49 protein-coding genes and 1 pseudogene (1 of these 50 running past the window's edge) are annotated in these 57671 nt (G+C 68.3%); 17 read left to right on the forward strand and 33 right to left on the reverse strand.

From position 1 onward, the window contains the following. Window positions 1-28 precede the first annotated feature (28 nt). The 3 genes from NL1_RS11000 (at window position 29) to NL1_RS11010 (ending at window position 8718) form a co-directional block, all read left to right on the forward strand. Window positions 29-6760 carry a non-ribosomal peptide synthetase gene (locus tag NL1_RS11000; RefSeq protein ID WP_084510482.1) on the forward strand — a complete coding sequence of 2244 codons (6732 nt, stop codon included), beginning with the start codon at window positions 29-31 and terminating at the stop codon, window positions 6758-6760. Between the two features lie 16 nt (window positions 6761-6776). Continuing rightward, window positions 6777-7769 carry an ATP-binding cassette domain-containing protein gene (locus tag NL1_RS11005; protein WP_067837429.1) on the forward strand — a complete coding sequence of 331 codons (993 nt, stop codon included), beginning with the start codon at window positions 6777-6779 and terminating at the stop codon, window positions 7767-7769. A 160-nt stretch (window positions 7770-7929) separates the two neighbouring features. After that, window positions 7930-8718: an ABC transporter permease gene (locus NL1_RS11010; RefSeq protein WP_067837668.1), complete on the forward strand. Its 789-nt coding sequence runs from the start codon at window positions 7930-7932 to the stop codon at window positions 8716-8718. Between the two features lie 71 nt (window positions 8719-8789). On the opposite strand, the gene NL1_RS11015 is transcribed toward NL1_RS11010, so the two are convergent. After that, window positions 8790-9125 carry an RNA polymerase-binding protein RbpA gene (locus tag NL1_RS11015; protein WP_067837442.1) on the reverse strand — a complete coding sequence of 112 codons (336 nt, stop codon included), beginning with the start codon at window positions 9123-9125 and terminating at the stop codon, window positions 8790-8792. A gap of 263 nt (window positions 9126-9388) precedes the next feature. Here NL1_RS11015 and NL1_RS11020 point away from each other — a divergent pair, with 263 nt between their 5' ends. Beyond that, window positions 9389-9712 carry a hypothetical protein gene (locus NL1_RS11020; protein ID WP_067837454.1) on the forward strand — a complete coding sequence of 108 codons (324 nt, stop codon included), beginning with the start codon at window positions 9389-9391 and terminating at the stop codon, window positions 9710-9712. Window positions 9713-9749: 37 nt separating this feature from the next. Here the strand turns inward: NL1_RS11020 and NL1_RS11025 are convergent, their stop codons facing one another. Together NL1_RS11025 and NL1_RS11030 are read right to left on the reverse strand one after the other, a co-directional pair. Further along, entirely contained in the window at window positions 9750-10799 is a 1050-nt protein-coding gene (locus NL1_RS11025) for a hypothetical protein (RefSeq protein ID WP_067837456.1), read from the reverse strand. Window positions 10800-11023: 224 nt separating this feature from the next. Next, on the reverse strand, window positions 11024-11629 hold the full coding sequence (locus tag NL1_RS11030) for a M23 family metallopeptidase (RefSeq protein ID WP_245673185.1): 606 nt from the start codon (window positions 11627-11629) through the stop codon (window positions 11024-11026). Between the two features lie 261 nt (window positions 11630-11890). On the opposite strand from NL1_RS11030, the gene NL1_RS11035 reads away from it, so the two are divergent. Next, window positions 11891-12208, forward strand: a complete 318-nt coding sequence (locus NL1_RS11035; protein WP_067837459.1) for an ArsR/SmtB family transcription factor — start codon at window positions 11891-11893, stop codon at window positions 12206-12208. A gap of 4 nt (window positions 12209-12212) precedes the next feature. On the opposite strand, the gene NL1_RS11040 is transcribed toward NL1_RS11035, so the two are convergent. After that, window positions 12213-13187 carry a glycosyltransferase family 9 protein gene (locus tag NL1_RS11040; RefSeq protein ID WP_067837463.1) on the reverse strand — a complete coding sequence of 325 codons (975 nt, stop codon included), beginning with the start codon at window positions 13185-13187 and terminating at the stop codon, window positions 12213-12215. A 196-nt stretch (window positions 13188-13383) separates the two neighbouring features. Between NL1_RS11040 and NL1_RS11045 the strand changes: the two genes are divergently transcribed. The 3 genes from NL1_RS11045 (at window position 13384) to NL1_RS11055 (ending at window position 16613) form a co-directional block, all read left to right on the forward strand. Beyond that, complete coding sequence (locus NL1_RS11045; protein WP_067837464.1) at window positions 13384-13797, forward strand: VOC family protein; 414 nt, start codon at window positions 13384-13386, stop codon at window positions 13795-13797. A gap of 85 nt (window positions 13798-13882) precedes the next feature. After that, window positions 13883-14467 (forward strand): HdeD family acid-resistance protein, encoded by a 585-nt coding sequence (locus NL1_RS11050; protein WP_067837467.1) that lies wholly within the window; start codon window positions 13883-13885, stop codon window positions 14465-14467. A 370-nt stretch (window positions 14468-14837) separates the two neighbouring features. After that, window positions 14838-16613 (forward strand): hydroxysqualene dehydroxylase, encoded by a 1776-nt coding sequence (locus NL1_RS11055; RefSeq protein ID WP_067837471.1) that lies wholly within the window; start codon window positions 14838-14840, stop codon window positions 16611-16613. A 48-nt stretch (window positions 16614-16661) separates the two neighbouring features. Here NL1_RS11055 and NL1_RS11060 read toward each other — a convergent pair whose 3' ends face one another. Both NL1_RS11060 and NL1_RS11065 read right to left on the reverse strand, forming a co-directional pair. After that, complete coding sequence (locus NL1_RS11060) at window positions 16662-19991, reverse strand: serine/threonine-protein kinase (RefSeq protein WP_067837473.1); 3330 nt, start codon at window positions 19989-19991, stop codon at window positions 16662-16664. A 262-nt stretch (window positions 19992-20253) separates the two neighbouring features. Further along, window positions 20254-20913, reverse strand: a complete 660-nt coding sequence (locus tag NL1_RS11065) for a class I SAM-dependent methyltransferase (RefSeq protein ID WP_067837475.1) — start codon at window positions 20911-20913, stop codon at window positions 20254-20256. 131 nt (window positions 20914-21044) lie between these two features. Here NL1_RS11065 and NL1_RS11070 point away from each other — a divergent pair, with 131 nt between their 5' ends. Continuing rightward, window positions 21045-21413 (forward strand): helix-turn-helix domain-containing protein, encoded by a 369-nt coding sequence (locus NL1_RS11070; protein WP_084510483.1) that lies wholly within the window; start codon window positions 21045-21047, stop codon window positions 21411-21413. A gap of 9 nt (window positions 21414-21422) precedes the next feature. Here the strand turns inward: NL1_RS11070 and NL1_RS11075 are convergent, their stop codons facing one another. Both NL1_RS11075 and NL1_RS11080 read right to left on the reverse strand, forming a co-directional pair. Further along, window positions 21423-22016, reverse strand: coding sequence for a ClpP family protease (locus NL1_RS11075; RefSeq protein WP_067837477.1), 594 nt, complete (start codon window positions 22014-22016; stop codon window positions 21423-21425). Beyond that, window positions 22013-22618: a ClpP family protease gene (locus NL1_RS11080; RefSeq protein WP_067837481.1), complete on the reverse strand. Its 606-nt coding sequence runs from the start codon at window positions 22616-22618 to the stop codon at window positions 22013-22015. Before NL1_RS11080 ends, NL1_RS11075 begins: the two co-directional genes overlap by 4 nt. A 355-nt stretch (window positions 22619-22973) precedes the next feature. Here NL1_RS11080 and NL1_RS11085 point away from each other — a divergent pair, with 355 nt between their 5' ends. The 3 genes from NL1_RS11085 (at window position 22974) to NL1_RS11095 (ending at window position 26851) form a co-directional block, all read left to right on the forward strand. Then, entirely contained in the window at window positions 22974-24290 is a 1317-nt protein-coding gene (locus NL1_RS11085) for a lipase family protein (protein WP_162272716.1), read from the forward strand. 329 nt (window positions 24291-24619) lie between these two features. Next, complete coding sequence (locus NL1_RS11090; RefSeq protein WP_084510485.1) at window positions 24620-25837, forward strand: alkane 1-monooxygenase; 1218 nt, start codon at window positions 24620-24622, stop codon at window positions 25835-25837. Between the two features lie 447 nt (window positions 25838-26284). Continuing rightward, window positions 26285-26851 (forward strand): DUF6968 family protein, encoded by a 567-nt coding sequence (locus tag NL1_RS11095; RefSeq protein WP_067837487.1) that lies wholly within the window; start codon window positions 26285-26287, stop codon window positions 26849-26851. A gap of 91 nt (window positions 26852-26942) precedes the next feature. Here the strand turns inward: NL1_RS11095 and NL1_RS11100 are convergent, their stop codons facing one another. The 6 genes and pseudogenes from NL1_RS11100 to NL1_RS39365 form a co-directional block, all read right to left on the reverse strand. Then, a complete protein-coding gene (locus NL1_RS11100; protein WP_084510486.1) occupies window positions 26943-27920 on the reverse strand; it encodes a glycine betaine ABC transporter substrate-binding protein in 978 nt (325 codons plus the stop codon). Then, window positions 27917-28687 (reverse strand): ABC transporter permease, encoded by a 771-nt coding sequence (locus NL1_RS11105; RefSeq protein WP_067837489.1) that lies wholly within the window; start codon window positions 28685-28687, stop codon window positions 27917-27919. The genes NL1_RS11100 and NL1_RS11105 overlap by 4 nt, the downstream gene beginning before the upstream one ends. Continuing rightward, window positions 28684-29871, reverse strand: a complete 1188-nt coding sequence (locus NL1_RS11110; protein WP_067837491.1) for an ABC transporter ATP-binding protein — start codon at window positions 29869-29871, stop codon at window positions 28684-28686. The genes NL1_RS11105 and NL1_RS11110 overlap by 4 nt, the downstream gene beginning before the upstream one ends. After that, entirely contained in the window at window positions 29864-30514 is a 651-nt protein-coding gene (locus NL1_RS11115) for an ABC transporter permease (RefSeq protein ID WP_067837494.1), read from the reverse strand. Before NL1_RS11115 ends, NL1_RS11110 begins: the two co-directional genes overlap by 8 nt. A gap of 119 nt (window positions 30515-30633) precedes the next feature. Then, the gene (locus NL1_RS11120) at window positions 30634-31743 is read right to left on the reverse strand and encodes an alpha/beta hydrolase (RefSeq protein WP_067837497.1); all 1110 of its coding nucleotides are present in this window, start codon (window positions 31741-31743) and stop codon (window positions 30634-30636) included. A gap of 127 nt (window positions 31744-31870) precedes the next feature. Further along, a pseudogene (locus NL1_RS39365) lies at window positions 31871-31978 on the reverse strand (alpha/beta hydrolase); the annotation flags it as partial. Between the two features lie 133 nt (window positions 31979-32111). Here NL1_RS39365 and NL1_RS11125 point away from each other — a divergent pair. Continuing rightward, on the forward strand, window positions 32112-36371 hold the full coding sequence (locus NL1_RS11125) for an nSTAND1 domain-containing NTPase (protein ID WP_067837500.1): 4260 nt from the start codon (window positions 32112-32114) through the stop codon (window positions 36369-36371). Then, window positions 36368-37246 carry a DUF4231 domain-containing protein gene (locus tag NL1_RS11130; RefSeq protein ID WP_067837503.1) on the forward strand — a complete coding sequence of 293 codons (879 nt, stop codon included), beginning with the start codon at window positions 36368-36370 and terminating at the stop codon, window positions 37244-37246. The genes NL1_RS11125 and NL1_RS11130 overlap by 4 nt, the downstream gene beginning before the upstream one ends. A gap of 150 nt (window positions 37247-37396) precedes the next feature. Here NL1_RS11130 and NL1_RS11135 read toward each other — a convergent pair whose 3' ends face one another. The 3 genes from NL1_RS11135 to NL1_RS11145 are packed head-to-tail and all read right to left on the reverse strand — an operon-like array spanning window position 37397 to window position 39511. Next, window positions 37397-37963 (reverse strand): GNAT family N-acetyltransferase, encoded by a 567-nt coding sequence (locus tag NL1_RS11135; protein WP_067837506.1) that lies wholly within the window; start codon window positions 37961-37963, stop codon window positions 37397-37399. A gap of 50 nt (window positions 37964-38013) precedes the next feature. Then, window positions 38014-38550: a peptidoglycan DD-metalloendopeptidase family protein gene (locus NL1_RS11140; RefSeq protein WP_084510489.1), complete on the reverse strand. Its 537-nt coding sequence runs from the start codon at window positions 38548-38550 to the stop codon at window positions 38014-38016. A gap of 16 nt (window positions 38551-38566) precedes the next feature. Continuing rightward, complete coding sequence (locus tag NL1_RS11145) at window positions 38567-39511, reverse strand: S1 family serine peptidase (protein WP_067837513.1); 945 nt, start codon at window positions 39509-39511, stop codon at window positions 38567-38569. 229 nt (window positions 39512-39740) lie between these two features. Between NL1_RS11145 and NL1_RS11150 the strand changes: the two genes are divergently transcribed. Continuing rightward, a complete protein-coding gene (locus NL1_RS11150; protein WP_067837518.1) occupies window positions 39741-39962 on the forward strand; it encodes a heavy-metal-associated domain-containing protein in 222 nt (73 codons plus the stop codon). Window positions 39963-40006: 44 nt separating this feature from the next. On the opposite strand, the gene NL1_RS11155 is transcribed toward NL1_RS11150, so the two are convergent. Genes NL1_RS11155 through NL1_RS11180 form a run of 6 tightly spaced genes read right to left on the reverse strand, consistent with a single transcriptional unit; the run spans window position 40007 to window position 47647 of the window. Next, window positions 40007-41470, reverse strand: a complete 1464-nt coding sequence (locus tag NL1_RS11155; RefSeq protein ID WP_067837519.1) for an NCS1 family nucleobase:cation symporter-1 — start codon at window positions 41468-41470, stop codon at window positions 40007-40009. Between the two features lie 27 nt (window positions 41471-41497). After that, window positions 41498-43006, reverse strand: a complete 1509-nt coding sequence (locus NL1_RS11160; protein WP_067837522.1) for a CoA-acylating methylmalonate-semialdehyde dehydrogenase — start codon at window positions 43004-43006, stop codon at window positions 41498-41500. Beyond that, on the reverse strand, window positions 43003-44331 hold the full coding sequence (locus NL1_RS11165; RefSeq protein WP_067837525.1) for an aspartate aminotransferase family protein: 1329 nt from the start codon (window positions 44329-44331) through the stop codon (window positions 43003-43005). Before NL1_RS11165 ends, NL1_RS11160 begins: the two co-directional genes overlap by 4 nt. Then, window positions 44328-45353, reverse strand: a complete 1026-nt coding sequence (locus tag NL1_RS11170; RefSeq protein ID WP_067837528.1) for a TIGR03842 family LLM class F420-dependent oxidoreductase — start codon at window positions 45351-45353, stop codon at window positions 44328-44330. Before NL1_RS11170 ends, NL1_RS11165 begins: the two co-directional genes overlap by 4 nt. 9 nt (window positions 45354-45362) lie before the next feature. Next, window positions 45363-46784, reverse strand: a complete 1422-nt coding sequence (hydA, locus tag NL1_RS11175; protein ID WP_067837533.1) for a dihydropyrimidinase — start codon at window positions 46782-46784, stop codon at window positions 45363-45365. Window positions 46785-46798: 14 nt separating this feature from the next. Then, the gene (locus tag NL1_RS11180) at window positions 46799-47647 is read right to left on the reverse strand and encodes a nitrilase-related carbon-nitrogen hydrolase (RefSeq protein ID WP_067837540.1); all 849 of its coding nucleotides are present in this window, start codon (window positions 47645-47647) and stop codon (window positions 46799-46801) included. A 105-nt stretch (window positions 47648-47752) separates the two neighbouring features. Here NL1_RS11180 and NL1_RS11185 point away from each other — a divergent pair, with 105 nt between their 5' ends. Next, window positions 47753-49126 carry an aminotransferase-like domain-containing protein gene (locus NL1_RS11185; RefSeq protein WP_067837543.1) on the forward strand — a complete coding sequence of 458 codons (1374 nt, stop codon included), beginning with the start codon at window positions 47753-47755 and terminating at the stop codon, window positions 49124-49126. A gap of 152 nt (window positions 49127-49278) precedes the next feature. Here the strand turns inward: NL1_RS11185 and NL1_RS11190 are convergent, their stop codons facing one another. Further along, entirely contained in the window at window positions 49279-49734 is a 456-nt protein-coding gene (locus NL1_RS11190; RefSeq protein WP_067837546.1) for a DUF6463 family protein, read from the reverse strand. Between the two features lie 178 nt (window positions 49735-49912). Between NL1_RS11190 and NL1_RS11195 the strand changes: the two genes are divergently transcribed. Further along, a complete protein-coding gene (locus tag NL1_RS11195; protein WP_067837549.1) occupies window positions 49913-50464 on the forward strand; it encodes a TetR/AcrR family transcriptional regulator in 552 nt (183 codons plus the stop codon). A 26-nt stretch (window positions 50465-50490) separates the two neighbouring features. Here the strand turns inward: NL1_RS11195 and NL1_RS11200 are convergent, their stop codons facing one another. The 9 genes from NL1_RS11200 to NL1_RS11240 form a co-directional block, all read right to left on the reverse strand. Further along, complete coding sequence (locus tag NL1_RS11200; RefSeq protein ID WP_067837554.1) at window positions 50491-51135, reverse strand: hypothetical protein; 645 nt, start codon at window positions 51133-51135, stop codon at window positions 50491-50493. 72 nt (window positions 51136-51207) lie between these two features. After that, window positions 51208-51819, reverse strand: coding sequence for an isochorismatase family protein (locus NL1_RS11205; protein WP_067837557.1), 612 nt, complete (start codon window positions 51817-51819; stop codon window positions 51208-51210). 56 nt (window positions 51820-51875) lie between these two features. Next, on the reverse strand, window positions 51876-52862 hold the full coding sequence (locus NL1_RS11210; RefSeq protein WP_067837560.1) for a GlxA family transcriptional regulator: 987 nt from the start codon (window positions 52860-52862) through the stop codon (window positions 51876-51878). A 77-nt stretch (window positions 52863-52939) separates the two neighbouring features. Further along, window positions 52940-53860: an RNA polymerase sigma-70 factor gene (locus NL1_RS11215; protein ID WP_067837675.1), complete on the reverse strand. Its 921-nt coding sequence runs from the start codon at window positions 53858-53860 to the stop codon at window positions 52940-52942. A gap of 130 nt (window positions 53861-53990) precedes the next feature. Next, window positions 53991-55034, reverse strand: coding sequence for an LLM class flavin-dependent oxidoreductase (locus tag NL1_RS11220; protein WP_067837563.1), 1044 nt, complete (start codon window positions 55032-55034; stop codon window positions 53991-53993). After that, window positions 55034-55549: an SRPBCC family protein gene (locus NL1_RS11225; RefSeq protein WP_067837566.1), complete on the reverse strand. Its 516-nt coding sequence runs from the start codon at window positions 55547-55549 to the stop codon at window positions 55034-55036. Before NL1_RS11225 ends, NL1_RS11220 begins: the two co-directional genes overlap by 1 nt. A gap of 58 nt (window positions 55550-55607) precedes the next feature. Continuing rightward, entirely contained in the window at window positions 55608-56495 is an 888-nt protein-coding gene (locus NL1_RS11230) for an acetoacetate decarboxylase family protein (RefSeq protein WP_067837569.1), read from the reverse strand. After that, the gene (locus tag NL1_RS11235; RefSeq protein ID WP_067837572.1) at window positions 56482-57363 is read right to left on the reverse strand and encodes an alpha/beta fold hydrolase; all 882 of its coding nucleotides are present in this window, start codon (window positions 57361-57363) and stop codon (window positions 56482-56484) included. The genes NL1_RS11230 and NL1_RS11235 overlap by 14 nt, the downstream gene beginning before the upstream one ends. A 37-nt stretch (window positions 57364-57400) precedes the next feature. Then, on the reverse strand, window positions 57401-57671 hold the 3' portion of the coding sequence (locus NL1_RS11240; protein WP_156094802.1) for a hypothetical protein. Its footprint extends 131 nt past the window's final position; the window shows 271 of its 402 coding nt (coding positions 132-402); its start codon lies off the right edge, out of view; its stop codon occupies window positions 57401-57403.

The raw sequence follows: 57671 nt of genomic DNA on the forward strand, positions 1-57671 counted from the left end.
CCGGGCGCCCGGCTGGGCGCCACTTCCGGTGCAGTACGCCGACTTCGGGCTGTGGCAGCGTGCCTGCCTCGGCGACGAGAGCGACCCGGACAGCATCGCGGGCGGGCAGCTGGCCTACTGGCGCAGCGCATTGGCCGACCTGCCCGCCGAGCTGCCGCTGCCGTACGACCGGCCGCGGCCCCTCGATCCCACCCAGCAGGCAGGCGTCGTGCGGTTCACCGTGCCGGAGCCGGTCCAGCGTGCGCTCGGCGAACTCGCGCGCGAGCAGGGTGTCAGCCTGTTCATGGTGCTGCGCTCGGCGCTGGCTGTGATGCTGCGCTTCATCACCGGCGGGCGCGACATCGTCATCGGCACGCCGGTCGCAGGGCGCACCGACACCAAGCTCGACGAGCTGGTCGGCATGTTCGTGAACACCATGATGCTGCGCTCCGATGTGGATCCGGACCGGCCGTTCACCGCCCAGCTGCGCGCCGACCGCGACACCGAACTGACGGCCATGGCCAATGCCGACGTTCCGTTCGAACGCGTCGTCGAGGAGCTGGGGCGCGTCATGGGCGTCGGGACGAACCGTCCGCTGTTCCAGGTGGCGCTGACCGTCCAGGACGGCCCGACGCCGGCCCTGGAGCTGCCCGCGCTGGCGCTGAGCGCCGAGGAACTCGACATCGCGCGCGCCAAGTTCGATCTGGAGCTGCGGGTCGCGACGCGCGACACCGGTGCGCGTTCCTTCGAATTCGTCTACGCGGCGGAACTTTTCGATGCCGCGACGGTCGAGACGCTGGCCGATCGGTTCCTGCGCGTGCTGGCCTCGGTCACCGCCGATCCACGGGCGCGGGTGTTCGATATCGACGCACGCACCGAGATCGAGCGCAGGCTGCTGAGCCCGGCGACCGGCGGGCAGACCACGCCGCAGCTCACCTTGGCGGCCTACTTCACTGCCACGGCGCGGCGGCATGCGTGGCGCGAAGCGATTCGGTCCGACGGTGTTTCGCTGACCTACGCCGAGCTCGACCGGCGCTCGAACCGCCTGGCCCGTGCCCTCATCGGGCGCGGTCTCGGCGCGGGCGCTCGGGTCGCGCTCGGCCTGACCCGCTCGATCGAATCGGTGCTCACCGTGCTCGCGGTGGCCAAGTCCGGCGCGGCCTTCGTGCCGGTGGACCCGAACTACCCGGTCGATCGCGTCCGGCACATGGTGACCGACTCCGGCTGCCGGTTCGGGGTCACCGTGTCCGCGCACGCCTACCGTTTGCACGCGGCGGGCGACGTCGCGTCGATCGACTGGCTGGAGCTCGACGATCCGGTGTTGACGGCGGAGCTGGAAGGGCTGGACGACGGGCCGATCGAGGACGCGGAACTGTCGCGGACCGTGCAGATCGCCGACTTGGCCTACATCATCTACACCTCGGGCTCGACCGGTACGCCGAAGGGCGTCACGGTCACCCACAGCGGACTGTCGAACTTCGCCGACGAGATCCACGACCGGATGCGGGTCGACGCGGACGCGCGGACGCTGCACTTCTCCTCGCCCAGCTTCGACGCCGCCGTGTTCGACCTGCTGCTCGCGGTGGGTTCGGGCGCGGCCATGGTGATCTGCCCGCCGGACATCTACGGCGGCGACGAACTCGCCGAGCTGATGGACCGCGAGCGGGTCAGCCACACGTTCATGACGCCTGCCGCGCTGTCCAGCATCGACCACGGGCGCTGGCCGCTGCCGCACCTGCGTTCGCTCATGATCGGCGGCGAGGCGTGGGGGCCGGAACTCGTGGCCCGGTGGGCGCCGGGACGGCTGATGCTCAACGGGTACGGTCCGACGGAGACCACCGTCGTCGTCACCGCAGGCGAGGTGGCCGTCGGTGCGCCGATCACCATCGGCACGCTGGTGCGCGGCGCGCGTGCCACGGTGCTCGACGACCGGCTGCGGCCGGTGCCCGTCGGCGTGCCCGGCGACCTGTACCTCGGCGGATTCGGTGTGGCGCGTGGCTATTTCGATCGCTCCGGCCTGACCGCGGGCCGGTTCGTCGCCGACCCGTTCGGCCCGGCGGGCGCCCGCATGTACCGCACGGGTGACGTGGTGCGCTGGAACGTCACGAACGACCTGGTGTATCTCGGCCGCAGCGACCACCAGGTGAAGGTGCGCGGGTTCCGCATCGAACTCGGCGAGATCACCGCCGCGCTCTCCAGGCACCCGAGCGTGCGGTTCGCGCACACCTGCGTCCGCCACATCGCGGGCGCCGATCGGATCGTCGCCTACGTGCAGCCGATCGACGTGCACGTCGGTATCGACATCGAGGCCTTGCGCACGCACGCCGCGGAACTGCTTCCCGTGCACATGGTTCCGGCGAGCATCACGGTGCTGGACCGGATCCCGCTCACCCCGGTGGGCAAGCTGGACACCTCGGCGCTTCCCGAGCCGCAATTCGCCGCAGGGGCCGCCGGTCGTGCGCCGGAGACGGAGATGGAGAAGCTGGTCGCTTCGGTGATGGCCGAGCTGGTCGGCGCGGAGCTGGTCGGCGCGGTCGACAGCTTCTTCGACATCGGCGGAAACTCGCTGCTGGCAACCCAGCTCGTCGCGCGGTTGGAAGCGGCGACCAACACCCGCCTCGAGGTGCGCAGCGTCTTCGCCACGCCGACCGTCGCCGAGCTCGCCGCCATGCTCGAATCCGGCCCGTCCGGGGCGGATGCGCGTCCCGAGCCGGTGCGGCGCGAGCGGCCCGACCGGATCCCGCTCTCCGCGGCGCAGCAGCGGTTGTGGTTCCTCAACCGGTTCAACGAAGTCGGCGCGGCCGCCGACGCGGCGGACCGCAGCGCGGGCGCCTACAACATTCCGGTCGTCCTGCGTATGCAGGGCAGGCTCGACGTCGACGCGCTGGTGCAGGCGCTGCACGCGGTGCAGGCCAGGCACGAGTCGCTGCGCACGGTGTTCCCGGAGCTGGACGGCGAGCCGGCCCAGGTCGTGCTGGACCACGCCGACGCCGCGGTGACGCTGTTCGTCGCGACGGTCACCCCCGATGCCGTCGACGACGCGGTGCGCAGCTTCGCCGAACCGGGATTCGATCTCGGCGAGACCGTGCCGCTGCGCGCCGCGCTGATCACGGTGTCGGACGAACCCGACCCGGACGGCACGGCGCTGCCCGCCGCTTCCACCGACAACGTCCTGGTGCTCGTCGTGCACCACATCGCCATGGACGGCTGGTCGCTGGAGCCGCTGGCCGCCGACGTGGCCGTGGCCTACAGCGCCGCCTGCGCCGGGCAGCAGCCGGAGTGGGACGAGCTGACCCTGCAGTACGCGGATTACACACTGTGGCAGCGGGATACGCTCGGCGCCGAGGACGATCCCGGCTCGGTGCTGCGCCAGCAGCTCGACTACTGGCGCGAAACGCTGGCCGGTGTCCCCGAACTGCTGAACGTGCCAGCGGACCGGCCGCGGCCGCCGGTGCCGTCCTATCGCGGCGGCACGGTGGAATGCGCGATCGACGCGGTCACCCACCGGGAACTGCAGACGGTGGCCACCTCCAACAACGTCAGCATGTTCATGGTGCTGCACTCCGCCCTCGCGGTGTTGCTGCACCGGATGACCGCCACCGACGACATCGCGGTGGGCACCGCCATCGCGGGGCGCGGCCACCCGGCGCTGGACCGGATGATCGGCATGTTCGTCAACACGCTCGTGCTGCGCACCCGGATCGATCCGGACGCGCGTTTCACCGATCTGCTGCACAGAGTGCGCGATATCGACCTGGACTCGTTCGCTCACGCCGACCTGCCGTTCGAACGGCTCGTCGAGGTGCTCAACCCGGCCCGCTCGCAGTCGCACCACCCGCTGTTCCAGGTGATGCTCTCGGTGCGGAACCGCCCGATCCAGAACCTGGAACTGCCGGGACTGCACATCGAGGCACAGGACAGCGACACCGGAATCGCCAAGTTCGACCTGCAGTTCACGCTCACCGAAGAGCAGACCGCACAGGGCGAGCCCGGTGGTATCGGCCTCGCGGTGAACTACGCGGGCGATCTGTTCGACGAGCGGACCGCGTACGGGCTCGGCAAGCGCTTGGTGCGACTGCTCTCGGCGATCGCGGCGACGCCGACCGCCGCGGTCGGCGATCTGGAATTGCTGGATCCGGAGGAGTGGACCGGGCTGGCTCCGGTGCGCGGTATCGAGGCCGACCGCCCGATCGTCTTCCCCGAGGTGTTCGAGGCCGCGGCGAACGTCGACCGCACGGCGGTGGCGCTGCGCTCCGACGGCACCCAGGTGACCTACGACGCGCTCGACCGCTGGACCAACCGGCTGGCCCGCGTGCTCATCGGTCGCGGTGTCGGACCGGAAACACTGGTGGCGCTGGGGATTCCGCGGTCGGTGGAGTCGGTCGCCTCGGTGCTCGCGGTGGCCAAGGCGGGCGCGGCGTTCGTGCCGGTGGATCCGCTGTACCCGTCCGGGCGCATCGCCCACATGCTCTCCGATTCCGGTGCGGCACTGGGCATCACGCTCGCCGAGTACCGCGAGGAGCTGCCCGACGGCATCGAGTGGATCGAGCTGGACGAGCCCGACTTCCGCGCGAGCGTGCTCGCGGAATCGGACAACGCGATCGTGGACGAGGAGCGGCTGCGTCCGCTGCGGGTGGACAACCCCGCGTACGTGATCTACACCTCAGGCTCCACCGGCACCCCGAAGGGTGTCGTGGTGACCCACGGCGGCCTGTCCAATTTCGCCGCCGAGACCGCGGAGCGCTTCGACGTCCAACCCGGTTGCCGTGTCCTGCATTTCGCGACGCCGAGCTTCGACGCCGCGATGCTGGACCTGCTGCTCGCCCTCGGCGGCGCGGCGACGCTCGTGATCACCCCGGCCGGGGTGGTCGGCGGCGCGGAGCTGGCGCAGGTGTTCATCGAGGAGGAGATCACCCACGCGTTCATCACGACCTCCGCGCTGGGCACCGTCGACCCGACGGGCGTCACCGATCTGGCGCACGTGCTGGTCGGCGGCGAGGCGCTGCCGCCGGATCTGGTCGCCCGGTGGGCGCCGGGCCGCAATCTGTACAACGTGTACGGCCCGACCGAGACCACCATCGTCACGGTGATCTCCGAGCCCATGGAGCCCGGCGGGCCGATCACCATCGGCGGCCCGATCCGCGGCGTCGCCGCGACCGTGCTGGACGCCAGGCTGCACCCCTCGCCGGTCGGCGTCACGGGAGAGCTGCATCTGGCGGGCACCGCGCTGGCCCGCGGCTACCTGAGCAGGCCGGGACTGACCGCGCAGCGGTTCGTCGCGAACCCGTACGGCAAGCCGGGCGAGCGCATGTACCGCACCGGAGACCTGGTGCGCTGGTGGTCCGGCGCCGCGGAGGGCGAGCACGAGATCGAGTACGTCGGCCGCACCGACCACCAGGTCAAGATCCGCGGCTTCCGCATCGAGCTCGGCGAGATCGACATCGCGATGGGCCGCCACCCCGCCGTCGAGTTCGCCACCACGATCGGCTACCGCACGCCCGCGGGCAGCACGGCGCTGGTGTCGTATGTGAAGCCGCGCAACGGATACGACGTCACGGCGAGCGAGCTGACCGAGCATGTGGCAGGCCTTGTGCCGAATTACATGGTGCCGCAATCGATCATGCTCATCGACGAGGTGCCGCTCAGCCCGGTCGGCAAGCTCGACCGCAAGGCGCTGCCGGACCCGGTGTTCAGCGCGTCCGGCGGCTACCGCGCGCCGAGCAACCCCATCGAGGCGGCGCTGTGCGCGGCTTTCGAATCGGTGCTCGGCGTGGAGACGGTGGGCGTCGACGACGCCTTCTTCGAGCTCGGCGGCAACTCGCTGCTGGCCACGAAGATTGTCGCGCAGGTGCGGGCCGAGGGGATCGACCTGCCGGTGCAGGTGATGTTCGGCGACGCGACGCCCGCCGCCATCGCCGCGCGGCTGGCGGGCTCCGACGGCGCCGCGACCGCCATGGCCGATGCGCTCGGGCCGGTACTGCCGATCCGGCCGGTCGCCGCGGGCCGTCAGGCTCCGCTGTTCTGCGTTCACCCGGCGATCGGGTTGTCCTGGTGCTACTCGGGCCTGCTCGCGCACCTGTCGCCCGACCGTCCGGTGTACGGCCTGCAGTCCCCGCACGTCGCGGGGGAGGACGGCTTCTCCGCCATCGGTGAGGCCGCGGATTACTATGTGGCGCACATCAAGTCGGTGCAGGCCGAGGGGCCGTACCACCTGCTCGGCTGGTCGCTGGGCGGTCTCATCGCGCACGAGATCGCGGTGCGGTTGCAGGAGTCCGGCGACGAGGTGGCGCTGCTGGCGATGATGGACAGCTACCAGCTCTCCGACCAGTGGCTCGAGCACGCCATCCCGGGCGTCGCCGAGATCATCGCGGAGTTCGGCAGCGACCTGGGCGACGACGGCGATCTCGATCCCACGATGAGCCTGCTCGACGCCGCGGAATTGCTGCGCTCGCGGCCCGGCGCGTTCTCGGCGCTCACCCTCGAGCACCTGGAGCGGCTGTACGCGGGCTACACCAACGGCACGGTGCTGGCGCACGGCTTCCGGCCGCGCACCTTCGACGGTGACGTGCTGTTCTTCACCGCCGCGGCCGACGAGGTCAACCAGTCCGACCCGACCCGGTGCGCCGCGGCGTGGGAGCCGTTCGTCACCGGAGCCGTTCACGACCACGAACTGCCCTGTCGTCATTCGGCGATGACCGCACCCGAATCGCTCGCCGTGATCGGACCGGTGCTGAACCGGCATCTCGAGGGTGAAGCGGGCACAACGAAGGAGGATGCCTAGTGAATGAGGTGCGGTCATGACGCTCGCGGTGGAAGTGCGCGGCCTCGTCAAGAGCTACGGCAAGGTCCGGGTGCTCGACGACATCGACCTCGAGATTCCGGCGGGAACGGTGATGGGATTGCTCGGCCCCAACGGCGCGGGCAAGACCACCACCGTCCGGATCGTCACCACCTTGCTGAAGCCGTGCGCGGGTTCGGTGCGGGTGGCCGGGGTCGATGTGCTGCGCGATCCGGCGGGTGCGCGACGGCGCATCGGCCTGTCCGGCCAGTACGCCGCGGTCGACGTGAACCTCTCGGGCTACGAGAACCTGCGCATGGTGGCGCGGCTCTACGGCATGTCACCGCGCCAGGCCGCCAACCGGGCCGCCGAACTGCTCGGCACGCTCGGTCTCGATCACGCCGCACACCGCCGTGCAGGCACCTACTCCGGCGGCATGGCGCGCCGCCTCGACCTGGCGGGCGCACTGGTGGCCCGCCCCACGGTGGTGGTGCTCGACGAGCCGACCACCGGTCTGGATCCGCGCGGCAGACTCGACATGTGGCGGGTCATCGGCGATCTCGTCGACGACGGCACCACCGTGCTGCTCACCACCCAGTACCTGGAAGAGGCCGATCTGCTCGCCGACCGCATCACCGTCATCGATCGCGGGCGGGTCATCGCGCGCGGTTCGGCCGACGAGTTGAAGACCTCGATCGGCGGCGACCGGCTCACCGTCACCCTGGCCCCCGGCCAAGAGGCGAAGCCCGCGATGACGGTGCTCGCCCAGATCGGCGTGGGCGAGCCGAGTCACGAGACCGGCACCGAGGAAGTGACCGTGGTGGTCGGCGACGGCTCGCGCACCATGGTCGAAGCGTTGCGCAGGCTCGACGACGCCGGGGTGTGCGTCGTCGACGCGAGCGTGCACCGGCCGAGTCTCGACGACGTATTCCTATCCCTCACCGGCACCCCGGCGCCCACGCCGAACGCCGAATCGGAAACCGACGACGTACCCGAGGAGATCATGTCGTGAGTCAGCGACGCGAACCGACGATCACCGTGGCCGCGCGCGGCGTGAGCGGGGTGGTCTCGTGACGAGTGCGACCGTGGTACGAGACGAGACCGATCAGTGCGAGGAAGCTTCGGAGCCGAAGCCGAAAGAGCATGTGCCTTACGAGATCAAGCCCCCGAAGATGCGCGTCTTCCGGGACAGCGCGATCGTCGCCTACCGCAATCTGCTGACCATCCTGCGGGTGCCGACGCTGCTGGTGACCGCGACGATCCAGCCGCTGATGTTCGTGTTCCTGTTCGCCTACATCTTCGGCGCCACGCTCGGCGGCAGCCAGTACCGCGAGTTCCTGCTGGCAGGCATCTTCGCCCAGACGGTCGCCTTCAACGCCGCGTTCACCACCGTCGGCCTGGCGGGAGACCTGCACAAGGGCATCATCGACCGGATGCGCACGCTGCCGATGTCGCGGCTCGCGGTGCTCATGGGTCGCACGCTCTCGGATCTGGTGGTGAACATCCTGAGCTTGGCGGTCATGGTGGTTTGCGGCTACATCGTCGGCTGGCGGATCAACGGCGGCATCGCCGACGCCGCCTTGGCCTTCGGGATCATCCTGCTGTTCGCGTTCGCGATGTCGTGGGTGGGCGCGGTCACCGGTCTGTTCTCGCCGACCGTCGAGGTGGCGCAGAGCGCGGGTCTGATCTGGCTGTTCCCGCTCAGCTTCATCTCCTCGGCCTTCATCTCCGCCGAGACGCTGCCGGGACCGCTGCGCACCATCGCGGAATGGAATCCGATCACGGCGGTGTCGGCGGCCGGTCGCAAGCTCTTCGACAACGATTCCCCGCCGTCGTTCGTGCCGCCGTCGGGCTGGGCGGCCGACCACTGCGTGGAGTACGCCATCATCTGCTCGGTCGCGATTCTGGCCGTGGCGATGCCGATGGCGCTGCTGCGCTACCGCAAGGTCGCCAGCCACTGATCGCGCGTGGCCGCCGTCACGACAAAAGGCCGCCCCCCGAACGGGAGGGGCGGCCTTCGTAGTCTGCTGCGTCAGGCGCGGCGGCGGGTCTTGAGCAGGTCGAGGCGCTCCTTCAGCAGCTCCTCGAGCTCTTCCTTGCTGCGGCGCTCCAGCAGCATGTCCCAGTGGGTGCGCGGCGGCTTGACCTTCTTGGTCTCCTGCGTGGTGCCCTCGACCAGGATGCCCTCCTGGCCGTTGCGGCACAGCCAGGTCGGGGGGATCTCGGCGTCGTCGGCGAAGGGCACGTCGAACTCTTCGCCGTTGTCGGTGCGGTACCGGGCGATCCGACGCGGGGCCAGGTCGTGGTCGCGATCGGTCTCGTAGCTCACCGCTCCGAGCCGGCTGCCTCGGAGTACGCGATCTGCCATGGTGTGCCTCTCCCTGTGTGCTCGAGTCTTGTTGCGCTGCGACCGTGCCCGGCGAACGCGTCCTGCGCTCGCTGGACCTCTAGTGCAACGAACGGGCCTGCGTCAATAGTTCCCGATACGGCGCCGGTGAACCGTTCCATTGTAGTCGGTGGCGTTGCAGTCCCTCGCGACGCGGGCGGCGGTGCGGTCTGCTGTGTTGCGGTCCGGCCACGGTGGGGGGTCTGCGGGCGAACCCGGCGGGCGACGCACTAGTGTTCTGCCTCATGTCGCGCCGCTTGCTGTCCTGCCTGTGGTGTGGGCGGGAGATCGTGGAGTCGGAGGCCGGGCGTCGTCGCCGGTACTGCCGCCAGTCCTGCCGTCAACGGGCCTACGAACACCGCAACAGCCTCAAAGGCACCGGTATTCCGGAGGACTCCGTCGTGCTCAGCGCCCAGGAGGCCGCCGACTTGGCGGACCGCTGGTTCGCGGCCCGCTGCGCCGCCGAGGACATCGCCACCGCGATCGGCGAAGGCGCCGACACCGAGGAGCTGGCCTCCCTCAGCGCGACCCTCGTCACCCTGGCCCGCGAAGCCGAACGGCTGCGCTAGCCGACCCGGGGCCCACCCGTGCCGTGTGCCGTGACGCTCACAAGGCTGACCGTTCTGCGGCGACGAGGCGTCGGCCGCGGCGGTGGACGACGAGGGTTGCGGTGAGGGCGAAGGTGGTGAGGCAGGCGTACGCGGTGAGGGTTCGGGCGTCGGGGTGGACGAGGGACTGGGCGCGCATGGCCTGCCAGAACGTGATGGCCAGGAAGCCGGTGTAGGTGAGGGCGAGGACGCCGATGAGAGCCGCGCGGGTGCGTTCGGGGCGCAGCCAAGGGTGGCGTCGAGCCTGGCGGGTGAGCAGGAACGCGGCGAGCAGCAGGACCTGAATGCCGTGCAGGCCGACGAAGTGGGGGACGCGCAGGTCACCGCCGATGGTGCTCCAATGGGTGAGGGGCATGCCTTCGACGGTGTCGCGGACCGCGAGCTCGGCGGCGGGTGCGTCCCGCAGCACGGTGTGCCCGGCAACCAGTTCCACGACTCGTCCGTTGGCGTCGCGGACGAGCTGCCCGCCGGTGAAACCCATCAGGTAGCCCAGGGCCATGCCCGCCACGGCCAGCGCGAGTCCGGCGTGGATGGCGCGGGCGGTGGGGCGATCGACCAACCGCTGCCAGGACAGGATCAGCACGATCAGCAGGTTCGCGAAGAACAGGCCGGGCACACCCGAGGCGAACACCATCTGGCCGATCGAGTTGACGGAGTCGCCGGAGGAGTTGAAGTGGCTGAAGGTGCCGCGGGCGGCCTGGACCACGATGAAGCCGACGTCGAGCGCTCCGGTCACCGCGAACACCGTGCCGAGCCACCAGGTGCCGCGAGATCCTTTGTGCGGCAAGGACAACAGCCACGCCAGCGTGATTTCGTATATCGCGAACGCGAACCCGAACTTGAAGGTCTTCAACCACACCGACTCCCCGAGCAGTGTGCGGTCGTCGACGAGCATGCCACCGAGGGAGAACAGGGCGAGTGCGGTCATCGCGGCCGAAGACCACAGCAGCGGACCGTGCAGGCGCCGCAGATCGCGCGGCAGATCGAGGCCGGGCCGCGGATCGAGGCGGTGGCGTGCGGTGACGGTGGCGAGTTCGGTCGTCGACATGTCACGAAGGTAGGAACCGGAGATGTCGGAACACGTCCCGCCGCAGCGCCATTCGCGCCTCGTACCGGAGTATCAGACGGCGCCGCCGCTCACCCCGGAGCGGGGGAGCGGCGGGTAGAGAAGCGCATGCCCGCGAACGGCGCTGTTCGCGGGCATGGCTGCCGGGAGTGACGACCGGCGGGGTTTCACGAGCCCCTCATCGGTGCTCGCGAAACCCGGCAGTATCAGTCGGAGACGGGGCCTACATCGATGCCACGGGCGGCAAGCCACGGCAGCGGGTCGATCGGGCCGGCGTAGGGATCGTGCACTTCGTAGTGCAGGTGCGGTCCGGTAGATTGGCCGCGGTTGCCGACCGTGGCGATCAGATCGCCGGCACGGACCGGCTGGCCGACCTCGACGAGGATGTCGTTGACGTGTCCGAAGACGCCGACGGTGCCGTCGTCCTGCTGGACTCGGACCCACAGGCCGAAGCCGGAGGCGGGACCGGCCTCGACCACGACGCCGTCGGTGACAGCCGAGATCGGGGCGCCCAGCGGGTCGCCGAAGTCGAGGCCGTTGTGCGCGGCGCCCCAGCGGTGGCCGAAGGTCGAGGTGAGCCGACCGGCGACCGGGCGGACGGTCTTCGGGGCCGGCGGCGGAGGCGGCGGGGCGGCCTCCTGGGCCTGGTGATGCTCTTCCCAGGGCAGGGGCTCGGAGACGGGCAGTTGCCCCTCGGCCGAGGTGAACTGGATGGCGCTCGACTCTGCGGCGGCCGCGGGCGCGGCAGCCTGGTCGGGGTTGGCAGCGGCGAGGACGCCGAGAGTGGCGCCTACGGCGGCGGAGACTGCCACCGCACGGGTGGCGACACGGTGCCGGCGAGAGCGAGTCGCGCCGGGCCGAAGAACAGATAACAGATCGGTCACGGGCATGACTCGAAGCTACGGGACCGTGATAGTCGGATCGTTATCTTGTGGCTACAGTCACAGATCGGTAAAAGACCAGCTCGAGTATTACGAACGGATAACGGCTCGACGCTCATGCGCGAGCGACCTGGGAAAATTGCGTAGTAGGCGATCTTGACCAGCTATTTGCTAGTTGATCACAATGTTTAAGTGGCGACTAACGGAGTCCGGGCCCTGGAGGCGCTGGCCGAGCCGACCAGGCGGGCGATTTTCGAGGCGTTACCGCATGCGCCGAGGTCGGTGGGCGAGCTGGCCGAGTTGGTCGGGGTGAGCAGCTCGGCGGTCTCTCAGCATCTGAAGGTGCTGCGGGCGGCGCGGCTGGTCATGGTGCGTCCCGAGGGCACCCGGCGGGTGTACACGCTCGATCCGCGGGGGCTCGGCGACGCGCGCGACTACCTCGAACAGTTCTGGCCGAGCGCGCTGGCGGCCTATGCGGCCGCGTTGAGCGAGGCCCGCGCGGAGCACTGAGAGGTCAGCCGACCCGGCGGTAGGTGGGGCGACGAGCCGCGGCCGAGTTGCGCTGGCTGAGCTGCTTCTCGACCGCGCCGACGACGTCGGTCACTCCTATACGCAGCAGGCCCGGGTCGGGAGTGTCGGCTTGGGGGTCGCCCGTCTGGCCTGCCCACAACACGATGTGCCTGGCGAGCAGGTGCGGTGGCGGACCGCCCCAGCGCGGCGGCCTCGGTCCGAACAGCAGCACGGTGCGGGTGCCGAAGGCGGTGGCCAGCCGTGCGACGCCGGTGTCGCCGCTGATCACCAGCGCGGCCTCGGCGACGGTGGCGGCAAGGTCGATGAGGTTCTGCTCGCCTGCGAGCACGTTCGCCTGGGAGAGTCCGGCCCGCGCGGCGACGTTCAGTGCGATGTCACGCTCGAACTCGTCACCGGTGAGCACCACCTCGCGACCGAGTACGAGCAGGTGCCGCACCACCGCGGCGAACCGGTCCGGAGGCCAGCGCCGTGCGGGCGCGCCCGCGCCGACGTGCACGACGACGCAGTCGCGGCGGCTGTTGGTCGACACGGGCGGCACCAGGCCCAGATTGCGGCGGTCGGCCACGATGCCGTCGGATTCGAGCAGATGACACCACCGCTCCACGTCGTGCATGTCCTGCTGCCAGTCCGGGCCCTCCAGCTCGGGGAAGGCCGGGTTGCGGTAGGTCAGGATCCGGCCCGGATCGGTTTTGACCAGTTCGACGATGCTCTCGGCGCTCGGCCCGTGCAGGTTCACCGCCAGCTGCGGTGGCGGGCCGTCCCAGCGCAGCACGCTCACGTCGGCGGTCGGCACCATGGTGTCCACCGAGGTGATCAGGTCGATGATCGGCTTGAGCCGGTGCGGGGCGGCGAGGACGATCTGGTCGCTCGGCTTGGCTCGTCGCAGCGCACGAAGCGCTGGGACCGCGGTGAGCAGATCACCGAGTCCGCGTGCCTGCAGCACGAGTACAACCGCCACCCTTTTCTCCCTAGCAACCCGAGCCTCACAAAATGGACCCCCACTCCGCAGGTGCTTACGACGAGAGCCACTGAGGGATGACTTCCCATGCCGCTCGAGCGGTAAACGTGGACCGGGTGGAGCGTTATCCACGCCACTCTCCGCGGCGCGGCAGTACCCTCGCACTTGGCGGCAACGACAGCTAAGGAGCATTCCCATGGTCTCCAAGCTCAACCCGTATCTCGGCTTCGGCGACAACGCGCGCCCGGCCCTCGAGTTCTATCGCGACGTGTTCGGCGGCACCCTGGCGGTGAACACCTTCGGCGAGTTCGGCGACAAGGAATCGCCCGGCGCCGAGCTGGTCATGCACGGACAGCTGGAGACGCCGAGCGGGTTCACGCTGATGGCGGCGGACACCCCGCCCGGCATGGAATACCAGCCGGGCAGCAGTATTTCGATCAGCCTCAGCGGTGACGACGCCGAGGAGCTGCGCGGCTACTGGGGCAAGCTGACCACGAGTGGTGTGGTCACCGTGCCGCTGGAGAAGCAGATGTGGGGCGACGAATTCGGCATGTGCCGTGACAAGTTCGGCATCTCGTGGATGGTGAACATCGTCGCGTCCGGGAACTGACCGGCGCCGTGCCGCGGGATACGCCCGCGGCACGTTCTATAGCAAATGATCAGAAAACCTATGTCACGAGGCATAACATCTGGTCATGACGACAAACAGTGTGGTCGATGGACCTGTTCAGGCGCTCGTGAAGAGCGCCTGGCAAACCGTTCTGGTCACCGGCGTCCTCTCGGTGATCCTCGGTGTCGTGATTCTGGTGTGGCCGGACAAGACCCTGTTGGTCGCCGGCATCCTCTTCGGTATCTATCTGGTCGTCGCCGGTGTGCTGCAGCTGGTGGCCGCGTTCGGCGCGACCAAGAGCACCGGCATGCGGGTGCTGTACTTCATCAGCGGGTTGCTGTCCGTCATCATCGGCGTGTTCTGCTTCCGTGACGAGCTCGCCTCGATCCTGCTGCTCGGACTGTGGATCGGCATCGGCTGGCTGTTCCGCGGCGTGGCCATGGTGGTGGCCGCCGTCTCCGATCCCGAGATGCCGGGGCGCGGCTGGCAGGGCTTCTTCGGCGTGATCACCACGATCGCCGGTATCGTGCTGATCATCTGGCCGGTCAGCTCCGTGGCCACCCTGACCCTCGTCGCGGGCGTGTGGCTGATCGTGCTCGGCATCCTGGAGATCATCACCGCCTTCTTCGTCCGCAAGGATGCGTCGCGGTTCGGTGAGGCGGGCCTCTGATCGCTTCGACCACCTCCTCTCCGCCCGGTGCGTAGTGCGCACCGGGCGGAGTTGTTTCCGGCCGGTCCGCACGACGGCCGACGCGACGCCGCGTGCCACCGGCCTCCTCCACGCGCTCGGGCTGGCGGCATATTCCAGAGGACTTATCGATAACATATCGATCGCCATCGCCATGTCGTCTCGACCCTCATTGACGATGTATCTCTGGGTAATTGCGAGTGCAATGCAGAGATGGAGTCTCCGAAGTTCTCCCGAACTGACTTCTTGTGACAAGAATTATTGTTAACATCGCTGTCGCGAGGCGAAGGTGCCTGGGCGCGGCCTCAGTGTCGAGTCGCGGGCCGATGGTCGGGAGTTCGAGTTGCACAGAATGCAATTGCCGTCGCAGTCACGGCGAACGTTCATCAAGTCCGCGGCATGGGCGGGGGGAGTGGCCGCCGCCTTGACGTTGGCGCCGACCCACCCGGTCCGGGCCGCGGCAGGTCGATCGGTCGCGGTGTTCGGCGCCGGGCCCGCGGGTCTGACCGCGGCGCACGAACTGGCCGAACGGGGCTTCGCGGTCACCGTGTACGAGACGCTGGCCGACTTCGGCGGCAAGACGCGCAGCATCTACACCCCGGACGGACTGCCGGGGGAACACGGTTTCCGCAGCTTCTTCGGCTTCTATCACAACCTGCCGGACACCATGCGGCGCACGCCTTTTCCCGGCAACGCGAACGGCACACTCGACAATCTGGTGCGGCTCAACGCCGAGATGATCGTCGGGACGAATCGCAAGAACCTGACGATCCCCTTGCCGTTCCCGCTGCCCTTCTCACAACTGCCGCTGACGCCCCAGGCGTTCATCGACTCGGTCGCCGCGGTCTTCGAGACGCTGTTTCGCCTGCCACTGCACGAGGCGATCTTCGCGGCCGAGCGGCTCGCGGTGTACGTATCCAGTTGCGGTGAACGCAAACTCGGTCAGTGGGAGCGCATGACCTGGGCGGATTTCGCGAAGCTGGACAACTCCTCGCCCGAGTACGGCCGCTTCCTCGGCGATGGTTTCATCCGTTCGCTGGTGGCCACCAAATCGGCCAACTGCAGCGCCCATTCCATCGGGCTGGTCGGCGAGGAATACGTGTGGTCGGTGCTCAACCTCAACAACAACAACGACGGACGTGGTAACGATCGGGTGCTCAACGGGCCGACGACGGAGGCGTGGATCACCCCCTGGATCGATTATCTGCGCTCGATCGGAGTGACCTTTCATGCGGGACAGCGGCTTTCGGGGTTCCAGCTGGATGGTTCGCACATCGTCTCGGCGACGGTCACCGACGCAGGCGGCGGGCGGCACGAGGTGCAAGCCGATCACTACATCTCGGCCATACCCCTGGACAAGATCCCCGATGTGCTGTCCGAGGAGATGGTCGCCGCGGACCCGTCGCTCGACTCGATTCGTCGCCTGCAGGCGGCGTGGATGGTTGGGCTGCAGTTCTTCCTGACCGAGCGCGTCGATCTGGTCAACGGCCACACCTCCTTCGTGGACGCGCCGTGGAGCATGACATCGATCAACGAAGCCCAGTTCTGGCGTCGCCCCCTGTCGACCTACGGTGACGGGGCAGTGCGGGACGTGTGTTCGGTGATCATCTCGGAGTGGGACGCACTCGGGACGTTCACTCGCAAGACCGCCAAGCAATGCACGCCGGAGGAGATCGCGGCGGAAGCCTGGGCGCAGATCAAGGCGGGCGTCAACGACGACGGCGTCACACAGCTGACCGACGACATGCTGCACTCGTGGTTCCTGGATCCCGCCCTCACCGGCGCCGGAACCCCGGACGTCGCCTACGACGACCCGATCTTCATCCAGAACCCCGGCTCCTGGTACGACCGCCCCGACGCGCACACCGCCATCGATAATCTGTTCCTGGCGGGCGATTGGATCAAGACCCAGATGAACGTCGCCTGCATGGAAGCGGCCAACGAGGGCGGCCGATTGGCGGCGAACGCCGTACTACACGCCTCCGGGGTCCCCGGCTCTCCGGCGAAGATCTTCCCGCGATACACCATGCCGCTGTGGGAGCCGCTCAAGCTGATCGACCGCGAACTGTACAAAGCGGGCCAGCCGAACATGTTCGACGTGATCGACCGGCGATATCCGATCCGCTGACCGGCGAGCGCGGTGTGACGCGTGGCGGCCGCTCTGGCGACGGAGGGGTCAGCGCGAATCGGCGTCGGGCAGCCGCACGGTGTCGAGCGGAAGACGCGTCAGTCCGGCCTCGGTGCATCGTGCCACCGCGGGAGCCAGCTCCCGCTCCGCCTCCTCCGCCCGGCCCGCTCGGCGCAGTGCGGCGCCGAGCAGCAAGCGGGCTCGCACCGCGGCGAGCGGGCGGAGGTCGGGCTCGATGGTCGCGACCAGGGCGCCCGCCCGCCGGCATGCCTCGTCGTATCGCTGCGGCGCGCGCGTCGCGAGCAACAGCCGAACCGCGGAGTCTTCGTCCCATTCGGCGATGAGCCTGGTGATTCCGTTGTCGTGGCGGAGTTCGCGCGGCCGCAGCACACGCTCGGCCTCGCCGGGAGCGACACTCAGTCCCAACCGGATTCGCTCGTTGCGCAACCGCGCCGTGAGCCGCGGCAGCGCCGATCGCTCGGCTTTCTGCATCCCCTCGGTCAACCGCTTCGCGGCGGCCGGGAGATCGCCCCGCGCGGCCTCGACCCGCGCTCCCGCCGCGTAGGTGGCGATCATGAAGTCGACGCCGCCGCCACCTTCGTCCGCCAGCTCCAGGCTCTCCAAGAGCAGATCCGCCGCGGCTTCCAGATCTCCTGTCTCGTAACGAAGTTCGCCGAGCACGGCGCCCGCGAGCCGCGCCGCGTGCGAGTGCGGCCCCATGGTGGTGGTCGCGACGTGCATGGCGTCCTGGAACGCCTCGTGGGCGGCCGGGATGTCGAGTTGCTCCCTGGCGGCGATGCCCGCGAAGCAGCGGCCGTACACCCACAGGAAGGGGCCCGTCGCCTCGTGATACGGGTCGGCCCACTGCTGCCACCGGCGCGCGGCGTCGAAATCGAAGCGGTGGATCGCGGAGAACGAGGCGATGTTGGCCGCCACCCCGGCCACCCGCGGGGAGAAGTCGCCGGGGCGGGACAACGCATCGCGGATGAGCCGGTCGCCCTCCGCGACTCGATCGGCGAACATCTCCCTGACGCTCGCGAGCACGTCGGCCTCGGCGCGCAGATCCGCCCGTTCGGCGTCCGTCAGCTCGGCCTCGCCCAGCGCCGCCGTGAACCGGGCCAGTGCCGCGCTGGTCGGTTCCGGGCGGCGCAGCACCAGATTCACCCACGCGAGGAAGAGCTGGATGCGGGGCCGGGACAGGAACGACCCCGCGGGCAGCTTGGCCAGAATGCCCAGCAGCGTGGTCATCTTGGACCGCTCCAGCAGGAATCCGCCACCGCGCTCGACGAGATCGACCGCGCGCTCCAGATTTTCAGCGGCCAACGCGTGATCGACTGCCTCGTTGAGCATTTCGTGGCGGGCGAACCATTCCGAGGCGCGGTAGTGCAGCGCGTCGATCTCCCCTGGCCGGTCCCGCTCCAGGCGACGGCGCAGGTATCCCGCGAAAAGCTGGTGGTAGCGGAACCATTCGCGATGCGGATCGATGCGTTGCAGGAACAGTCCGCGGTCCTCGATGTCCTCCAGCATGGCACGCCCGTGCTCTTTCCCGGTGACGGCGGACGCCAGATCACCGCAGAGGCGTTCACAGATCGACGTCTTGGTGAGGAAGTCGAGGATGTCCGGCTCCAGCGCGTCGAGCACGTTCTCGGCGAGGAATTCACCGATGTCGGCGTGTTCGGACAGGCTGTCGACGAGGTGCGCGGGATCGTCGCCCGCGCGCAGCGACAACACCGCCAGCTGCAATGCCGCCGCCCAGCCGTCCGTGGTCTGCGTCAACGCGTCGACGTCGCCGCCCGCCAGCCGCAGTCCGCCCGCCTCGTTCAGGAAGGACCGCACCTCGTCGCTATCGAAACGCAGTGTGCTCGAGTCGATTTCTTCCAGCTCGCCGTCGATGCGCAGCCGGCTCAGCGGAAGTCCGGATCGGGACGTGCTCGTCACGATGATCGGCAGGTGGTGGCAGCCGTGCTCGAGCAGGAACCGGACGGCCGCCACGGAGGCGTCGTCGGTCACCCGCTGCCAATCGTCCAGCACGACCGTGAGCCGGTCGTCGCGGGAGTGCAGGTCGTCGATCAGTGCGGTGAGCACGTGGCGCTCGGCATCGTCGGGATGCGCCTCCAGGACGCGATCGAGTTCGTTGGCGAGGTGAGGGCGCGGCCCGCGCATCGCTTCCACGAGATGGGCGAGGAACCACGCGACGTTGTTGTCGTCCTCGTCCACCGTCAGCCAGGCGACCGGCGCGCCCGCGCCCGCGAGCTCGTCGCGCCACTGGGCCGCGAGCGTGGTCTTGCCGAAGCCGCTCGGCGCGTGCATGAACGTCAACCGCTTGCGCGAACCCGAGCGGAGCAGATCCAGGAGCCGCTTCCTGGTGATCGGCGTCCGCGCCGGGGTCGGGGGACGATACTTGGTCGCCGGGGTCGGGGGAGCGGTGGGGCGTTCGCGGTGGCGAACCGTCGTGGCGGGCGGGGGCGTCCGCGGTCCCTGGCCGATCGGCAGCACCATGACGTCGACCGGCACGCCGTGCTCGCGCTGCACCGCGCGCAACTCCTCGCCGAGAGCGGCGGCCGACTGCGGTCGTTCGCCCGGATCGCCCGCCATCGCGTGCTCGATGACGGTGCAGACGTCGTCGGGCACGCCCGCCGTCCGCAGATCGGGGACGGGCTGCGCGGAGACGCGGAGAAAGTGGGCGACCACCTGCTCGCCGCTGCGACGCTCATACGCCACATGCCCCGTGAGCGCGCAGAACAGCGTCGCGCCGAGGCCGTACACATCCGACGCCGGCGTGGACGGATCGCCTCGCAGCACCTCCGGCGCGGTGAATGCCGGTGAGCCCGTGATGATTCCGGTCGTGGTGCGGAAGCCGCTCGCGGTCCGCGCGATGCCGAAGTCGGTCAGCTGCGGCTCGCCGTAGTCGGTCATCAGGATATTGCCCGGCTTGATGTCGCGATGCAGGGTGCCGACCCGGTGGGCGGCCTCCAGCGCACCCGCCATCTTGACGCCGAGCCGCAGTGTCGCGGTCCAGTCGAGCGGTCCGTCGTGCCTGATTCGCTGGTCCAGCGAGCCGCGGGCGTGGTACGGCATGACGAGATAGGGGTGTCCGGAGCCGGTGGTGCCGACCTGGAAGACGTCCACGATGTGCGGGTGGCCGGACAACCGCCCCATGGCCTGCTGCTCGCGAATGAACCGCTGCATGCCCTCCGGATCGAGATCCGAGGTCAGCACCTTCACGGCAATGATCCGGTCCAGGTCCGGTTGCCTGCACCGATAGACGACGCCGAAGCCGCCACGCCCGATCTCTTCGGCCTGCTCGAACCCTTCTGCGGTCAGGTCTGCGTCGATGCCGGAGGACGGGCTGCGCTGTGTCGGCAGTATGTCGGCCATCGTCGGCCTCGATTCTGGACGAGCTCTCGGGGTGACCCTGCGGTCGGATCCTGCCTCCCGAGGATAACCCCGATCGGCGGCTCGGCAATGATTCCGCAACTCGCGGTGGCCGCCGTGAGCGACGTGGGATTCGTTCCGGCCGACAACCCGAGGGTGGCCGAGCAATTCGAGCACGCGCGCGGAATCTCGCCCACCGCAAGGGTATTCGTCTACATACTGCCGATCGACCGCCGGTCCATCGAGTGCAGGACTGGCGGCCCGCTCAGACGCGCCGGATGCGCGCCAGCCAGGCGACCACGTCGACCGGTCCCTCGGTGGGCAAGTTGTGGCGCGCCGCTTCGTCGGCCACCACCTCGGTGACCCGGCCGCGATAGGTGGAGGGGACGAGTTCCTCGAGGTCCCAGCCGTCAGCCGCGAACGACTCGCGGATGAGCGAATCGCTGATCCGCGGGCCGAAACCCTCCTCGGTGTCGGAGAGCGCGAGAACGTGCACGTAGCCGCCAGGCTTCGTGATCCGGTGCAGTCCGCGGACGTAGGCGGCTCGTGCGTCGGGTTCGGTGCCGAAGACGTGGAACAGGGCGCTGTCGACGACGGTGTCGAAGACGCCGAGCCGATCGTCGTCCGCATCGGCGAGCGTGAGCACATCGACCACCTCGAACCGAGCGCCGGGGACACCCTTGTCCGCGGCGTTGCGCCGGGCGTAGGCGACCGCGCTCGGCGACAGATCCACACCGAGCACGTCGTAGCCCAGCTTCGTCAACGCGATGGTGTGCTCACCCGCGCCGGTACCGGGGTCGAGCACCCGGCCGCGGATCCACCCGTCCCGTTCCAAGGCGAGGATCGCCGGTTGCGGTTCCCCGATCACCCAGGGAGCGGTGTCGTTGTCGTAGACGGTATTCCAGAATTCCGGAGCCTGAGTCATGCTCCCAGCGTGCACCCTGAACCCGGGTTCAGGTCAAGCGTCGCGACTCGGCGGCGGCGGCAACACCGAGCGCGTACGCCCACAGCGTAATGACTAGGCGTGCACCGCGGGGCGAAACGTACGCTTCGTCCATGACCGAGCATCCGCGACTGCACTCGATCCCCGGTGGACGTGACGACCGCCCCCGCCACAAGCAGCCCACCGCTCCGGAACCGCTGTGGCGCGAGGTGCTCGGCGACCGGCTGCGCGCGCTGCGGCAGGAACAGCGCGAGACGCTGGTGGAGACGGCCGGACGCGCGGGTATCTCGCCGCAGTACCTGTCGGAGGTGGAACGCGGACGCAAGGAACCGTCGAGCGAGATGATCGCGGCGTTGGCCGGCGCGCTCGGCACCACCCTCGGCGGGCTGACCGAGCAGGTCGCCGAGGACCTGCTCGGGCGGCGGCGTGCCCCGGTGCGGCACCCCCAGGCCGCGCCGACCCTCCTGCTCCGCGCGGCCTGAACCGGTCGCTCAGCTCCGCGGCTGCAGCACAGTGTCGACGAGTCCGTAGTCGATGGCCGCCTGTGCGGTGAAGACGCGATCCCGATCGGTGTCGTGACGCAGCCGCTCCACCGGCTGCCCGGTGTGCCGGGACAGGATCGACTCGATCTCCGCCCGCATCCGGACCAGCTCGTCGGCCTGCAGGATCAGATCCGGAATCGCGCCTTGCCCGCGGGCGGCGGGCTGGTGCAACACCACCCTGGCGTGCGGAAGCATCGCGCGGCGACCCGGCGCGCCGCCCGCGAGCAGCACCGCGCCCACGGCGATGGCCTGGCCGACGCAGGTGGTGTGCACGGGGGCGCCGATGTGCTGGATGGTGTCGTAGATCGCCAGCATGGAGGACAGGTCACCCCCCTCGCAGTTGATGTAGAACTGGATCTCCTGCTCGGGGCTCTCCGATTCCAGGTGCAGCAGCTGCGCGATCAACGCGTTCGCGACGCCGGAATCGATGGGCGTGCCCAGGTAGACGATGCGTTCGGCGAGCAGGTGCGAGTAGATGTCGGTGATGCGCTCGCCGCCGCGCGGATGCTGGGCGATGACATTGGGAATGGTGTACGTACTCATGCCGAGATCCCGATTCGCTGGCGTTGGGGGACGACCTGTCCGAAGCTGTCGACGATGTGGTCGATGAATCCGTACTCCTTGGCCTGTGTCGCGGTGAACCAGCGGTCGTGCAGGGAGTCCTCGTAGATTCGGTCGAAGGGCTGGCCGGTGTCGGCGGCGATCAGGCCGAGTACCGTTTCCACGGTATGGCGCAGGTCGTCGGCCTGGACCTCCACATCGACGGCCGTGCCGCCGATACCCGCCGAGCCCTGGTGCATCAGGATCCTCGCGTGCGGCAGTGCGAAGCGCTTGCCGGGGCTGCCCGAGGAAAGCAGGAATTGTCCTGCGCTGCACGCCAATCCGAGCGCCAACGTAGACACCCCGCACGGTACGAGGCGCATGACGTCGCGGATCGCGAGCATCGCGGGCACCGAGCCGCCCGGCGAATGGATCCACAGCGAGATACCCGCTGCGTCGTCCTCGGCGGCGAGGGTCAGCAACTGTGTAGCCAACAGCGTCCCGTTGTCGTCGTCGAGCGGTCCGTCGAGCACCAGGATGCGGCGGCCGAGTAGTTGCTCTCTGGCGCGCCAGCTGAACAGGGGAGTCTTGTCGTCGTGAGCCATGCCTCCACCGTGCCCCGGCGAGACGGTGGAATCGGTCCGATGCTGCTCTGGGCAGATCTGCTCAGGGCAGCATCGGACCAGGGCAGCGCGCGATGTGCGGACTCTGTGCTTCGATGATCGGTGGACGGGCCGGACGTTTAAGGCCGCGGAGCAAGGGAATTCGAGTGGCCCGATGAAACGGGTGGTCGCGGCGGACTTGTCGAAACCGTAACCCGTATTTCGGCGTTTCGAACTGCCTTTCGACAGTTGCGTGGAAATAGGATGCGCGTTGTTCCTATCTGTCGGCCGCGATACCGATAATCTCGGTATCCGATTCTAGATGTCGTGGCTCTTCCCCATCGAAGGAGGACGGATCGTGAGGAGTCGAATACTCAGCTTGGCCGCAGTTTTGACGGGAACCCTCACCGTGGTCGGTGGCGGGGCGATTTCCGCACCGCACGCGTGGACGAATCCGGTGGTGGAAGCCGCCGCCGATTTCTACATTCCGCCCGCTCCGCTCCCGGGTGGCGCACCGGGCAACATCCTTCGTGCCGAACCGACGCAAGTGGCGCTGTCGGCGCCCGGACAGCCCGGAGTGGTTCCGGCGCGCGCGACGCGTCTGATGTACCTCAGCAGCAACGCCCAGGACGCGGCGACCGCGGTGGTGGGAACGTATCTGGATCCCATCGTGCCGTGGACCGGTCCTGGCGAGCGGCCGCTGATCGCGTACGCGGGCGGCACCAAGGGGCAGGGCGATCAGTGCGCGCCTTCCAAGCTGCTCTCGCAGATCGTCCATCTCGACCCGCCAGGTGATGTGATCTTCGAATACGACCTGGTGGCGATCTTCTCGTTGCTGGCGCGCGGCATGTCGGTGATGGTGACCGACTACCACGGCCTCGGCACGCCCGCGATGCACGACTACCTCAACCGCAAGGCACAAGCCCACGCGGTGCTGGACTCCGCGCGCGCCGCGCTGCAGTTGCCCGGCAGCGGCCTCGGCCCGAACGCCCCGGTCATCCTCTACGGATACTCCCAGGGCGGTATGGCCTCCAGTGGTGCGGCGGAGCTCCACCCGAGCTACGCCCCCGATCTGAACGTCCGCGGCGCCTATGTCGGTGGACCGGTGGTCGACGACCAGTACTTCATCGGATACAACGACGGCCGGGCAGACATCGCCCCCACCTACGCCTGGATTCTCAACGGTATGGTGGCGAACTACCCGAACATCGGCCCGGTGCTCGACGCCGAGCTCAACGACACCGGCAAGGCGATCCTGAACGAAGCGGCTTCCAAATGCGCGGTACCGCTCGGGCTGGCGCAGCAGCACCAGTTCACGTCGCAGTGGACCGCCAGCGGACTGCCTCTCACCGCGGTGATCGATCAGTCCCCTGCACTGAAGGCGGTGTTCGACGAGCAGCGTGTCGGTGGGCTCACCCCGGATATGCCCGTGCTGATCTCCTCGGCACCGAACGACGAGGGCGCGCCGTTCGCGCCGATTCACGCCGTGGCGGCCAGCTGGTGCAGTCGTGGCGTCCCGGTTCAGCTGGATGCGAACGCCCAGATTCCCAGCATGTCCGGACTCGTCGGCACCCATGTGATGGCGTTCTTCCCGGGGCTGGCCGCTTCGCAGCAGTGGGTGACGGATCGGCTCGCCGGCCTTCCGGCCCCGACCAACTGCGGGGCGCTGCCGTAGCCGCGGATCCGCGGCGCGTTCGGATGCCTGCTGGATTCTCGGTGAACGGCGTCCTGTCTCCGGCTGTGCGGCGCGGTTGTTCGTGACTGTGATGCGGTGATCTTCTGTGTACGGTGCCCGGCGGCGGGTCGGTCCTGAGGGGCCGACCCGCCGCCGACGTTCACCCGGCCGCGGGGTCCGTGCGCGGCGAAAGCCTCCCGGTCAGGGGACGATTTTGTCGGTTCTCTGGATTGCGGCGAGGAAACAGCTATCCTGGAGCTACACATTTAGCGCAACCGTTTTCGGCCACACTTCTTCATCGGGTGTTCTGTTGGATCAGCGGGACGGCTATGACGGTATTCAAAAATACGCAAGCGCGCGATCCCAAGCGATACCTCTGGATATTCGGTTTGATTGCACCGGGTTGCGCGCTCCTCCCCTCACAACTAGTGGCTCATACTGGGCTGGAACTGTTTTGGTGGATCGGTCCGATCATCGTGTTCGTGGCCATTCCGCTGCTGGACTGGGCGGTAGGCGACGACGGGAGCAATCCCCGTGACGAGGACTACGAGGTATTGTCCAACGATCGCTATTATCGGTGGTGCACATACCTTTTCCTGCCGATGCAGTTCATCGGCCTGCTGATCGCAGGCTATCTCTGGTCCAGAACCGAATTGAGCATGGCTGACAAACTCGGGCTCGCCGTGACGCTCGGTGTCGTGTCCGGCATCGGCATCAACGCCGCGCACGAACTCGGCCACCGCGTCGAGCGCATGGAACGGTGGCTGGCGAAAATCGCCCTGGCACAATCCGGCTACGGGCACTTCTTCGTCGAGCACAACCGCGGCCACCACGTGCGCGTCGCCACGCCGGAGGACCCGGCCAGCGCGCGATTCGGCGAGTCGCTGTGGGAGTTCCTGCCGCGCACCGTCTTCGGCGGGTTCCGATCGGCGCTCGGGTTGGAACGAGAACGCCTGTCCCGCAAGGGAAAGGGCTGGTTCAGCCTGGAAAACCATCTGCTGCAGGCGTGGGCGATGAGCATCGCGCTGTTCGGGACGATGATCCTGGTCTTCGGGCCGAAGGTGATCCCGTTCCTGGCGCTGCAAGCGGTGATCGGCGCCGGACTGCTCGAGACGGTGAACTACGTCGAGCACTACGGTCTGCTGCGCAGGCGCCGCCCCAACGGCAACTACGAGCGCTGCTCGCCGCGTGACAGCTGGAACAGCGACCGTCTGGTTACCAACATCTTCCTCTTCCACCTCCAGCGGCACAGCGACCATCACGCGAATCCGGGCCGCCGCTACCAGACCCTGCGCAGCTCGGAACAGGCGCCGCAGCTGCCCGCGGGCTATGCCAGCATGGTCGTGCTGGCCGCCGTGCCGCCGCTGTGGCGCAAGGTCATGGACCACCGAGTGCTCGCCCACTACGGCGGCGACCTCACCCTCGTCAACCCCAAACGGCCCACCAATCGCGGCCTCTCCCCGAACCAGCGGACTATGGCACCTGCTGACCGAGCGGCCGCTCGATTGCCGGACCCCGCCGAGTCGAGCGAGGCGGGATCGGGCTGAGCTGGGCAAAGGTTGTGCGGTCGAATCCTTCGACGGCGATCGCGGCGGTCCCGAGCCCGAGATCATTGGCGTAGCGCATTCTGGTGACGACCCACAGTGCTGGTGGTCGTCGCCGGGTCAGCGCAGGCAGCCACGGCTCGAAGTACTCGGTTGCCACCCCGGTCAGTCGTTGCCCTGGCGCAGTGTCGGTCGTGTTCGGTCGGATCCGCGCGGCTGACCACAGCGGAGTCGTCGAATGGCGGTCGGTGGCTGGGGATTTCGTGTGGCGACTTCGATCGGGGCATCAGCGGTTGTATCCCGGTACGTGACTGGCACATCCGCGTTCGGCGTCGAACGGGGCGCGCACTGTTAGGCGCGCTGGTGGGCGGGTATCGCGAGGGCACGTCGCTACGGAAGTGACGGGCGAGACCGGTCCGGCGGTTCGGCCGGAAGGCGGGAGGTGTACCGGTGATCGATCGCCTGGGTGAGGTGATTGCGAAACGTATGGTTGCGGACGGGAATCGGTCGGTCCTGATCGAAGTCGGCAGACCGCGGCCCGCGGCGGGCGCCGGTGGTGATGTGTGCGGCTTCCGCATTCAGGGCTGGGGTGAGTCGAAGGCGACCGGGGTGGATGCGTTGGCGGCGTTGTACTGCGCGTTGGTGGAGATCGGTGCGCACTTGACCAGAGCGAACGAGTCGGGCGCGCAGTTCACCGTCGCCGGACCCGCCGAACTCGGGTTCCCGGCGCCACCGACCCGCGACGACATCGCCCACGATCCCGGAATCGAGTACCAGCTGGGCGATCTGCTCGCGATCCGGACACTGATCGCCGCCGACGGCCCGCACACCATCACGATCGGCCGCCCCGTCTGCTCGTCCGACGCCCAGTTCTACGTGTGCCCCTTCCGTATCGACGGCAGCCGCCACGCCGTAGCCTCCGGCCTCGACGAGATCCAGGCGCTGCTCACCGCGATCCGCATGATCGGCGCCTGGCTCGAGCTGCCCGGAGACTGGCCGATCAGCCGTCTGTCCTAGAGCGCACCGGTCGGCATCGGATGGGCCCGCGCACGCTCGCGGACGACACATCCCGTGCGACGCGTGCGGAAAGTCTGCGAAGCACTGGTTTTCACTCCGCGGTGACGAATCCCTGGGCGACGAGCCAGTCGCGGGCGACCTCGGCCGGCTCGCGGCCGTCCACGTCGACCTGGCTGTTCAGGCCGGTGATCACCTCGTTGGTGAGCAGCGCGGAGATCGGCGTCATGATCTCGGCGATCCGCGGGTGCGCTTCGTGGAAATCGGCGCGCAGCACGAGGGACGCGTTGTATTTCGGGAAGAACGCCAGATCGTCCTGGAGCAGAACAAGATTCAGCGCCGGTATGCGTCCGTCCGTGGCGGCGACCGAGCCGAAGCGGCACTGGCGCGCATCGGCGGTGGCTTGGTAGACGAGTGGGTCCTGCATGATCTGCTTGCGCACCTCGCCGACGTCGATGCCGTATTTGCGTGCCATCCCCGGGTAACCGTCCTGCCGGACATTGAATTCGGTGCCGACGCACGTCGCGGCCGCGGCGGGGTCCGCATCGATCAGCCTGGCGTAGTCCGAGAGCGTGCGGACGCCGGTCTCTTCGGCGACGCGGCTGCTGGTCACCAGGGCGTAGGTGTTGTTCATCGGCGCCAACGCCGTCCACACCATGCCGTGCGCGGCGCGGTCGGCATCGCGCACCGCCTCGAATTGGCCGAGCTCGCTCGGCACCGGGGTCTCGTTGCCGAGGTAGTTGATCCAGCCGGTGCCGGTGTAGTCGTAGGCGACATCGATCTGGCCGTGCAGCTGCGCGTCGCGCAGGCTGTTGGAGCCCTGGATGTTGGTGAGGTCGCGCACGTTCGCGCCCGCCGCGGTCGTGGCGAATTCGATGAGGTAGCCGAGGATGTTCTGTTCGGTGAAATCCTTGGAGCCCACCGTGATCGTCACACCGTGCAGTTCGGGCACAGGCTGGATGCTGCCCGGCCCGACCCGCAGCGGCACGGCGCTGCCCGACTCCAGACCACAGCCGCCGAGCACCAGCAGCGCCGCCGCCACGAGCACGCGCAGCCGCCCGCCCCGCCTCACGTCAACCCCCTCGGTCCGAGAAAGCGTTCGGCCAGCGCGCCGAGCCAGTCGACGAGCAGGGCCAACGCCACCGCCAGCACGGCGCCGACCACCAGGGTGACGTTGTCGCGCAGCTTGTATCCGGTGTCGATGAGAATCCCCAGCCCGCCCGCGCTCACCAGGAACGACAGCGTCACGGTGCCGACGGCCAGCACGAGCGAGGTCCGCAGTCCCGCCAGGATGAAGGGCACCGCCAGCGGAAACTCGATGCGCCGCAACACCGTCGCCGCCGACATGCCCTGGCCGCGTCCCGCGTCGACGAGCGTCCGGTCCACCTGCTGATACCCGAGAATGGTGTTGCGCAGCACCGGAAGCAGTGTGTAGAACGCGATCGGTGCGACGCCGATCCAGAACCCGGTGGTGCGGGTCACCAGGTAGCACAGCACGATCAGCCCGATGGCGGGCGCGGCCGCGCCGACATTGGCGATGCCGACGAAAACCGGTGCGAGACGGCGGTATCCGGGTCTGGTGAGCAGTGTTCCGAGCGGCACCGCCACGACGACGACGATCAGCACGACCGTCGCGGTGAGCAGGACGTGCTGCCAGGTGACGGTGGCGATGTTGCTCGCGTTGATGCTCGCGCGCTGGGTGGCGGTGAGGTCGCGGCGGAACGCCCACACCAGGACGCCGACGGTCAGCGCCAGGACCAGCGCGGGCTGAACGAGCAACCGCAGCCGCTCGGCGGCCGGTGTGGATGCGGCGGTGGGTGTGGCGACGGTGGCGGTCACGGCGTCGCCTCGGCAGCGGGCCGCTCGCCGCTGTGGCGAGCCCGCGTTGCGGACAGGTGCCCGACCAGCGTGTCGATGGTGATCAGCCCGGCGAATTCGCCGCGCGCGTCGGTGACGACCGCGGTCGCGGTCTGCTCGGCGAGCAGGGCTTCCAGCGCGTCCTGGAGGGTCGATCGCAGCGACAGCGCCTGACCGATCGGGCTGCCCACCTCGCCCAGCGTCCGCGCGTCCGTCAGCTGTTCGGCCGACACCCAGCGCAGCGGCCGCCGCCGCCCGTCGAGGATCAGCGCCCACGGCCACTCCAGGCCCGCCAGTGCCGCGCGCAACGTCTCGACCGGTTCGTCCTGCCCGGCGCTCGGGCAGTCGCCGAGTTCCACGTCGCCGACCCTGGTCAACGTCAACTGCTTGAGCGAGGCGTCGGCGCCGACGAATCCCGCCACGGTGTCGTCCGCCGGGTCGGCGAGGATCGCGGCCGGGGTGTCGTACTGCAGGATCCGGGACCGGTCGCCGAGCACGGCGATCCGGTCACCCAGTTTCACCGCCTCGGTGAAGTCGTGGGTGACGAACACGATGGTCTTGCCGAGTTCCGCCTGCAACCGCAGCAGTTCGTCCTGCAGCAGGCCGCGGGTGATCGGGTCCACCGCGCCGAACGGTTCGTCCATCAGCAGCACCGGTGGATCGGCGGCCAGTGCGCGGGCGACCCCGACGCGCTGCTGCTGCCCGCCCGAGAGCTGCCGGGGGTGGCGGTGGCGGAAGGTGTCCGGGTCGAGACCGACGAGGTCCAGCATCGCGTCGACCCGCGCGGCGATGCGCGCGGGGTCCCAGCCGAGCAACCCTGGCACGGTCGCGATGTTCTTGGCCACCGTCATATGCGGGAAGAGCCCGGCCTGCTGGATCGAGTACCCGATGCCGCGGCGCAGCTGATCGGGATTCATCGCCGCGGCGTCCCGGCCGCCGATGGTGACGGTGCCCGAGGTCGGCTCGATCAGCCGGTTGATCATGCGCATGGTCGTGGTCTTGCCGCAGCCAGACGGCCCGACGAGAACCACGATCTCGCCGGCCGGAATGGTCAGCGACACCGCGTCCACGGCCGGATCACGTTGTCCCGGATACCGTTTGGTGACGGCATCGAGCACGATCTCGACGCCGGACACCGCCGCGGCGCCGGTCTCGGTGTCAGTCACTAATCCCCCTCGAGGTGGTCAGTCGTCCCACGAGGACGAAGAGGCCGTCCAGCAGCAGCGCGAGCACGATGATCAGCACCGTGCCGGTCAATGCCTGCGGCACGGCGTTGGGACTGCCGAGCCGGGACAGTCCGGAGAAGATCAGATTGCCCAGCCCGGGGCCCTTGGCGTAGGCGGCGAGCGCGAGTATGCCCATGATCATCTGAGTGCTGACCCGCATACCGGTCAGGATCGCGGGCCAGGCGAGCGGCAGTTCGATGGCGGCGAGCACCCGTATCCGGTTCATGCCGACACCGCGGGCCGCGTCGACTACCGACGGATCCACCGCGGCGAGCCCGACGATGGTGTTGCGCAGGATGGGCAGCAGGGCGTACAGCACGAGCGCCGTAATGGTGGGCCCGACGCCCAGTCCGAGGATCGGTATCAGCAGACCGAGCAGCGCGAACGACGGCACCGTGAGAATCGCGCTCGCCGCGGCAGTGGCCGCCGCCGATCCGAACGGGCTGCGATAGACGAGCACGCCGACGGCCACCGCGATGAGCGAGGCGACCATCAGCGACTGGATCACCGCCGAGACATGCAAATACGAGTCGACGAGCAGCTGATGCCGCCGGTCGACGACGAATGTCCACAGTGTGTCCAGGGCCGAACCTCCCGTGCCACGATGTGCCGGACTCTCTCTCGCACCCTAACGCGTCGCAGTGGGTCGGTGGGACCGAAACGCTTTGGCGGCCCGGCTGTTCCGCTCGGCCTGCGGCGAGTTCAGGAACCGGATGGGTGCGTGGCGGGCCGGTCTCGTTCGCCGTCGGGCCCGGGATCGGTGGCGGAGCTAGCCACTGCGTCGGCGAGCATGGTGGCGATCTCGGCGATCGCGGGGGCGAAGGCGAGCGCGTTGTTGATGAAACCGTGCATGTAGCCGTCGAATCGGCGCGCGGTCACGGGCACGCCGTCGGTGCGCAGGCGGGCGGCGTAGGCTTCGCCTTCGTCGCGGAGGGGGTCGAAACCCGCGGTGATCACGACGGCGCGGGGGAGTCCGGCGGTGGTGTCGGCGTGCAGCGGTGACACGTCCGGTTGGCTGCGGTCGATGTCGGGCGCGAGGAAGCAGCGGTCGAAGAAGTCGATGTCGGTGCGGGTGAGGGCGAAACCTTCGGCGAACGTCGTGCGGGACTCGGCTTTCCCGGTCAGATCGGTGGGCGGGTAGATCAGCAGCTGGAGCAGGGGTGCGGGTCCCTGGTCGCGGCGCATCCGCTGGCACAGCACCGCGGCCAGATGTCCGCCTGCGCTGTCGCCGCCCACCGCGATCCGCTCGGCGGCCACGCCGAATTCGCCTGCGCGATCGGTGATGTCGCGGAAGGCGGCCACGGCGTCGTCGACGGCCGCGGGATAGGGATGCTCGGGTGCGAGCCGGTAGTCGACCGCGACGACCCGAATCCGTGCGGTGTGCGCCACGGTCCGGCAGAACGCGTCGTGGGTGTCGAGGTCGCCGATGACCCAGCCGCCGCCGTGGAGATAGACGAGCAGCGTGTCCGCGGCACCGGAATCGTACAGCCGGGCCCGCAGCGGTCCAGCCGCACCGGCGACGGTGATGTCTTCCACGCGCACGGATGCGCGCCGCCCCGCGCCGATCGCCGCCATCCGCCGCGCTTGGCCTCGCAGTGTCACCGGGGCCGGTGCGGGTCTGGGCAGCGACCGGGTGATTCGCAGCAGAAGATGGGCGTCGAGATCGAGCTCGTTGCCGTCGCGGTGCACCGCCGGACCGGCGAGCGCGCGTTTGATCCGAGGCGGCAACCGGAGCAATCCGCGCACTGCCGCCGCGGCCGTCCGTGTTGCGGCGGGCACGGCGGGTATCGGGGTGATGGGATAGACCGGCACGGAAGCACCTCTCTTGCGCGGTTCTGGCTCGCTGGTCACGACGTGCCGTCCTCGACCCGACCGAGGTCGGGTCGAGGACGGCAGCATCGATGCTGCCACCTGGGTCGCGGTCTGTGCCCGCTATGCGGATCCAGTCGCGGTAGCCGGGGGTGACGCCCTCGGCGACCTGGGTCAGACCGTAGCCGAGATTGTCGAGCGCGACGGTCTCGAAGCCGCGTTCGGCCAGCGTCGCCCCGTGACAGGCGAATACCTGTACACCGGTGCCGTCCTTCCACGGAGTCGAGTAGCGCGGTACTCGAGACACCGGACCACCCACGGGGCGAGACTTGAAGTCCAACGGCACTGGTCAGAGCGCAGATGAGCACGACATGTCCAGGATCTTCCTCAGTCATTCCAGCCGCGACAGCCGACAGGCCATCGCGCTGCGGCGGTGGCTGATCGAACAGGATCCCGGCCTCGCCGACGAGATCTTTCTCGACCTCGACCCGGAGGCGGGCATCCGGACCGGCGTCCGATGGAAGGACGCGCTCGTGCAGGCGAGCGCCCGATGCGAGGCCGTGATCTGCCTGCTCTCGGACAACTGGCTCACCTCCCACGAATGCGAGGCCGAGTTCCGCACGGCGGAGTACCTGCACAAGCTGATCTTCTGCGTCTGCTTGGAGCGGCCGACCGGTCGCCTCATCACCGACGAGTGGCAGCGCTGCAACCTGTACGGTCCGGGGCCGAAGACCGAGATTCGCGTCGATGACGGCGAGCCGGTCGTGTTCCTCACCGAGGGGCTGCGGCGCTTGGCGGCCGGGCTGCGTGCGGCGGGGATCGGTGCGGAGCATTTCGCGTGGCCCCCGCCCGATGATCAGGACCGAGCGCCGTACCGGGGCTGGGCTCCATTCGAAAGTGTCGATGCGGCAGTGTATTTCGGGCGCGACGGGCAGATCGTCCGCGGACTCGATGCCCTGCGCGGCATGCGGAATTCTGGTGCCGAGCGGCTGTTCGTCATCCTGGGGCCTTCGGGTGTCGGCAAGTCGTCGTTCCTGCGGGCGGGATTGCTGCCACGGCTGGTGCGCGACGATCGGCATTTCCTGGTCCTGAACATAGTCCGGCCGGAACGGGCAGCCGTTACCGGTTCGCTGGGACTCGCCGCCGCGATCCACGAGCTGCGTACCCGGCTCGGATTCCCCGGGCCGGGGCTCGGCGCGGTGAAGAAGGCGTGCACCTCGGACATCGGGCAGGTGGTGGTCTGGCTGCGGGAGACGCAGGACGCGGCGACCGCGCGGCTGATGGCAGGGGAGGGCGCCGCGCCTCCGACGCTGGTTCTTCCCGTCGACCAGGCCGAGGAGTTGTTCACCGCCGAAGCGGGTGGCGAGGCGGAGCGGTTCCTTTCGGCCACATCTCAATTGCTGTTGCGCGAACTCGATCTCATTGTCGCGCTGACCATCCGGGCCGATCGGTACGAACCCCTGCAGACCGCGCCCGCGCTGGCGGCTCTGTCGAGCGTGATCTTCGACGAGCTGAAACCCCTGTCGCCCGCTCGGTTCGAAGAGGTCGTTCTCGGCCCGGCGCGCCGCGCGGGCGAAGCTGGATTCCGGCTGGAGGTGGGGCCGGATCTGGTGGACCGACTGCTCGAGGAGTGCGCCCAGAGCGCCGACCCGCTGCCCCTGCTGTCGCTGACGCTGGCCCGGCTCTACGCCGACTACGGCGGCGACGGTGACCTGACTCTCGCCGAGTACGAGGCGCTGGGCGGCATGCCACATGTGGTCGACTCGGAGATCGATTCCATTCTTTCGCATGATGATTCGGTTCGATGCGGCCAACTCGCACGGCTGCGAACAGCATTCGTGCCGTGGCTGGCCACCGTCGATCCCGACACCCAGCAGCCCCTGCGGCGCGTCGCACGGTGGACCGAGCTGCCGGAGGACAGCAGGGATCTGATCGACGCGTTCGTCGGCAGGCGGCTGCTGGTCAAAGACGAGCGCGATGGCGAGGTGGTCATCGAGGTCGCACTGGAAACCCTGTTGCGCCAATGGGATGTGCTGGCAGGCTGGCTTCGCGAAGAGGCGGGCGACCTGGCCGCGGCCGATGTGCTCGAGCGCGCGGCAGCGGCGTGGGAGGGCAACAATCACGACGAGGCGTGGCTCATCGGCGGGGCCCGGCTGGCTGCTGCGGAGGAGCTGTCGGCGAAGCCGACGTACCGGGATCGGCTCGCCCCGGCGGAGCCGTTCCTGCTCGCGTCCCGGCAACGGCAGCAAGCCGCTCTCGCCGAAGAAAAGCGCCGCCGTGAAAAGGAATTGGACGACGCGCGGGAGTACGCGGCGGGTCTGCGCAAGCGCTCGCGGATCCTGCGAGCGGTGCTTGCGATGACGGTGGTGGTCGCGCTGGTGGCGGTACTGTTCGGGGTCCGGTCGACCCTGGCCGAACGCAGGGCCGACCAGCAATTGCGCGAGGCGACCGCCCTGCGGCTGGTTTCGGAAGCACAGGCGATGCTGGCCGGGGCACGGCCCGGCAGCGACACGCGGGCGATCACGCAGATCCTGGCCGCGCGTCACATCGGGTCGACACCGGATGACGGGAGCGCGCTGGACGCGCTGCTGACGAATGCGGGGGAGTCGAAGATCATCGAAGCCCGCACTCCGTACGGGGTCGGGTTCGATCGCGACGGACGTCATGTCGTGGTGAACTCCGGCAAGGGGGTCGAAACATTGGATGCGATAACGGGTTTGCCCGTGGCGCAACCGGTGATGGGGAATGCCATCAGCAACGACGGTCGGCGCGCCGTCCGGTTCGATCTCGGTACGCGGCAGAGCGTCGTCCGGCTCATCGACGCCGCGAACGGGGAATCGATTGGTTCACCGATCGAATGGAACAGCAAGGGCCTGATCATGGATGTGGCGTTCAGCCCCGATGACCGGCGAATCGCACTCGGCGGATGTTTCGATGGCTTGCAGGTGTGGGACACCGAAACCGGGCAGAGCATCCCGCTGCAAGGACACATCGATTGCGTCAACGGCGTCGCATTCAGTCCCGATGGCGAACGGGTCGTGTCCGGTAGCGCCGACGGCACCGTTCGGCTGTGGGACGCCCGGACGGGCCGTCAGCTCGCGTCTTCACCCCCAGCCGAAAAGAACGCCCACGTGCGCGCGGTCGCATTCAGCCCGGACGGGCGCATGATCGCCTCCGGCGGGTTCGACAACATGATCCACCTGTGGGATGCGACGTCCCTGACGCCGCGTGGCGAGCCCTTGACGGGGCACCTGGACTCCGTGCACGCAGTCGCCTTCAGCGCCGACGGCGCACTGCTCGTGTCGGGTAGCGGCGACAAGACGGTTCGCGTTTGGGACGTCACGAGCAGGCGCCCGCACGGTGAACCGTTCCTCGGACACGACAAGGGAGTCAACGACGTCGCCTTCGACCGGGACAGCAGCCGGATCGTGTCGGGCGGCCAGGACGACACCGTCCGGATCTGGAATGCGAGCCACGGTCCGACACTGGGTGTTCCGGTCGCGGCTCACGGTAGCGGCATGACCACGTCGGTCGATTTCATCGAGGACGGTCAGCGGATCGTCACCGGCGGTAGCGACGGGACGATTCGACTGTGGGACGCGCGAGACCTGCGCCCGGCCGGTCCGACGATCTCCACGGTATCCGGCGGTGTAGCGGGTATGGCGATCACCGCCGACGGCCATATCGCCGCAGCCACACAGCGGATCGTCGACCCACCCGAATCCCTCGCATCGTTCGAGGATTTCCTGAATCTGAAATTCCGGTGGGAGATCGAGATCTGGGATACGAGGGGTGCACTCCGGAGCCGGTGGGAGGTCGACGCGTGGATGGTCAGGGTCGAAACGAACCCGCGGCGAGCGATGCTGGCGACGGTGGGCTGCGCACGGCCCGGGATCGGCGTCGATCTTCGCTCGATCGATCCGGCGACGGTCGACATGGATTACCTTCCCCACGTCATCGACTGCACGGTCACATTGTGGGACACGGCGGGACACCGGATCGGCGCCCCACTCGAGGCGCACACCGATGTCGGCAGCGCGTCGTTCAGTCCGGATGGCGAGTGGATGGCGTCGAACGGTGGCCACCAGAAGGTGCGCCTCTGGAACGTCGAAGACGGAAGCCAGGTCGGAGAAACCATTCCCATGGACGCGACGTCCGTCGAGTTCAGCTCGGATGGACGAAGGCTTCTTCTCACCGACTACCGGACACTCGTCGTCGTCGATGTCGGCAGTCGTGAGCAAGTCGGCGAACGCATGACCGACACCGGGCGGTCGGTCCGCGCCGCATCGTTCAGCCCGGACGGCCGCTATATCGTCGCGGCCCATGACTCGATGGTTCGAGTATGGGACGCGAACACCGGTCTGCCTGTGGGGAATCCGATGCCGGGGACCACCGCAGACGTTGTCAAGGTCGCCATGAGCCCCGATAATCGGCGGATTGTCTCCTCGGGCGATCCAGACGGATCCATCCGCGTCTGGCCTGGTCCCGCGGCATGGCCGGATGCGCTGTGCGACAAAGTGACTCACAACATGAGCCACAAGCAATGGCGTGATTGGGTGTCCTCCGAGATCGACTACATCGAGCTCTGCCGTGGACTGCCGCTTGCCGACGATGCCGAGGCCGGACAGTGATCACCGACGAAGAATCCGTTGTCGCCGCGATCTGGGCCGACAGAATCCGCTGGTCGCGAACCGCCGACCGACTCAAGAAGCGGCTCGACACCGCCCGCGCACTGGCGCTCGTCCTCGGTGGCGTTGGCGCGATCGCCACGACCGTGACCGCCACGCTGTTGAACGCGCGCGGTGTGCCGAGATCGGTGGTCGCGATCGTCGCGGCGGTGTGTCTCGCCTTGGCGACGTATGTGGGCGCGCAGTTCCTGACGCCTGCCGCCATCGGCAAATGGACACGTGCACGGTCCATTTCCGAGGCGATCAAGCGGGAGGTGTACCAGTACCGCGCCGTTGCGGGTTCGCCGATCGGACCGCTTCGCGCGGAGGTCGCGGAAATCGTGTCCGCCGCGACCGATCTGCTGCCGGAGTATGCGGCGACGCCGGTGCCGCCGGCGGTGCCGCCGCCGGGGCCGATGACTCCCGGGGAATACATCCGGGACCGGGTGCGGGATCAGATCGACCGCTACTACCGGCCCAAGGCGCAGGTGAGCGCAGAACGCTCCAGGCGGCTGCGGCGGCTCGCGCTGGCACTGGGAGTCGTCACCGCGCTCATCGCGGCGGTCGCGGTGGTCGCCCCGGGCAGCGGGGCGACCGCGCTCGCGCCGTGGGTCGCCGCATTGACGACATTGAGCGGAAGTGTCGCGGCGTATATAGCTGTCAAACGGCACGACTACACGGTCATCACCTACCTCGCGACCGCGAACCTCCTGGAGCGCCTGCTCGAGGACGTGCCCGCACCCGGCGATGCCGAGTGGGCCGGGTTCGTCCGCCGGTGCGAGGGCGTGATCGTGGCTGAGAACCAGGGGTGGTTGGCGAAGTATGCCGAAAAGGACTAGCCAGGCCCCGGACCAACCGGAGGCGAACGGAGCGCAAGAGAAGCGAGAATCTAGCTCGGCAACCGGACGGCACGTCCCCGCGTGCCTCGGCCGGGACGGCGCCGCGGTCGAGCTTGCTGCCGGAAGCGCTGATGTGTCGCTGTGATCGGTTCAGCGGTCGCCGCTCGGTGGGGAGGGTCGGACGGCATCCGTCGCCACCGTGAGCTGAGAATAGTCGAAACCACCAGGATCCCAAGTGTATTCGTACTCGGGGAGTTCGAAGCCCGCATCGAATCGCCCGATCCGCGCGTCGGTGCGCCGCCCACCGTGCCGCTCGTAGAAGGCGATGGCACCGGTATTGGCCCGCAACACCTCCAGATACACCGCGCGACCGGGGAATTCGGCGGCCGCCCACGCCAGGCCGCGGTCGAGCAGGCGGCTGCCTATTCCGCTCCGCAGACTGCCTGGGCGGGCGTGCAGGTTGTCCAGAAGCACCCGGCCGTCGTCCGTGGGGACGAGATAGACGAATCCGAGCAATGCCGTGGCATCCTCGGCAACGAACAGTCCGGGCGTGACCGCGGCGGTCAAGCGCCGGCGCCACAGCGCGGCCCGCTCCGCGTCGAGCGGCCCGTTGAGGTAGTCGTCCGGCATGATGCCCGCGTACGCCGTGCGCCAGCTGGCGGTGTGCAGCGCCGCGATTGCCTGCGCGTCCGCCGCACCGCCGTTCCGAATCAGCATGGCGCCAGCATCATCGACGGCACGGGGTTTGTCACGTCGATTTCCGCCGCTCAGCCCGGGACGGGTGGTGTGCCGTCCTGGTTGAAGGTGACGGACGCGACTCCGTCGCCGCCCGGCTCGTGCAGGCTGAGCAACAAGTCGTACAAGTTGTCGACACCGACGTAGGTGCCACCGGGGAGGCCGCCGACGATCTCGACCAAGGCGAAATGCAGGTGCGACGGAATCCCGTCGAAGTGAAAGATGGTGCCGAGCAGATCTCCTCGGCTGACCGAGGAGCCGACACTCAGTCCCGCAGGCACGCCGGTGATGTGCGTGTAGTAGCCGCCCATCTTGTCGTCGGGTGCGCGCACGAAGATGTGTGCGCCGTACGTCTTGCCCGCGTCCGCCACCGGATTATGGGGTTGAAATTTGGTGATGTGTCCATCGAATGCTGCGAAGACGGATGTTCCGGTGCTGCCTCCGATGTCCATGCCGTACCGGATGAACCAATCCGGACCCGTATGTCCATTGGCGTTGGGGCCGCCGAGCCCTCCGGTGAATCCTGTGGGGTCCACTGGGGTAGAAATGATGAGATCGAAGGGCGCCATGGCCGCCTCCTGGTTGTCAGAAACTGATGCCCACCGAGTCCGCCGCTCCGGTGAACCCGTCGCCGCTCACCATTTGCGTGGCGAATGCGGAGATCGCCCCGGGCGGTGGGGAACCGATCGTGGCGATCGAGCTGAACTCGATGCCTTTCTGGGTGATGATCCCGACGATCTGGTCGGCCGCGTTGACGACCAAGGACCCGCTGTCGCCGTGTTCGGCGAGGATCGGTTGCCCGGCGACGTCGTCGGTATAGATCTCGAACGAGTTCGCCGGGGTGTTGATCCCAAGCGGCCGCAACCCGATCGCGCTGACGACTCCGGTGGTCAGGAGCGTCGTCCGGCCGCGTTTGCGCACTTTGTTGCCCGGTTTCGCCCTGGCCATACCGCTGAAGCCGCCGATTTCGGCGATCGTCGACTCGATGGCGACACCGGCGTCGAACGTGAAGACCGCGATGTCGGTGGCGTCCTGCCAGCGGTGCAGTGCGCCGATCCTGCGGGAGATGCCGGGTTGAAACACCGGGTCGCCCTGCCGGATCTCGCCTTGCTCGGACAGGCTGGCTATCACGTGCGCGCACGTCACGCCGACCTGCCCGCCGAACATCGTGTCGTTTGCGATCCCGCCCAAGGTGCCGCCTTGCACCAGGAAGCCGCTGTGTTCGGCCCTGATGGTGACTCCACCGCGCACGGGGTTGTGCGGCGCGGTGTCGGGCCCGGCCAAGGGGGTGAATTCGCGCCGCACCACCGCCACCGGAAAATCGACGCCTGCGATCAGCTGTTGCAACGGGAACGGAATACTGCTGTCGTCGGCTACCAGGACCCGGATGACGACGTCGTCCGTCAGTTCGACGCCCTCCTGGCGAAAACCGGCATCGACGCCCAGCACGCCGGGAAGAAATGCCATCGCCGACTCCAGCGCGTCGGCGAGCGCGTCCTTGGCCGCCAGCAGCTCAGGTGATATTTCCATGCCCTCACGCCATTTCCGCTCGTGCCGGGTGCCCGGAGCGGCACCGGTCAGCCCAGCCTGCCGCGACCTCGCGGGGTGGTCGCGGGTAGCGCACTACTCGAATCACCGAAGGCCCGTCGGAGCGGGCCGCAGGAACGAAGCGGGGTCAGGGATTGATCCGAAATACTCTAGGGGGGTAGGGTAATAGACGAGCGGCGGAGGTTGCCGTCGCCAGGAACGAGGAGAAGACATGACTACCGCGGCAGTCACGACCACCACCTTCGCCGTCGAAGGCATGACCTGCGGCTGCTGCGTCGGCAAGGTTCGCGACAAGGTCGGCTCGATCCCCGGCGTCACCGCGGTGACCGTCGATCTCGACGGCGGCACGGTGACCGTCCAAGGAGCAGACCCGGTCGAGCGCGGTGCGGTAGCCGACGCGGTCGAGCGGGCGGGCTTCCGGCTCGCCGATTGATCCGGCGCAGCGCACTCCCGCGGACCCGTCGATCCCGAATCAGGTCACTCCGCGCTGTCCGTCGTCGGCGCGGCCCGGCGAATCATGGTGAACGCGTACATGAGCAGCGCTCCCAGCGCCGCGCCGACCGGCCAGGACAGCGCCGTCACCTCCCGGGAATCGGGAGCCAGCGCGACGATCACCGCGACCGTGCCCGAAAGGATCAGCGCCGCCAGCGCTTTCGGATTGAATCCGCGGGAGAAGTAGTACCGTCCCTCCGCGGTGTCGTCGTACAGCTCGGCGACCGCGGTGCGCTGACGCCGCACCAGGTAGTAGTCGACGATCAGGATGCCGAACACCGGACCCATCAGCGCGCCGACGCCGCCGAGGAAGTAGATGATGAAATCCTGGTTCTCCCACAGCTTCCAGGGCATCACCAGGATGGACAGGACGGCGGTGATGATCCCGCCGGTCCGGAACGAGATGAATTTCGGTGCGGCATTGGAGATGTCGTAGGCGGGGGACACGAAGTTGAGGACCACGTTGATGCCGACGGTCGCCGTCGCGAACAACACCGCGGCGACGACCACCACCACATCACTGTCGATATCGGCGACCAGCTCCACCGGATCGCTCAGCACCTTCCCGTACACCTTCAGGGTGGCCAGCGAGATGACGATCGACAGGACCACGAACGCCGTCTCGTTGAACGGGATGCCCCACGCGTTGCCGCGCAGCACCGCCCGCTTGCTGGGGGAGAACCGCGCGAAGTCGGCGTAGTTGACGAGCGGGCCCGCCATGAACGCCACCATCAGGAAGGCGACGCCGACGAACGCGGCGACGGTCGCGCCGCCCGACAGCGGCGCACCGACACGCGCGTTGAAGTCGATGCTCCACTCGGCCTTGCCCAGAATCCAGATCGCCAGCGCGATCATGCCGATCCAGACCGCGGGCCCCGCGAAATCCGAGGCCTTGCGCACGACTTCCATGCCGTAGTTGATGATCGCCAGCTGCACGGTCCACAGCACCAGGAACGCGATCCAGCCCAACGTCGACAAGCCGAGGAAGCTGGATTCGGTCCACGACGCCAAACCCGGTGACACGCGCAGCAACAGCACCATCAGCGCGGTGGAAGCCAGATAGGTCTGGATTCCGTACCAAAACACCGCGACGATGGCCCGCAGCAGCGCAGGGACATTGGCGCCGAAGACGCCGAAGGCGGCGCGGGCGAAGACCGGGAACGGCACCCCGACCTTCTGTCCCGCGACGCCGACGAGATTGCTGCCCAGCCACAGCATGAGCACACCGGTGAACAGCGCGAGCATCGTCTGCCACCCGGTCATGCCGAGTGCGAGCATGCCGACCGCGAAGCCGTAGCTGGCGATGCTGTGCGCGGAGGTCATCCAGAGACAGAAGATGTCCCACGTACGCCAGGTCGCGGTCTCCTTGGTCGTGGGCGCCAAGTCGTCGTTGACCAGCGTGGAACTGCGCGGCGCGCCGTCCAGCGGCCGTACCCGAGTTTCGGTCATCGGATGTCCTTCGTGCTGCGGTGGGTGCTAACTGTTGCGCGGAAAACCGAGGTCTATGCCGCCGTGGCTGGGGTCGAGCCAGCGCGAGGTGATCGCCTTCTCCCGGGTGAAGAACGCGAAACCGTTGGGGCCGTAGGCTTTCGCATCGCCGAACAGCGATGCTTTCCAGCCGCCGAAACTGTGGTACGCCACGGGGACCGGGATCGGCACGTTCACGCCGATCATGCCGACGGTCACCTGCCGCTGGAAGCGCCGCGCCGCGCCGCCGTCGTTGGTGAAGATCGCGACGCCGTTGCCGTAGGGGGAGGAGTTGACGAGGTCGACGCCGTGCTCGAAGCCCTCGACCCGCACCACCGAGAGCACGGGCCCGAAGATCTCGTCGCGATAGACCGCCGAGGTGACCGGCACCCGGTCGATCAGGGAGGGGCCGAGCCAGAACCCGTTGGGGTCGCCGTCGACGGCGCTGTCGCGGCCGTCGACGACGACGCGGGCCCGATCGGTGACGGCGGTGTCGAGGTACTCGGCGACGCGGTCCCGGTGTTCGCGGGTGATCAACGGCCCCATATCGCAGCCGCGGCGGCCGTCTCCGGTGCGCAGGCCTGCCATCCGCGCGGCGATGCGAGCGACCAGATCGTCGGCGATGGAGTCGACCGCGAGCACCACGCTCACCGCCATGCACCGTTCGCCCGCCGAGCCGAAGCCCGCGTTGACGGCGGCGTCCGCGGCCAGGTCCAGATCGGCGTCCGGCAGGACGAGCATGTGGTTCTTGGCGCCGCCGAGGGCTTGCACCCGTTTGCCGTGCGCGCTTGCGGTCCGATATACGTAGTCGGCGATCGGTGTGGAGCCGACGAACGAGATCGCCGCGATCTGCGGGTGCGTCAGCAGCGCGTCCACCGCCTCCTTGTCGCCGTGCACCACATTGAGCACGCCCGCGGGCAGTCCGGCGTCGGCCGCCAGCTCGGCCAGCCAGTTCGCCGCCGACGGATCCTTCTCGCTCGGCTTGAGCACCACCGTGTTTCCGGCGGCGATCGCGATCGGGAAGAACCACAGCGGCACCATGGCCGGGAAATTGAACGGGCTGATGATGCCGACGACGCCGACCGGTTCGCGCACCGAGTACACGTCGATCCCGGTCGAGGCGTTCTGGCTGAACTCGCCCTTGAGCAGATGCGGCATGGACAGCGCGAATTCGACGACCTCGAGCCCGCGGGCGATCTCGCCCGCCGCGTCGGCGAGCACCTTGCCGTGCTCGGCGGTGAGGATGCTCGCCAGTTCGTCCTTGCGTGCGTTGAGAAGTTCGCGGAAATTCAGCAGGAACCGGTGGCGGGTGGCGACGGAGGAGTCGGCCCAGGCGGGCAGCGCCGCCGCGGCGGCGGCGACGGCCACACCCACGTCGTCGCCGGTGGCCATCCGCACGCTGCGCTGCGCCACCCCCAGTGCGGGATCGAAAACCGGTGCGGTGCGGGCGGATTCGCCACGCCATGGCTTGCCGTCGACCCAGTGTTCGACGATGTCGGTGGTCGCGGGATGCGTCATCGGATCTCCTCGGCTGGCAGGGCGGTCAGTACGTCACGCAGGATGGCGGCGGCCTCGGCGACCTCGGCCTCGGTGACCACACACGGCGGCGTCACGTGAATGCGGTTGTCGGCCAGGAACGGAAGCAGCCCGCGGGCGACGAGCTCGGTCTTGACCCGCGCCATGGTCGCGGCGGACACAGGTTCCCGGGTGGCGCGATCGGCGACCAGTTCCAGGGCCCAGAACACGCCCTCGCCGCGCACGTCACCGATCACCGGGCACTCCTCGGCCAATCGCGTGAGCGCCGGGCCGAGCACGGTGCGGCCGATGCGTTCGGCATTGGCCACGATGCCTTCGTCGGCCATCACGTCGAGGGCGGCGACGATCGACGCCGCCGCCAGCGGGTGCCCGCTGTAGGTGAGGCCGCCGGGGAAGACGGTGTCGTCGAAGGTGTGGGCGATCGACTCGGAGATGACGACGCCGCCCACGGGGACGTAGCCGGAGTTGACACCCTTGGCGAAGGTGATCAGATCGGGCGTCACGTCGTAGCCGTCGAACGCGAACCACCGTCCGGTACGGCCGAATCCGCACATCACCTCGTCGAGGATCAGCACGATTCCGTACCGGTCGGCGAGGGCGCGGACACCGGCGAGATAGCCGGGCGGCGGCACCAGGATGCCCGCGGTGCCCGGCACCGTCTCCAGCAGGATCGCGGCGATGCTTGCCGGACCTTCGCACTGCACGACCCGCTCGAGGTGCCGCAGCGCGCGCTCGCTCTCCTCCTCGGCGGTGCTCGCCCAGAACTCGCTGCGATACAGGTAGGGGCCGAAGAAATGGACGTGACCGCGGGCGTACTCGTTCGGTATCCGCCGCCAGTCGCCGGTCGCGACCACCGCGGCACCGGTGTTGCCGTGGTAGGAGCGGTAGGTCGAGAGCACCTTGTCGCGGCCGGTGTGCAGCCGCGCCATCCGGAGGGCGTTCTCGTTGGCGTCCGCGCCGCCGTTGGTGAAGAACACCTTCTCGAGCCCGTCCGGCGCGAGCGCGGCGATCCGCTGGGCCGCCTCGCCGCGTTGCAGATTCGCGGTGGCCGGTCCGATGGTGGCCAGGCGCGCGGCCTGATCGGCGATCGCGGCCGTCACCACCGGATGCTGATGGCCGATGTTCACGTTGACCATCTGGCTGGCGAAATCCAGGTATTCACGGCCCCCGTGATCCCATACCCGGCAGCCGCGACCGCCCGCGAGCACCACCGGATTCAGCGCGGCCTGCGCCGACCAGGAGTGGAACACGTGGTCACGGTCGAGTTCGTAGGCGCGCGCGTCCAGATCGACGCGCACGGCGGTCATGCCGTCACTTTCGTCGCCGTGATGGATTGCCGCAGTTGCGGAATGATCGTCTCGCCGTAGACGCGCATGGTTTCCTCTTTGTTGTCGTGTTGCAGGTAGCCCGCGAACTGATCGACGCCGAGATCGGCGAGTCGCCGGAGTTTGGCGATGTGCTCATCGGCGGTGCCGAGCACGCAGAACCGTTCGACGATGTCGTCGGACACGAAGTCGGCGTGCACGTTTCCCGCGCGGCCGTGCAGGTTGTAGTCGTAACTCGCTCGGCCCGCGATGTATTCGGTGAGCGCCTGCGGGATCTCCCCACCGGTGCCGTAGCGCGCGACGATGTCGGCGACGTGATTGCCGACCATCCCGCCGAACCAGCGGCACTGGTCGCGCATGTGCTTGCGATCGGTGCCGATGTACATCGGCGCCGCCACACAGATCTTGATCGAGCCCGGGTCGCGGCCCGCCGCCACCGCCGCCTTGCGCACGCTGGCGATCATCCATTCGGCGATGTCCAGGTCGGCCAGCTGCAGGATGTAGCCGTCGGCCACCTCGCCGGTCAGCGCCAGCGCCTTCGGTCCGTAAGCGGCCACCCAGATGTCGAGCGTCGACCCGACGCTCCACGGGAATTGCACGGTGCTGCCGCCGTATTCGACCGGCCGCGAGTTGGCCAGTTCCCTGATGACATGGATCGACTCGCGCAGCGTGTCCAGCGTGGTGGGTTTACCGCCGCCGACGCGCACCGCCGAATCGCCGCGTCCGATCCCGCAGATGGTGCGATTGCCGTAGGCCTCGTTGAGCGTGGCGAACAGCGACGCCGTGACCGTCCAGTCGCGGGTCGCCGGATTGGTCACCATGGGCCCGACCATGATGCGTTTCGTCTCGTGCAGGATCTGGCTGTACAACACGTACGGCTCCTGCCAGAGCAGGTGCGAATCGAAGGTCCACAGGTGGCTGAACCCGTGCACCTCAGCCAGTTTCGCCAAGTGGACGGTGCGCGCCGCCGGGGGATCGCACTGTAGTACCGCTCCGAATTGCATGGCGTCTCCTCAGATCAGGTACTGGCACGGGGCGCGGCGGACGAACTGTCCGTCGCCTTTGCGGCCGCGATACTCGCCGTCCGCGACCACGACCTTGCCGCGGGAGAGCACGGTGTCGACGTGGCCATCGATTTCGTATCCCTCCCACGCCGAGTGGTCCATGTTCATGTGGTGGGTCTTGCCGAGGCCGATGGAGGTGTGCCCGTTCGGGTCGTACACGACGATGTCGGCGTCCGCGCCGGGGGCCAGCACGCCTTTGCGCCCGTAGAGGCCGAACATGCGGGCCGGGGTGGTCGAGGTGATCTCCACCCAGCGCTCCAGGGTGATCCGGCCGTCCACCACGCCCTGGTACATCAGGTCCATCCGGTGCTCGATCGTGCCGATTCCGTTGGGAATCTTGGAGAAATCGCCGATCCCCATCTCCTTCTGGCCCTTCATGCAGAAGGGGCAGTGGTCGGTGGATACCATCTGCAAGTCGTTGGTGCGCAACGCCTGCCACACCTGGTCCTGATGTTCTTCCCGCCGGGAGCGCAGCGGCGTCGAGCACACCCATTTCGCGCCTTCGAAACCCGCTGCGCCGAGGTTGTCCTCCAGGGAGAGATACAGGTACTGCGGACAGGTTTCGCCGAAGACGTTGCGGCCCCGGTCCCGAGCCGCGGCGAGCTGGGCGACGGCCTGCTTCGCCGACACGTGCACCACGTACAGCGGCGCACGGGTCAGATCGGCGAGCATGATCGCCCGGTGCGTCGCTTCTTCCTCGAGCTGCCAGGCGCGCGCGATGCCGTGGTAGTACGGATCGGTTTTGCCCTCGGCCAGCAGCTGCGCGACGAGCACGTCGATGGCGGGACCGTTCTCGGCGTGCATCATGGTGAGCAGCCCGGTGTCCGCGCCGATCTGCATGGCGCGCAGGATCTGGGCGTCGTCGCTGTAGAACACGCCGGGGTAGGCCATGAAGAGCTTGTAACTGGTGATGCCCTCGTCGGGCAGCCTGCGCAGCGCGGCCAGGGACTCGTCGTTCACGTCGCCGACGATCTGGTGGAACGAGTAGTCGATCGCGCACTGACCGGATGCCATCTTGTGCCAGGTCTGCAGGGAATCCTGCACGCGCTCACCGAACTTCTGCACCGCGAAGTCGATGATCATGGTGGTGCCGCCCCACGCGGCGGCCCGCGTCCCTGTCTCGAAATCGTCGGACGCCGTGGTGCCGCCGAACGGCATGGACATGTGCGTGTGCGCGTCGATGCCACCGGGGATGACGTACTTGCCGGTCGCGTCGATGACGGTGTCCACGGTGTCGGCCAGATTCGCACCCAGCGCCGTCGTGCCCGGATGCAGCAGTGCGACAATGCGTTCGCCGTCGACGAGGATGTCGGCCTCGCCTCGCCCGGTCGCCGAGACGACCGTTCCTCCGGTGATCAGTGTGGTGGCCATGTTCGCCTCCTGGTTCAGGGCGCCACGATGGCGTCGTAGGAATCCGGCCGCCGGTCGCGATAGAACTGCCAGTCGCTGCGGACTTCGCGCACCACATCCAGATCGAGGTCGCGGATCAGCAGTTCGTCGGTGTCGGCGGAGGCGCGCTCGCCGACATAGTTGCCGCGCGGGTCGACGAAATACGAACTGCCGTAGAAGGTCACGGCGTCGTCGCCGAATTCTTCGGTCTCCGTGCCGATCCGGTTGTTCGCGCCGATGAAGTACTGGTTGGCGGCCGCCGCGGCGGGCTGCTCAAGTTCCCAAAGCCGGTTGGACAAGCCGGGTTTGGTCGCCGACGGGTTGAACACGAGCTCGGCTCCGGCGAGGCCGTAGGCGCGCCAGCCCTCCGGGAAGTGGCGGTCGTAGCAGATGTAGACGCCGACCTTGCCCACGGCGGTCTCGAACACGGGATAGCCGAGATTGCCCGGCCGGAAATAGAACTTCTCCCAGAAGCCCGCCAGCTGCGGGATGTGGTGCTTGCGGTATTTGCCGAGGTAGCTGCCGTCGGCGTCGATCACCGCGGCGGTGTTGTAGAGCACGCCGGGCTGGTCTTCCTCGTACACCGGGAGCACGATCACCATCCGGTGCTCCCTGGCCAGTTCGGCGAATCGCTCGGTCGTCGGTCCCGGCACGGATTCGGCGTACTCGTAGTACTTCTTGTCCTGCACGTTGCCGAAATACGGTCCGTAGAACAGCTCCTGGAAGCAGATGACCTGCACGCCCGCGGCGGCGGCCTGTTCGACGAAACCCTCGTGCTTGGTCAGCATCGACTTCTTGTCACCGGTCCACGTCGCCTGGGTGATGGCGGCTCTGATTGTCGTCACCTGTCGATCTCCCTACCGAAGTTGGTTATGTTATCTTCGAAGGTAAACATTTCCTGAATATTTCAGTCGGTGCCGAAAGTGTAAATCTCGCGAGGTGGTCGAGGCATGGAAATGAACGACCGGATTCAGATCGATGACCCGACTCCCGCGGGCATCGCGGGCGCCATCGCCCGCCTCATCACGAGCGGCGAGTTACGCGCAGGAGACCGGTTGCCCACGGTGCGGGAGCTGTCGCGCCGCCTCGGGGTCAGTCCCGCGACCGTGAGTCACGGCTGGCGGGCGTTGGCGCGGGCCGGGCTGGTGGTGTCACGAGGTCGCAGCGGGACCTTCGTCGCCGAGGGCGGGGTCAGGCCCGCATTGTCCCGGACCGACAGCATGACCCGCGGTGCGACCGACGCCCGGCTGGACCTCTCGCTCGGCACGCCCGATCCGGCGCTGCTGCCCGAGATCGGGTCGATTCTGTCCCGGCTCGCCCTCAACGCCGAGACCACCGACTACCACCAGGCGCCGGTGGTGCCCGAGCTCGGGCGGCTGCTGCAAGCGGACTGGCCCACCCGGTCCGGCGCGCTGACCGTCGTCGACGGCGCGATGGACGCCGTCGCCCGCAGTCTGCACGCCGTCGTCCGCTTCGGTGATCGGGTGGTCGTCGAGGACCCGACCTTTCCGCACATTCTCGACTATCTGGAATCCATTGGCGCGCAGATAGTTCCGGTGCGAATGGACGAAGAGGGCGTGCTGCCGGACGATTTCGCGCGCGCGGTGGCCACCGGGGCGAGCGCGGCGGTGCTGCAGCCGCGCGCACAGAACCCCACCGGCGCATCGATGAGCGTCGAGCGGGCCGAGGAGCTCGTCGCGATCCTGCGGCACAGCGAACACCGGTGCATGATCATCGAGGACGACCACTCCGGCGCGGTCGTTCCCGTCGAGGACATCAGCCTCGGCCGCTGGCTGCCCGACCGGGTGTTGCACGTGCGCAGCTACTCCAAATCGCACGGCCCCGACCTGCGGATCGCGGCCCTCTCCGGCCCGGAGGACATCATCGACCGCATCGTCGCCACGCGCGTGCTCGGTCCCGGCTGGACGCCGCGCATCCTGCAGCGCCTGCTGCACGAGATGCTTCGCGACGAGACCGTCACCCGCACAGTCGAACACGCCCGCGCGCAATACCAGGCCCGCCGCGGTGCGCTTGCCGACGCACTGCACCGCCACAATCTGCGCCTCGCCGAAGGGCAGGGCCTCAACGCCTGGCTGCCCGTCGCCGACGAGCGCATGGCGCTGATCCACCTGGCCGCCAACGGAATCCGCGTCGCCCCCGGTGGCCCTTTCTTTGTCGCCGACCGCGGCCACCCCGAAGCGGTGCGCGTGACCATCGCGCCTCTCGCCGGCGGCATCGACGAGGTCGCCGCGGTCCTGGCACTGGCCGCGCGCCCACGCCAGTCGGAATACTTCTCCCTCGACCAGGGGTCGCGAGACGGTTGACGACGGGGATCGGTCCACCGCCGACGCGACCGCTCCCTACCGAAGGCAGTCGTCGAACTCTTCCGAATCGGCGCCCGCCCACCATGATTCGAGTGATCATCCTCGAATGCTTCCGGTGGCGGGCGGTAGCCGTCGGTGGCGGGCAGCGTGGTTCAGGTGGGATTCATCGCCCGATCGCGGTCTGCTTCCGCCCGATCGTCCTTCCGCGCCGCCACGATGACGAGCACGCCTGCGACGGCCCCGGCGAAGTACGGGGATGGCACGAGCAGGACGCCGCTGACCACGCAATAGGCCGCGAGGCCCCAGCCGATCCAGGCGGGCACCGCGATCTCGCGTCCGGCGAGATGCCCTATGAGGCAACCCAAAAGGATGAAGGGCACGGCGAAACTGCCCGGGCCCGCCCAGAAGGTGACCTCGTTCTGGAGTGACTCCACCGACGGGCCGTCACCCCCGTCCGTGGGCGCGAGCGGGACAGCCGCCCAGATCCCGCGATCCACCCAGCCGGTGACGTCGTCCCAGGCAAGTAGCGCCAGCAGGAACAGGTGCCCTGCGCCCAAGACGAGCAGGATTCCGCTCGCCCAGCGGAGCAGCCGCTTTCGGGAGTTCATCGGGACCCCTTCGCAGCGTCGGTGCGATCACGCCGGGCGAGTTCGCGGATGCGCCGGAGCTGCTCGATAGGGGCGGCCTTCGCGAGTGATGGCACGGTTCGCCTCTCGTTTATGCGGTGCCGTATAGATCGTTTGTACGGTACCGTATAAACGAGAGGCGATCAATGGAGGTGACCGGATTCCCGCCGTGGCCCGAACGACACGCGCCCGCTGGATAGCGGCGGGCCTCGACGCCCTCGCCGCGGGAGGGCCCGACGCGGTCCGTGTCGAGACGCTGGCCTCCGCGCTCGGCGTGACGAAGGGCGGCTTCTACGGGCACTTCGACGGCCGGGCCGCGTTCCTCGAGGAGATGCTCGACGAGTGGGAACAGCGCTCCACCACGGAGGTCATCGCGCAAGCCGACGCCGAAGGCGGCGATGCCGCCGACCGGATCCGGCGCGTGGGCAGTCTGACGTTCTCCGAGGACATGCATCGCATCGATCTCGCGATCCGGGCGTGGGCCAGCCACGACCCGACCGTCGCGGCGCGCCTGCGGCGCATCGACGACAAGCGGATGGCGTTCCTGCGGGAGATGTTCGGCGCCTATATCGCCGATCCCGACGAGATCGAGGCGCGCAGCATGCTGATGTTCGCGCTCGCCATCGGCCGCCACTTCATCGTCGCGGACCATCCCGGCTACACCACACTCGAAGCCATTCAGCTTGCCGGAGAACATCTCTTGCGCCCGTGATGCGGTCGGCATCGAGAAGCGCATGCTCAGAACGGAAACTCGGCGTAGGCCTCTCCCGCGAACCAATGGCCGGCATGCTGACGCATCCGCGGACGGTAGACCGCATGATCGAAAAGCGCCGTGTAGGTGGGAAATTCGGTACGGAGGAGACCCGCGGTGTCCGCCAGGTAGACATCGAAGCCGGGGTACATCAGACCCACGAACGGTAGATCGTCCACATCGATGGCCAGCACCGGGTACTCGCCCTCGGAGTCGGTGTCGCCGACGGCGAGGACCCGCCGAGAGTCCGAACCGCCCGGGAGAAGGAAGCATTCGCCGAAACGCTCGGCCAGCGGAGTGAAACAATCCGCCCACATCGTGCCCAGTTCGTCGTCCACCAGCTGGTCGAGCGGCCGGGGCGCGAACCCGCCGTCCGGGTCGAACCAGTCGTAGCGCTCCAGCAGACCGACATCGAACCCCAGCCACCTCCGCAGGCTGGGCGGCAGCGGACGTCCTGACGGGAAAACCATGTCCGCCAAGACATCCGCCGCAATCGGCCGCGGAGTACCGACCACCCAGGGGACGTGCTGGTACCTGAGCGCGGAGGCTTCGGGTGCTCGCCGCACCGCGTCGATCACGCGCTCCGTCAAGGCCGCTCCGTGTGCGGGGTCTGCGCCCCGGTCGATCACCATGCCGCGGAAGGTAACAGCCCGGACCGACATCGGCGCAGCACGGCCGAGGCCGGCGTGCGCGCCGGTCCTCCGCTAGCGGAGGAGGTCGTCCACGGTCGCGGCGACGACCCCGAACAAGTCGGCAATGGTGGTCAAGGCCGCGGTGTGCAGCAGGGCGGACGGCACTGTGGTGCCCAGCGGGCTCGGCAGGGACCGGGTGGCGGTGGCTTCGGCGACGACGGTCGGTCGGTAGCCGAGGTTGAACGCGCCCTGCGCGGTGTAGCTCACGCACATGTGGGTCATGAATCCGGCGAGTACCAATTCCTGCCCGGCGCCCAGTTCTTTCAGTGTCTGCTCGAGATCGGTGTTGTGGAATGCGTTCGGGAATTGTTTGACCACCACCGGCTCCCCGGACTGCGGTGCGACCGGATCGCTGATCGCGCCGATGTCGGTGCGAACGTCATAGGGCGTGTCCGGCCCGCCGTCGTGCATGATATGCACCACCGGTCGGTGCAATTCTCTTGCGGCCGTGAGCAATCGGGCTCCGGCCGCCAGCGCCTCTTCCGCGCCGTCCACCGCCATGACGCCGTGCCGATAGGTGTTCTGGAAATCGATCATGATCACGGTGGCGTCGGCCAGTCGCGGCAGCTGATCATCGAGACCGATCACGTGGCGCAGGGTGCTCGAGGCAGCAGTCATCGACATGGTTTTCCTACTTTCTGTGGGGGATGAGAATTCGTGCGGCAGGGCCGCTCGAGGATTCAGGTCGTGATACGGAATCGCTTCCGGTAGTCGCCGGGGGTGGCGGTGAGTTGCCTGCGGAAGGCGCGGTGCAGGGTCTCGACCGATCCGAGCCCCACCGTCGTCGCGATCCGTTCGAGGGGCTGGTCGGTGGTTTCCAGCAGCCTGCGCGCCGCTTCCACCCGGCACGCCTCGACATAGACCGCGGCGCTGGCGCCGGTTTCCTGCTGGAAGACACGCGTGAAATGGCGTTCGCTGAGGCACATCCTGGCCGCCAGTGCCGGGGTGGTGGACAGATCGCCGTCGAGGTTTTCGGTGATGAACAGGCGCAGGTCATCGATGTCGCGGCGTGCGGTCGCGGGATGGCTCAGCGGCACGCTGAATTGGCTTTGCCCGCCTTGCCGTTTGAGATAGACGACCAGCTGCCGCGCGACTTGCAACGCCAAGTCCTCGCCGTGATCCTCGGCCACCAGCGCCAGGGACAGGTCGAGACACGCGCTGATCCCCGCGCCGGTCCAGATCCGGCCGGAGCGAATGAAGATGGGATCGGGGTCGACGAGGATGTGCGGGTGCTCCGCCGCGAGCTGGTCGGCCGTCGACCAGTGGGTGGTGGCCGTTCGGCCGTCGAGCAAGCCCGCGGCGGCGAGCAGGTGGGCGCCCACACACACCGAGGCGATCCGCCCTGCGTGCGGCGCGACGGATTCGATCCACGCCACCACTTCCCGATCGATGCGCGCGACCGGTCCGCTGGGCGGGCAATCCACGGCGCCGGGAACGATCAACGTGTCGATCGTGGGGCCGACCTCGTCGAAGCCGAGGTCGGTGACGACACGCACCCCGGCCGAGGTGCGCACTTCGCCGCGGACCGGGCTCGCCAGCCGCACGTCGTAGCGCACTCGCCCGCCGCCCTCGCGGTTCGCCAGCGCGAACACTTCCGCGGGCCCGGTGACATCGAGCAGGTCGACGTCGGGGAAGGCCGCGATGACGACGCGGTGGATCAAGGTCATGAATCCATCGTCGTGGGGCCTGCCGATGGCCGCAACGACGTATCTCTGTCAGATTCGGCCACCGGCAACGCCGGAGCTCAGCGGCTCACGGTGGTCTCCCGCTCGACACGCGACAGCTTCTCGGGATTGCGCACGACATAGAGCCCGGTGATCAAGCCGTCGTCGATCCGCATCGCCACGACGTCGTCGATCTCTCCGTCGATCCGGACGATCAGCGCCGGGCGCCCGTTGACCTGCACCGGCTCGGTCGATATCTCGCCTGCGATCCTCGGCGTACCCGCCGCCAGCAAGCGGGCCACGCGGTCGGCGCCCACGATGGGTCGCAGCACGGCCTGCACGACTCCGCCGCCGTCACCCAGGAGCACGACGTCCGGCGCGAGGAGGTCGAGCAGGCTCTGCAGATCGCCGGTTTCGATCGCCCGTTGGAACGCCGCGAGCGCATCCCGGGCTTCGGCCTCGGAAACGGCCCCGCGCGGCCGCCGTGCCGCGACATGTTGCCGCGCTCGGTGGGCGATCTGGCGGACCGCGGCCGAGCTCTTGCCGACGGCTTCCGCGATCTCGTCGTAGCCCAGGTCGAACACCTCGCGCAGCACGAACACTGCTCGCTCGGTCGGCGTGAGCGTCTCCAGCACCAGCAGCATCGCCATCGACACACTGTCGGCCAGCTCGACGTCCTCGGCCACGTCGGGCGCGGTGAGCAGGGGCTCGGGCAGCCAGGGGCCGACGTAGGACTCCTTGCGCCTGCCCAGGGTGCGCATCCGGTTGAGCGCTTGGCGGGTGGTCGTCCGAATCAGGTACGCGCGCGGATCGCGCACCGTGCCGAGATCGACGTCCGCCCACCGCAGCCAGGTCTCCTGCAGGACGTCTTCGGCGTCGGCGGCGGAGCCGAGCATCTCGTAGGCGACGGTGAACAGCAGGTTGCGGTGGGCGACGAACGCCTCGGTCGCCGGGTCCGCGCGGCGCTGCGGCCCGGCCGCGGAGCCGGACCCGGACCGCATGTCGGCGCGCGCGTTGAGGGTGCGGAACGGGCTGGTCATCGGGTGGCTCCTCGTCGTTGCTCTCGACAGTGTCACCCACGAGACACCGGGACCCGTCATTTCGTGACAGCGCCGGGAATTCCCGCGCGTCTCACCTGTCGTGATCGAGGTCGCGGATGATGTCGAGTGCGCGGGCCAGGGTCGTCACCCGGGCATCGAGGGTGTCGCCCGCGGGGTAGAAGCGGATCGTGTCGACACCGGCGTCGCGCCATACCCGCAGCCGGGCGCGGATCATCGGCTCGGTGCCGATCAAGGTGGTTGCCAGGACCATCTCGTCGGTGACGAGCGCGGCGGCGGCCTGCCGGTCTCCCGCCTGCCAGTGGTGACGGATCGCGGTCGCGACGTCGGCCCAGCCTTGGCGGCTGTAGGCGTTGTTGTAGAAGTTGGTGGTGCCCGATCCCATACCGCCGAGGCTGAACGCCAGCTCCTTCTTGCGGGCGGCGATCATGGTCCGCAGGGTGGCCTCGTCGTCGGCGAAGGCCACTTCCGCGCCTTGGCAGATGTCGAGCTCGTCGCGCGAGCGCCCGGCGGCGGCGAGGCCGGCGTCGAGGCGGTCGAGATAGGCCGCGGCCTGCTCGGGGACGAAACTCGTGCCGAGCCAGCCGTCGGCGATCCGGCCGGTCAATTCGAGCATGCGGGGTGAGAGCGTCGCGAGATAGATCGGGATGTGGGTGTTCGCCGCCATCGACAGTCGCATCGGGCGCCCTTCGCCGCCGTCCAGCGGGATCCGGTGCCTGCGACCGGAATAGCTGATCTTCTCTCCGGCGAACGCCTGGCGGATGATGTCCACGGTCTCGCGCAGCCGGACCAGCGGTTCGCCGAACGGTACGCCGTGCAGGCCTTCGATGACCTGCGGTCCGGAAGCGCCGAGGCCGAGGAGAAACCGGCCCTGCGACAGATCCGCCAAGGTGAGCGCCGCTTGGGCGATCGCGACGGGTGTCCGGGTCCCGATCTGGATGACGCCGGAGCCCAGCAACATTCGGTCGGTGCGGGCGGCGAGGTAGCCCAGCGCGGTCGGTGCGTCCGAACCCCACGCTTCGGCGACCCAGCAGATGTCGAGGCCGAGTTTCTCTGCCTCCAAGGCGAATTCGAGGGCGCCCGGGTAGGAGGCCTCGATGGTGGTGGCGGTCCGCATCAGTGTTCCTCGCACTCGATGAATGTCTTGATCGCCGCCAGGGTGTGCTCGATGGCTTGTTCGAGCTCGCGCATCCGGACGAAGACGATCTTCTGTTCTTTCTCCGGCATGGCGGCGATGGCAAGGCTCAGGCCGGACGGGCCGGGACCCATCCGGACCCATTGCCGCAACCGGGTGCCGTCGTCCTCCGGCTCGAGCGTGAAACGCCAAGTTGCGCCCGGGGTTTCGGTATTTCCCACGGCCCAGGAGAACGCCCGGGGTGCGTCGCATTCGACGACGTGGGACGTGGTCGACCATTCACCGAGTTTCGGGTGTCTGCTCGTACCGGTGAAGGTGTTGCCCAGCTCCGGGCCTCGGACGGGATCCACCCATTCGGCGGACTTCAGTTCGGTGCTGAATGTCGGCATGAGCTCGATGTCGGTGACGACATTCCAGACCTTCGCGAGGGGAGCGCCGATGTAGGCGCTGGCCTCGGCGGTCGGGGTGTCGGCATACAGGGCGCCGGTCCACTCCATTGCGGCGGTACTCCTTTGGTTCGGTGACAGGGGATACGAGGGTGTCGGCCCGGGCGCGTCACAGCGCGAGTGGACGCGGAAGGTGAAGTGCGAGTTGCGCTTCGGTCGTGACCTCCATGCGCAGCGGCCTGTCGACGCCGAGCTCGGTGAGCAGGTCGCCGAGCGGCCCCGTGCCGCGGAGAAGCCGAACGTGCGTGGGAAGGAATTGCGCACCGATCGCGAGGGCGTTGGTCTGCGTTGTCGTCTCGTGCCACCGTCCGCCCAGGGTGTGGATGAGTTTCGTGGCCGACACGCGGGATCCGGGAGGTAGCTTTCGGATGGCGGGCAGCTTCGCGCCGACCTCGATATCGGTTCGGCCTTCGGTTCCGGCGACCCGCGCATACACCTGGCCGTCGATGCTCACGTCGATGTCGGTTCGCCATTTGGGCAGGTTGTAGCCGTCGACCCCGCGCACACGCGCGATCTCGGTGTTCACCGGCAGCGCGAGGACGTGGGCGTAGCCGACCCGGCGTCGGAGGGAATCGAGGAAGCCGAGCGTGCGTGCGCGATGGCGGCGCGGATCGTGCACGACGACAGCGACTCCTACCTCGTTGTACGGATCGTTGTCGCAGATCTCGTAGCGGTACAGCGCCAGCGCGATCAGTCCGACACCGGGCAGGATGCGAACCGGTTCGAGCGGGGCGGGAAGGTGAGCTCGCAGACGCGACAGCGGTACTGCGAAGAGCAATTGCGCCGAGCTCGCGCGATAGTAGAAGTTCGGCGTCCACATCGGGCCCAACGCCGAATCCGTCATGCGCTTCGGCATCCGACGGAAGAAGGCTAGGTCGCCGACGGCGGGGTCGCGCTGGATTTCCTCGAGGTCCGGATTCATCCGGTAGCGGTCGTAGTAGCCGTTCTCGACGACAGGAACCGTGCGATCCCCGAGCGTGATTTCAGTGAATTCCATGACCGATCCCGTCGAGTGAGCCGTGAGTTGCCGCGAGATCGCCGATTTCGTCGTCGACCGAGTGCAGGAAGGATTCCAAACACGCGGTGACGAGGTGCGGTTGCTCGAGGGTGCTGGTGTGCGCGGCAGCGGGAACGACCTGCAACGTGGAGTGATCGATACGAGCAACGAGGCGTTCGGCTTCGGAGCGGGGAGTGGCGAGATCGTCCGCGCCGACGATCACCAGGGTCGGCGCCTCGATGTCGGCGAGCTCGTCGCCGATGGGCGCATGGTCGGCGACCGCGAGGATGGCTTTTCTGATTCCGGTTCGGCTGCAACGAGAAAGGCGGGCGCTCCATTCCTCGATAACGGGCGCGCTACGCCGGGAGTTGAGGAAATCCGGACCGAACAAGGTGGGCAGCACCTGCTGTCGCAGCGGCGCGGGGCCCAGGAGTTGATAGATCCAAGCGAACAGCGTGTACTTTCGTGCGACATTCCGCGGCTCACCGTCGGCGGTGGTGTTCAGCACCGTCAACGATCGCAGCAGCGGATCCCGGCGGGCGCCGAGCCGGAGCCCGACGAATCCGCCCATCGACAGACCTACGAAGTGCACCGGCGCGAGATCGAGCTTTCGGATGAGGGCTTCGACATCGTCGCAGAGAGTGTCCATGTCGTAGCCGTCGGCCGTGGCGGGCGTTTCGCCCTGGCCGCGCCAGTCCACGGTGACACACCGGTATCGGTGCCGCAACGCATCGATCTGCGGCCGAAACATCCATCCACCGAACAACAATCCGTGACCGAACAGAATCGTCGGGGCATCGGGCCGACCCGGCGGTGCGCCGGTATCGGTATAGGCCAGCGAGACGCCATTGGCTTGCAGCAGCGGCATGGACAGCTTCCTTTCGAGCTGGAGATTTCGGAAATCCCTACGGTGTCGCGGACTTCCGTTGTCCAGAGGTGAAAAGCCCCGCGACAGACAGGGCGATGACGCACAGGGTCGGGGTCGCCACGACCTCGAATCGGGGCGGGGAAGGGGACGCGGCGGCGTGACCCGCGTGGCCCGCGGCGCCTGCGCCGGACCCGCCGTGCGCGGGTGCGCCCATGGCGGCGTTCATGAATGCGGGATCGGTCAGGTAGGCGTAGACGACGTAGCACACGCCCGTGGTGAGCAGCAGGCTCACCACGGTTGTCGCTGGG

It is taken from the genome of Nocardia lijiangensis NBRC 108240 (assembly GCF_001613045.1).
Taxonomy (GTDB): Bacteria; Actinomycetota; Actinomycetes; order Mycobacteriales; family Mycobacteriaceae; genus Nocardia; species Nocardia lijiangensis.

Excerpts from the sequence above, each read along its gene's own strand:
- NL1_RS11005 (WP_067837429.1), top strand. The coding sequence starts at position 6,777 with ATGACGCTCGCGGTGGAAGTGCGCGGCCTCGTCAAGAGCTACGGCAAG.
- NL1_RS11010 (WP_067837668.1), top strand. The coding sequence starts at position 7,930 with ATGCGCGTCTTCCGGGACAGCGCGATCGTCGCCTACCGCAATCTGCTG.
- NL1_RS11015 (WP_067837442.1), bottom strand. The coding sequence starts at position 9,125 with ATGGCAGATCGCGTACTCCGAGGCAGCCGGCTCGGAGCGGTGAGCTAC.
- NL1_RS11020 (WP_067837454.1), top strand. The coding sequence starts at position 9,389 with ATGTCGCGCCGCTTGCTGTCCTGCCTGTGGTGTGGGCGGGAGATCGTG.
- NL1_RS11025 (WP_067837456.1), bottom strand. The coding sequence starts at position 10,799 with ATGTCGACGACCGAACTCGCCACCGTCACCGCACGCCACCGCCTCGAT.
- NL1_RS11045 (WP_067837464.1), top strand. The coding sequence starts at position 13,384 with ATGGTCTCCAAGCTCAACCCGTATCTCGGCTTCGGCGACAACGCGCGC.
- NL1_RS11050 (WP_067837467.1), top strand. The coding sequence starts at position 13,883 with ATGACGACAAACAGTGTGGTCGATGGACCTGTTCAGGCGCTCGTGAAG.
- NL1_RS11055 (WP_067837471.1), top strand. The coding sequence starts at position 14,838 with ATGCAATTGCCGTCGCAGTCACGGCGAACGTTCATCAAGTCCGCGGCA.
- NL1_RS11060 (WP_067837473.1), bottom strand. The coding sequence starts at position 19,991 with ATGGCCGACATACTGCCGACACAGCGCAGCCCGTCCTCCGGCATCGAC.
- NL1_RS11065 (WP_067837475.1), bottom strand. The coding sequence starts at position 20,913 with ATGACTCAGGCTCCGGAATTCTGGAATACCGTCTACGACAACGACACC.
- NL1_RS11070 (WP_084510483.1), top strand. The coding sequence starts at position 21,045 with ATGACCGAGCATCCGCGACTGCACTCGATCCCCGGTGGACGTGACGAC.
- NL1_RS11075 (WP_067837477.1), bottom strand. The coding sequence starts at position 22,016 with ATGAGTACGTACACCATTCCCAATGTCATCGCCCAGCATCCGCGCGGC.
- NL1_RS11080 (WP_067837481.1), bottom strand. The coding sequence starts at position 22,618 with ATGGCTCACGACGACAAGACTCCCCTGTTCAGCTGGCGCGCCAGAGAG.
- NL1_RS11090 (WP_084510485.1), top strand. The coding sequence starts at position 24,620 with ATGACGGTATTCAAAAATACGCAAGCGCGCGATCCCAAGCGATACCTC.
- NL1_RS11125 (WP_067837500.1), top strand. The coding sequence starts at position 32,112 with ATGTCCAGGATCTTCCTCAGTCATTCCAGCCGCGACAGCCGACAGGCC.
- NL1_RS11135 (WP_067837506.1), bottom strand. The coding sequence starts at position 37,963 with ATGCTGATTCGGAACGGCGGTGCGGCGGACGCGCAGGCAATCGCGGCG.
- NL1_RS11140 (WP_084510489.1), bottom strand. The coding sequence starts at position 38,550 with ATGGCGCCCTTCGATCTCATCATTTCTACCCCAGTGGACCCCACAGGA.
- NL1_RS11145 (WP_067837513.1), bottom strand. The coding sequence starts at position 39,511 with ATGGAAATATCACCTGAGCTGCTGGCGGCCAAGGACGCGCTCGCCGAC.
- NL1_RS11150 (WP_067837518.1), top strand. The coding sequence starts at position 39,741 with ATGACTACCGCGGCAGTCACGACCACCACCTTCGCCGTCGAAGGCATG.
- NL1_RS11155 (WP_067837519.1), bottom strand. The coding sequence starts at position 41,470 with ATGACCGAAACTCGGGTACGGCCGCTGGACGGCGCGCCGCGCAGTTCC.
- NL1_RS11160 (WP_067837522.1), bottom strand. The coding sequence starts at position 43,006 with ATGACGCATCCCGCGACCACCGACATCGTCGAACACTGGGTCGACGGC.
- NL1_RS11165 (WP_067837525.1), bottom strand. The coding sequence starts at position 44,331 with ATGACCGCCGTGCGCGTCGATCTGGACGCGCGCGCCTACGAACTCGAC.
- NL1_RS11170 (WP_067837528.1), bottom strand. The coding sequence starts at position 45,353 with ATGCAATTCGGAGCGGTACTACAGTGCGATCCCCCGGCGGCGCGCACC.
- hydA (WP_067837533.1), bottom strand. The coding sequence starts at position 46,784 with ATGGCCACCACACTGATCACCGGAGGAACGGTCGTCTCGGCGACCGGG.
- NL1_RS11185 (WP_067837543.1), top strand. The coding sequence starts at position 47,753 with ATGGAAATGAACGACCGGATTCAGATCGATGACCCGACTCCCGCGGGC.
- NL1_RS11190 (WP_067837546.1), bottom strand. The coding sequence starts at position 49,734 with ATGAACTCCCGAAAGCGGCTGCTCCGCTGGGCGAGCGGAATCCTGCTC.
- NL1_RS11200 (WP_067837554.1), bottom strand. The coding sequence starts at position 51,135 with ATGGTGATCGACCGGGGCGCAGACCCCGCACACGGAGCGGCCTTGACG.
- NL1_RS11205 (WP_067837557.1), bottom strand. The coding sequence starts at position 51,819 with ATGTCGATGACTGCTGCCTCGAGCACCCTGCGCCACGTGATCGGTCTC.
- NL1_RS11210 (WP_067837560.1), bottom strand. The coding sequence starts at position 52,862 with ATGACCTTGATCCACCGCGTCGTCATCGCGGCCTTCCCCGACGTCGAC.
- NL1_RS11215 (WP_067837675.1), bottom strand. The coding sequence starts at position 53,860 with ATGCGGTCCGGGTCCGGCTCCGCGGCCGGGCCGCAGCGCCGCGCGGAC.
- NL1_RS11220 (WP_067837563.1), bottom strand. The coding sequence starts at position 55,034 with ATGCGGACCGCCACCACCATCGAGGCCTCCTACCCGGGCGCCCTCGAA.
- NL1_RS11225 (WP_067837566.1), bottom strand. The coding sequence starts at position 55,549 with ATGGAGTGGACCGGCGCCCTGTATGCCGACACCCCGACCGCCGAGGCC.
- NL1_RS11230 (WP_067837569.1), bottom strand. The coding sequence starts at position 56,495 with ATGGAATTCACTGAAATCACGCTCGGGGATCGCACGGTTCCTGTCGTC.
- NL1_RS11235 (WP_067837572.1), bottom strand. The coding sequence starts at position 57,363 with ATGCCGCTGCTGCAAGCCAATGGCGTCTCGCTGGCCTATACCGATACC.